The following is a 53,669-nucleotide window of genomic DNA, read 5'->3' on the forward strand; positions in this document are numbered from 1 at the left end:
TCCACCGCCCGGCGACGGAACTCGTCGGTGTAGTTCTTCCTTGCCATCCTTGGATTCTCGCTTCCCCAGCATCGTGCTGGATTCCGCGTGTCCAAGATCAGGGGTTAAGCCCCCGTGTCCCACAATCTCCCGCTCGACGACGCCCCGGACGCCTACGCACACTTCGACGCCCGCGATGACGGGTGGACTAAAGTGGTGCTCAACCCCACCTCCTCCTAAGACTGACGCGGGACGTGGAGGCTCGAGTGTCCACTCAAGGAATGGGGTAGCAAGAGAACTTCAAGGCCGCCGGTCTGCTTGTGCTCTCGCCTGACATGAACCGCGGTTGCTTCCCTGGTGCCTGAAATCAGCTGAAGCACTCTAGGGTGAGGAATCGAGACTCTGAGAAGCCGGTAGGAGCACGCGAACTGACAACGCGGAAGGAGTCGACTTTTGACGACTCACAAGAGTGAACCCATCGGGACGACGCAAAACCCGACGGGGGAGGTAGTGGTCGGGGTGGTGGCTGATCCGGTCGCCACCACCCTGTCAGTCGCGAAGCATCTCGAACGAGAACTGCCTGGCCTACTCGCCGAGCAGCTCTCTGACGGTCGCTGGAGAGTGGACGTGCACCGAGAGAGGCTGCCTCCCAGTGACGAGAAGCGGTTTGAGATGATGGACCTGGCAGTCGAGCGTAAGCGGGAACATGGCTGGGACATCGCAGTATGCGTGACCGACCTCCCACTGATGATCGACCGGCGCCCCGTCGTCGCTGACGCCAACCGCAGTCGGAACGTGGCGGTGGTTTCACTGCCGGCCTTCGGGGCCATGAGCCTACGAAGGCGAGTTTCAGAGGTGGTGGCACAGCTCATTGGGGACATGCGCGGCGGGACCATTCCGAAGGACGGGTCCCAGGCGCATCGGCGGTCACGGGTCCCGGCTCTGGGCGGCGCCTTCGAGCGGACGACCCCAGACCAAGACGGGGTCGACGTCCGTATCTTCGCGAACCGAGGGCGTCTGCGGCTGCTCGTGGGAATGGTCCGGGATAATCGTCCGTGGCGGCTGGTCTCCGGTCTCCGAGGGGCGTTGGTGGGAGCGTTCGCGTTCAGCGCGTTCTATCTGTTGAACGCCACGCTGTGGGAACTCGCACTCACCATGGCAGCGTGGCAGCTGGTCGCCGTCGTCGTTGCCTCAATTACGGTGATGATCACTTGGCTCATCGTCTATCACCGCCTCTGGGAACGAGCCAAAGATCTGCCGCCGCAGGAACGTGAGCGAACGGTGCTGTTCAACGCGTCCACTGTCTTGACCCTCGCTATTGGGCTGACGTGCGGCTATGCGGGGCTGTTCGTCCTGAACCTGACTGCCGCGCTGATCGTTTTCACTCCGGAGGTGTTCAGCCAGTACGCCGGAGACGGATACGGACTGGGCGAGTATCTCCTGGTGACCCTGTTCGCGACCGCCGCTGCGACGATCGCGGGTGCGATTGGGTCTGGCTTCGAAAGTGAAGAGTCGGTGCTCGAGGCCGCCTATAGCTACCGGGAGCGCGCACGGCGCGAGGCGCGGCGCCGCTCACGCGGCGCAAAGAACAATGACAGCGCGGTCCACGACGAGGCGCAGAACGACGACACATCTCGTGCAGAGGACTCCGATGCAGGTCCGGACCACTGAGGAGGCAATAGGTCGGCGGTGGATGGTGGGGCTGAGGTTCTTGGCGTACGTAAGCCCTGCCCGAATGAATGCCCGCTGAGGGATCCCTCAACGAGCTACTGCTTTCGTTTTCGGTACGATATAGGAGCGATCACCATAGCCATAGTGAGTCGGCCCAGGTTCTCTGCCGCTCGCCGGAGGACCTGCCGGCGTTCTCCGAGGCGATCGTGTCCCAAATTGCGGGCACCACAACAAAGGAAGAGGAGACATCATGAGTGTGACCAAGGGATTGCTGGTCAGGTTTGACGCGTTGCCCGGCAAGGAGGACGACGTGAAGGAGTTCCTTGACAGCGGCCGTGCGCTTGTTGAGGAAGAGCCGGCGACCACCGCATGGTTCGCGATCCGCCTCGGGCCCTCCTCCTTCGGGATCTTCGACGTGTTCCCCGATGACGCCGGACGTGACGCTCACCTGTCCGGCCCTGTTGCGGCAGCTCTCGGCGAGCAGACCGGTGCGTTGTTCTCCGAACCGACGATCGAGAAGCTCGACGTGTTGGGCTCCAAACTTCCCGCCTGACACCACAGACCGGGAGTACTGACTCCGACATGAGGGGTCGTTGCGCGCGGTGGCTTCGGGCTGACACAGCCCGTTGACGTCGTGGCAGCGGCCCCTTACTTTTGAGGTCTCCCTCACATCCCTAACAGATCGAGGAACGGCGATGACAGGAACTGACGACGACGTTGCCCCGACGCGTTCACCCGAGGTAGCAGTGATCGGGGGCGGGATCGTCGGTCTGTCGACGGCGTACGCGCTGCGGGAGCAGGGCGTGCCGGTGCGCTTGTACGAGGCCGGTCTGCCCGGAGGGGGTCAGTCCGCGGGCGAGTCGCGGATCTTCCGGCATGCCCACGACGACCCGCGACTCGTCGCTTTCGCGCGCGAAAGCCGCGGTATATGGGATGAGTGGGCCGAACACTTCGACGTCGAGCTGGTCTCATCAGACGGTGTCGTGGCGATCGGCGACAGCGCCCTGGCGCGGCTGCGGGTGCTCGACGAGGTCGGCGGCGTGGAAGCGCACGAGATCGATGCAGCCGAACTCGCCCAGCGAATGCCGCTGCTCGCTGGGTACTCGGGGCCAGCGATGCTCGACGAGTCGGGCGGCGCGATCCGCACCCGCGCCGCGATCACGGCACTCGCGGGTGCCCTCGGAGATGCCGTCACCACCGCAGAGGTCATCTCCATCGATCCCCGCGGCGATGGGAAGGTCGAGGTGCGCAGCGTCACCGACCGGGCTGTCTACTCCAAGGTGGTCGTGTGCGCCGGCCGCGAAACCGCCCGCCTGGCCCGCAGCGTCGGCCTGTCGCTGCCGGTTCGCCTTGCCGCACACGTCCGGCTGACCTTCGACGTGAAAGACGCCGCCCCGGCACGAGTCGCGTGCCTGCAGGACAGCAGCGGCGTCTTCGGCGAAGTCGGCGTGTACGCGACGCCGCTACCGGGCAACAGCAGTTATTCGGTCGGACTCAGCGACACCGTCGGCGTCCGCGACGACGGAACGTTCATCGACCCTGCGGCGATTCGATCGCTGGACGAACGCGCGCGCGAATACGTGACACGGGCGCTGCCCGGTCTCCACCCAGAGCCGCGCGACTTTCTTCACTGCTGGGTGACCGACCTCCCATGGAGCGAGGACGGCGTGGCCGTGTGGGAGGCAGACTCTGTCCTTTTTGTGGCCGGTCACAATCTGTTCAAGCAGGCACCTGCGCTGGGTCGCGCTCTTGCCCGGGCTGCGACCGGCGGCGGTCTCGCCGCCGACCTCACGCCTTCCGCTCGCCTCGGCGAAGCCCTGCGATAGTTCGCCTGACCCCCGAACGGACGCACTCAAGGGGTAAACGTCTCCCCGTCGAGGACAACGGCAGCCCGCCCTGGGGCGACCCAAAAGTCGCGGCTGGATAGCAGTTACAGGCTCAACCACCTCGTCATGGGGTGTCTTCATCGTGAGGATCGGTACGCGGAGGTGCCGCAGCGGGATCCGTCACTGCGGGATCCGCTCGCGGTGCGACCCGGCGCGGGATGATGAAACCGCGTCGCAGTGCGGGGTTCGCACCTAGCCGTTAGGTTGTGAATCGGCCCATCCCGGGTCGATGTCCGGTGCGGCTGCCCCTGACATCGACCTGGGAATAGTTGACACGTCCACCAGGTTGACGGGGGCATGAAGGCATTCGGATTCCTCAGCTTCGGTCACTACGGCTCCGGGCGCGGCCCCGGCGATCCCGACGCGCGTCAGGTCCTCCACGACGCCGTCGAGATCGCCGAGGGCGCCGACGAGATGGGCGTCAACGGCGCGTACTTCCGCGTCCACCACTTCGCGCGGCAGGGTGCGGCTCCGGTGCCGCTGCTCAGTGCCATCGCCGCACGCACGCAGCGCATCGAGGTGGGCACCGGCGTCATCGACATGCGCTAGCGCATGTTCGTGTTATGGCTCTCGTTTTCTCGGTCCGCGTCCCTCTACAGGTACCGGCAGACCTGGTCTGGGCTGCATGTGTCGGGGTCCGGGTGCGCGGCGTCGTGCCGGAGGTCGGCGATGGTGCCGTGCAGGGCGGTGAGCTGGGCGATCTGCTGCTCGATCTCGGCCAGGCGCGCGTCGAGGAGGTCTCGCACGTGCTCGCAGGGCGCGTGGCCGCTGTCGCGGATGTCGAGGATTTGGCGGATCTGGGCGAGGGTGAGGCCTGCGGCCTGGCCACGGTGAACGAAGTCGATCCGGGCGACGGCGTCGGGCGCGTAGTCGCGGTACCCGGATGGCGTCCGGTCGGCCGGGGGCAGCAGTCCCTGCTCTTCGTAGAACCGGAGCGTCTTCGAGGTGGTGCCCGCGCGTTCGGCGAGTTCTCCGATGCGCATTGCGGCCTCCGATCATTCGGCAGGGGCCACGCTTGACCTTCCCCTGCACTGGAAGGTCCAGTATGGCTGAAACGGAACAGAAGTCCAAGCCTTGACGGGAGCAGCGATGCCTACGAAGTACGATCTCGCCATCATCGGATCGGGCGGCGGAGCGTTCGCCGCCGCGATTCGCGCGACCATGCTCGGGAAGTCGGTGGTGATGATCGAGCGTGGCACGCTCGGCGGCACCTGCGTGAACACGGGCTGCGTGCCGTCGAAGGCCCTCATCGCCGCCGCCGATGCACGGCACGTCGCCGCCGACGCCGCCGACCGGTTCCCGGGGATCGCGACGACGGCAGGCCCAGTGGACATGCCCGCGCTGATCGCCGGGAAGCAGGCGTTGGTCGAGACGATGCGGGGCGAGAAGTACGCCGACGTCGCCGATTCATACGGGTGGCACGTCCGGCGGGGAGACGCCGGGTTCGCGGGCACCCCGGACGCGCCGGTGTTGGAGGTCACCGCCGCAGACGGAGCGGTCGAGACGATCGAGGCCGAGCACTACCTGGTCGCCACCGGTGCGCGGCCGTGGGCTCCGCCGATCGACGGCCTGGACGAGGCCGGGTACCTGACCTCGACCACGGCGATGGACCTGACCGAGGTCCCCGAGTCGATGCTGGTGCTCGGCGGCGGCTACGTTGCCCTGGAGCAGGCGCAGCTGTTCGCCCGCCTCGGCTCCCAGGTCACCGTGCTGGTGCGGTCCCGGCTCGCGTCGAAGGAGGAGCCGGAGGTGTCCCGGACACTGCAGGAGGTGTTCGCCGACGAGGGCATCCGGGTGGTCCGCCGCGCGGTGCCGACCCGGGTGTCCCGGGACGCGGCGACCGGGCAGGTCGTGGTTACCGCGGACGTGTCCGGCGGCTCGCAGGAGTTCCGCGCCGACCAGGTGCTCGTCGCCCTCGGACGCCGTCCCGTCACCGACGGCTTGAACCTCGATGCGGTCGGGGTGAAGACCGGGGACTCCGGCGAGGTGGTCGTCTCCGACCATCTGCAGTCGTCGAACCCGCGGATCTGGGCCGCGGGCGACGTGACCGGGCACCCGGAGTTCGTCTACGTCGCGGCCCACCACGGCACCCTCGTCGCCGAGAACGCGTTCGCCGACGCCGACCGGTCCGTCGACTACTCCCATCTGCCGCGGGTGACGTTCACCGGACCGGCGATCGGCGCGGTCGGGATGACCGAGAAGGAGGTCGTCGCCGCGGGGATCCGCTGCGACTGCCGCGTGCTGCCCCTGGAGTATGTGCCCCGGGCGGTGATCAACCGCGACACCCGCGGGTTCATCAAGATCGTCGTGAACGCCGATACGAGCGAGATCCTCGGCCTCACCGCCGTCGCCAAGGACGCCGGGGAACTCGCCGCCGCAGGCGTCCACGTGCTCGGCAAGACCATCGCCGAAGTCGCCGACGCCTGGGCCCCCTACCTGACCATGACCGAAGGCATCCGGATCGCCGCGAAGTCCTTCACCACCGACCCGTCACTGCTCTCGTGCTGCGCATGAACGGCAACGCATGCAATCGGGGAGATCTCATCCGGAAGAGGTGCAGACGATGAGCGCCGATCACGACCGCGACGAACGGCGCGCCGGTCCCATCGTCGCCGCAGGGACCGGGCTGCTCCTACTGGCATGCTGCGCGCTTCCGTTGCTGCTCTGCTGCGGCCTGCCGCTCATCGCGGCGGGCGGAGCACTCGCAGGCGTCGGAGGGCTCCTCGGCAATCCCTGGATCATCGGTGCCGGGATCGCCGTCGCGATGGCCGTCACGGCCGGGATGCTCGTCAGGCTACGGCGGCGGCACCGAGGCCGCAGGACTGGCTGCTGCGAAAATCCTTCGACTGCTGATCGGAACCGGTAGCTCGATCGGATCCAGCCATCACCGCCAACGGGGCCACCTCGGCATCCCGCGGCCCTTCCAGGTCTCCACGAGACCGGCGACCCAGCGGACGGACGCGAAGAGTCCGTAGCCGGCCCCGGCGAGGCCCATGGAGACCACGAGCCAGCGACCGATCCCGAGCCACACGCTCCCGTCCACGTCGAGGGCCCACTGAGCGCCCGTGATAAGCCCGGCGACGGCCATCCAAACACCCGCGACGATCACTGCGACCGGCAGCAGCGCGAGGCACATCGACGCGGCGACAGACCAAAGCTGACGGGCCTCCAGCTTCGCCGTTGTGGCGATGATCTTTTCGGCCCGCTCGTTCGCGGCGTCAATCTTGGCTGTTGCCACGGCCCCGGCGTCGGCAGCGGCCCTCTCGATCGACTGCACAGCCTGATCCCGGGCCGTGCTGATCGCGCTCGTCGCCTCGGCGCTGGCTTGGGTGATCGACTCCCGCCAGGCCTTCTGCGCACCGTTCGCGGCCCGCTCGAACTTAGCCCGGCTCTCATCGAGATGCTTGGCGGCAGCCTCGGACTTAGAGGCTGAGCCCTTCAGACTCTCCCCGTTGAGGTTCACGCTCATACCCGCGAGAGTGGACGCGATTCCGGCGAGCAGTTCGCTGTTCTCGTTCGACTCCGGCGGCGGCGACGTTGAGGTCAGCTGATGCGAGATCGCGGAGAGCTGCTTCTCCTGCTCCTCGCTGTCCACCTTCACGAACCCCGCGAGCTTCTTCTGCTGCTCGGTCAGCGTGGCGATCCTCGTATTCTGCGCCTCGACGGCGGCGAGGATTGAGGTCAACAGCTCCATCGTCTCCGGACTGCCGAGCGGTTGCGGCGACTGCACGGGCCCGTTCTGCTGCTTCAGCCTGTCGAGTGCTGCGCTCATGTTCCTGCTCCTTCTGCTGCTGGTGGTAGTCGAAGAACGCCTGCGCGCCCTCCGGGGTGAAGTCCGCCGAGAGTGCGCTCGTGCGCTTGCGGCGCTCGGCACGCCCGGACTCGCCGTGGCGGTCCTCGATGTAGAGCGTCCAGGTCTCCTGCCCGGCGCGTTTGCCCTTCTTGCTGACGGGGCTGTGCAGCCGCATCCGTGGCACCCGATCCCCGTCATCACCGAGCTGCTGGTTCTGCTCCTCGATCACCGAGACCAGACCGGCCTTGTCCACCGCGCGGGGATCGGCCAGCGCCGCACTCATCCGGTCGCCCATCTCGCGGTCGAGCGACCCCTCGGCGAAGTCTTCGCGGCGCAGCTCCCAGTCCTTCGGCGCGTGCTCCAGCCGCTTCACGACCGAGAGCCCGTGCTCGCGCATCAGCTCGTCGTTCGCCGACTGCACGCCCTTCTGATTCCCGGCCTTGCGGTCGTGGAACGTGCGATAGTCCGAGAGCGCCTTTCCCGTGCGGTTGTTGTGATTGAGAACCAAAATATGGTTGTGCGGCTTCTTTCCCCGCCCATCCACATGACTGACGACGAGGCAGTCGGAATCCGGGTGCATCTTCTTGGCGAGCTGGTAGCCCAGGTCGTTCACCCGCTGCACGTGTTCGGGGTTCTTCGGGTCGAACTCCTCGTCGCTGAACGACTGGCGGTAGTGCAGCGCCTCGACCTCGCGCGTCGTGTTCTGCGTGAGCGCCCGAGCGCGCGCCGAGAACGCGCCGGGGCCTCCCGGCACATCGCACGTGATCGCGACGCCCCGCTCGTCCTCCTTGCCCCGGATATAGCGCTCCGTGTCGGCGGCGCTGGCGCTCGGGCTGTAGTGCGTCGTGCTCATGACGCCGTCCGATCACCGAGCAGGGCGCGGACCTCGCGCAGCAGCTCGATCAGCTCGGGCACCTCCGACGACAGCGCCACCGCCTCACCGGCACGTGCTCGGTGGTCCAGGTCGTTGACGTTGATCGCCAGCGGGCGGATCTGCGCGGCCAGTTCGCGCGCGTCCGCCGACACCTGCGCGCGCGCCTCGACGCCGAGCAGGTGCGCGGCCACGGCGGCGTCCAGCTCCTCGCTCCGAGAGGCGTGGAGGGCATCGCGCACGACGGCCCGCACCCACGTGCTCGGAGCCAGCCCGAGCCGCTTCGCACGAGTGCGAAGCGCCGCGAGCGTGGCCTCTCCGAAGTCGGTATCGAGCTTCGCGCGGCCCCCACGACGACGCTTCGCGCCGCCGTGACTCTGCCGCACAGCCTCCGCATCAGCCCGACCCGTGTTCACCTGGGAGTCGGTCTGCTGCTCCACCTGTACGCCAGAGTGGCAAGCAGTAGGCATGTCAGACACATCGCTGACGCTCGTGTCCTCCATGCCTGCTTGCGAGGGGCCTCCGGCCCCCTCGACCCCCTGGAAGAGCGCGTCCAGTTCGGTGCTCATGCGGCACCTCCGATCAGTGCCAGCGGCACGTCCGGACTCCGCACGGCGAGCCCGCTCAGCAGCTCCGCGACCGCGCCGTCCGCGTCGTGGTCGGCCGAGGTCTCCGGACCGTAGGTCAGTTCCCGTGACCCGGCGTTCCGGTGGTACGCGTTCCCGTACATGCCGGGCGTGTGCGCGGCGGCCGGAACGCTGCACTGATGCCACTCGTAGGGCTCGATCCTTCCGATGTGCTGCACGAGGTAGCGGTTGATCTCGTCGGCACGGTAGACCTTCACGACCGAGGCCAGGCGGCGGATGAACTGGTCCAGCGCCTCGTCCACGTTGCCCTTCTGACGGGCGTAGTAGAAGAACTCGACGGGCCCGATCGTCGCCGTGATGACGATGAGACGCGGGGCCACCTCGCCCTTGTTCTTATAGCGCGCCTTCGCCGGGGAGGCGTTGTACGGATCGAGCAGCAGCAGCCAGTCGTTCGCGTCCATCGCCGAGGCGCGCAGATCGTCGAGCAGCAGCACTTCCTCCCCGCGCCAGTCATCGAGGGGGTTCCCCGTGGCGGCCCGGTAGACCTGCCACCGCTCGCCGTGGGCGTTCGCCGCGTTGATCGCCTCGGTGATGAAGTCCGTGGCGAACCGGGTCTTGCCGATACCGGCATCCCCGTGCACGAATACCACGTGCGTCGAGAACTCACCGGCGCGGAGCTTCGCCGCCGCCCGGTACGCGCGGCGTTGACCGTAGGCGGACAGGGCATCGTCGATCTCCCGCTGATGCCGCGAGTAGATGTCGAACAGTTCATCGGTAAGCATGATCTGATCGCGCGTGATCTCGCCCTGGAGCACGCGCTCGCGCATGTCCTCGAAGTTCTCGGCGACGACCTTCTTCTTCACGTGGGCGCGACCCTTGAGCCACGTCTCCCGGCGCTGGGCGTCGATGCCGAGGTAGTCCAGCCCGCGCACCGTGGCGACCTCCGAAGGCGCGTACTGGTGCTTGTCCGCGTACTTCACGTGCGTCAGGTACGAGAGCATGTTGTCGAAGGCGTACCGCCCGCGACCGGGCTTCTCGACGTACTGCGGTTCGACGCCGATGCCAAACGCGAGCCGATCCAGAGGCGCGCTCTTCGCGCGGCTGGCGAACTTGATCACCGCGTGCAGGTGATCCGGCTTCGGCTCGACCACGAGGGTCTTCTCGGTGTCGCTCCAGACCTCGCGCTCGTCCTTATCGTGCACGATGCCGTAGGCCTCGACGACCTCACAGCCGATCGCCTCGAGCCGCTGCACCACGTAGGCGAGGATCGCCCCGGCTCCCTGCTGGAGCAGCGCGGCCCCGTTCGCGTCCTCGGCGGCCCAGGTCCAGTACGACGGATCGAGGTACTGCGTGAGCCCGATGCTCGTCGGGTTGTTCTCCTGCTTAGCCACGGCGACCACCGCCCAGGACGTCGGAAGGAGCGTGCGGCGCCTTAAATGACCCCCTATTGACCCCCAAATGATCCTGCGGGGTCACGCGGTGGAGCGAAGGCGAAACCGGCAGCTGACCAGGCATGTTGTTGCATGGCGCGGCAATCGACAAGCCCTTGCCGCGCCCGTAGGAACGGATGAGGCTTCCAGAACTCTTGGAGTGCGGAGCACGGATGAGGACGGGCATCACGACGACGGGCAGCCCGCCTCCGGCGGATGCCAGGCCAGGCCCATCGGTCGGGCTGGTCAGGTCAGCGGGAGCGGTGGCGCTGGTGCGTTCGGCGGCGTTCATCGGGCACCACCCTTGCGGTAACGCTTGATGACGGCCTGATGCGTGACGCCGAGGGCGTCGCCGATCTTGGCCCAGGTCACCCCGTCGGCGCGGGCATCGGCGACGGCCATCTCGACGGCCTCCTCCAGCACGGAGCGGAGCACGCCGAGGTCGTAGAGGTGCGCTTCGCTGTCGGCGAGGGTGGGGTCGCCCACACGCCAGCGGAAGCCGTTCACGTGGGCGAAGGCGGCGGAGTTGGCGCTCATCAGCGATCACCACCCATCACGGCGGCGACCGCGGCCCGCTGGCGCGGAGTCAGCGGCGTGCGGGCCAGGCGCTCACCAGCTCGGCGACCGGCGGCGAGGGCGGCAGCGATGACGGGATCGAGCCCATCAGCCTGCGGATCGGGGGTCGAATCCTGGTCGAGCCCAGGGCAGTCCAGCGCAGATGCGCGGGGAGCGTCGATAACGACAGACATCGGAAGTCCTCAAACATGAGTGTGCTTCCGGTTCCCCGCCACGGTAATTGGGCTGTTTGACCGGCTACTCATCCGGGAGTAGTACCGCCAGCTTCAAAGTCTGGCCCCCGGTGGGATCTTCTTGTCTGCAACCATTCTCCCACGAGTCGACTCACCAGTCCACTGACGAGTCGACTCGCGTGTCAGTCGCGACGCGGCTCTATACGAATGAGGTCGGGGTCGAACTTCACGTGACCGGGCGCGATGGGCTCGATGGTCACCGTCACCAGCTCGTCCACGAGCATCCGGCGGCGGTCCACGTCCAACGTCTTCCACTTCGCCTCGACCACCTCGCGGCGCTCCGCGGTGCCGACCGGCTCGTCCACGTCCGCGAGCAACTTCGCCGCCACCGACACCGAACGGTCGAGCAGCTCCGCGTCTATCTCATCGATGCGGGCCTTCACGTCGTTGATCGCCGCCGTGATCTCCAGGACCGGCTGATGGATGTCACGCAGCAGCGGGCTCAGCTCCTTCACCCGCTCGACCAGGGCGTTCCGCTCCGTCAGCAACTCCTCGTGATCTGGCCCATCGTCCTCCTGCGGCATCACGAGGTTGTGCACATCCACCGAGGACAAGCGGGTGAGCACCGCCTCGGTCACCATCGCATCGACGGGCTCGCGCTGGCGGGTGAGATGGAACTGCTCGCCGCAGCGGTACGTCGGCTGCTTGCGACTGTTCGTCCCGGAGACGAGCGTCGCGCCGCACTTCCCGCACAGCCCGATCGTGGACAGAAGGTACTTCGGCTGGTTACCCTGCCTCGCCGACCTTCGCACGTTGTCCTCCAGCTTCGCCACCGCGGCCCGCCACGTTTGCTCGCCGACGATGGGCGGGAACGCGTCGCCCTGCACCGGGTACAGCTCGCCCGACGCGTAGTGCTTGATGTAGCCAGCGTAGAGCGGGTTCGCCAGGAGGTAGCGCACGGCATCGACGGAGAACTCCGACCCGCGGGCGGTGAGATGACCGGCACCGTTCAGATCCTCGCGGATTCGCCGGATCGACAGCGACGGCTCGCCGAGGAACGCGGCGAAGGCCCGCCGGACGGCGTCGGCCTCCTCCGGGATCAGCTCGCCCTCTCGCGTCCACCCGAACGCCTTCCAGGCGCTCGTCGGGATGCCCTCGAAGCGTCGGCGCTCGTTCGACCTGATCTGACGCTCCGCCTTACGCCTGGCCTCGAACCGGGCCAGTGCCGCGAGCATCGTCGCTCGGAACTCACCGTCGGCCGTCGAGAGGTCGATCTCGCCGTTCACGGTGACGACCCGCAGCCCCAGGTCAATCAAGGTGTTGAGGTCCTTCGTGCTGCGCAGCAGCCGGTCCATGTCCACGGCGACCACCATCGAGAAGCGGCCCGCGCGGGCGTCGTCCAGCATCTCGGCCCAGCGGGTGCCAGCGCGGCGCTTCTTCGTCGCCGACACGGCGTTGTCCTCGTAGACCTCGACGACGTTCCAGTCCTTGGCCTCGGCCAGCGCCCTGATCTTCCTCAGCTGCGTATCGACCGTCCAGCGGTCGCCCTTGCGGTCCATGGAGGCGCGGACGTACGCGGCCACCTCGTTCGTCTTCCTCAGCGCTACCAGTTCGACCATGCAACCAAGCTTACGGAACGAGTGTCACAACCGCGACATGCTCTACGAGAACCCCCTCTATCTGGCCGAGGAGCTGGGGGCGCTGGATCTGCTCAGCGATCAGCGCCTGGCCATCGGCATCAGCCGCGGATCGCCCGAGCCGGCGCTGCGCGGCTGGGAGGCCTTCGGCTACACCGGTTCCACCGACCCGCGCGGTGCAGATATCGCCCGCCCCAAGTTCGATCAGCTGATGGCGGCCGTGCGAGGGGAGACGATGGTCGACGCCGATCCCGCCCAGCACGGACGGGGCATGCGGCTGCACGTCGAGCCGCATTCGCCGGGTCTGGACGAGCGGATCTGGTGGGGCGCCGGCAGCCGTGAGACGGCCGAGTGGGCCGGGCGCGAGGGCGTGAACCTCATGAGCTCGACCCTGCTCACCGAGGCCACCGGCGCCGCATTCGCCGATCTGCAGGCCGAGCAGCTGCAGCAGTACCGGGAGGCGTGGAAGGCCGCAGGCCACAGCCGGACTCCGCGCACGAGCGTGAGCCGCAGCATCTTCCCGATCGTCACCGCCGAGGACCAGGCGCTGTACGGGCAGCTGCAGCGCGAGGGCCAGGACCAGATCGGCATCATCGACGGCTTCCGCAGCACCTTCGGCAAGTCCTACGTCGGCGAGCCGGACCGGCTGGTCGAGCAGCTCAAGGCCGACGCCGCCGTCATGGAGTCGGACACCCTGATGCTCACGATCCCCGCCCACATGGGTCCGGAGCTGAACCTCAACCTGCTGGCCAGCTTCGCCGAGCACGTGGCTCCGGAGCTCGGCTGGGAGCCGAACGCCCAGGGCCCGGTCACCGGGTACCCGATCGGCTGAGGCGCAGCGCCGCCCGGCCCGACTCAGTCCAGATCCGCACCCGTGAGCTGCGCGGCGGCATCCCACAGCCGCCTCGCCAGCTCCGGATCAGCGGCCTCGGGGGAGCGGCCCAGCAGGGTCGGCGCGCCGCGCAGCGCCTTGAATCCCGACGGGCCCACGTAGCTGCAGGGCGGCAGGTCCGAGGTCGCGGCCACCAGCACGTTCTGGGCGCCGTCGGCCGCCGACTGCGCCATGGGGGCGGTCGCGGCGGTGATGAGGGCATTGGCGCGGTCGCCGAACTGGTTCTGGATGTTCGTCAGGGCCCACCCGGGGTGCGCAAGCATCACGGGGATCCCGCGCGGTGCGAGCCGTCGGTTCAGCTCCAGGGCCCACAGCATGTCGGCCAGCTTGGAGCGCCCGTACGCCCGGAAGGGCCGCCAGCCGCGGGTGAGCTGGAGGTCGTCGAAGTCCAGGGAAGCGCCGCGGTGGGCATCCGAGCCCACGATCACCACCCGTCCGCACACCCGATCCGCCATGAGCGCGGTGAACGCGAACGGCCCCAGCATGTTCGTGCCGAGCATGGCCTCGAACCCGTCGACGGTCTGCTCGCGGGTCTTCGTCATCCGCCCTGCGCAGCTGATCAGCACGTCCACGGGCTCGTCGACCTGGGCCGCTCCGGCCCGCACGCGGGCGAGGTCGCCGAAGTCGACGTCGATCACGCGCGCATCCCCGAGCTGGGAGCGCACTGCCTCGCCCCGAGCGGCATCGCGGGCCGTGAGCAGCACGCGGGCGCCTGCGCGAGAGGCGGCCAGTGCGGTCTCGCGGCCCACGCCGTTCGTGGCGCCGGTGACCAGCCACGTGCGGCCGGACTGATCGGGCAGGGCCAGGGGAGCCAGGCGATCCTTCATGGGATCAGTATGGCGGTCATCTGGGTCGCGCCCGGTCAGCGGCGATCCGGTTCGCCGGAAGCGGATCAGTTCAGCTTGAGCGCCCTGCGCCACTCGAGGGCGGCGATGATCGCGACGACCAGCAGCCACAGCACAGTCCAGGGCCGCAGCTGTCCGTCGATCAGGCTGAGCACGCCAGTGAGCAGCACCAGTCCGGCCACGCCCGTCATCAGCCAGGCCCGCCGTCGAGCCGCCACGGCACGGTTCGGCGCGAACCGTGCCGCGTATGCCTCCGGTGCGCCGAACTCCTCGGCCGGCGGTGCACCGGCCTCCTGGGCATGGGATCGGGCCTCGGCCAGGATCTCGTCCACCCGCGAATCCGTGAGGTCCCCGCGGCTGCGCAGCGCGGATCCCAGGGCGTCGTACCAGGAGGCGTCGTCGTGGGCCGCTGCGGGCCTGGCGGGTCGCGCGGGCCAGGCCAGTGCGGTGACCCAGGCGACCAGCGCATAGACGACGACCGCGCCCAGGAAGCCCAGCATGCCCGTGCCGGGAAGCGTCACGGGATTGCCGAGGGCGAAGACGCCCACCGTCAGCGCGATGCCGGGCAGCGCGGCCGCCGCGGCGGCCAGCACCCCTGCTGTGTGCGATCGGGCAGCCGTCACCGCTGTGTGGACGGCGACGATCGTCCGCGAGGTCAGGGCCAGAGCCAGCGGTGCCAGCAGGAAGGACAGCTTCAGGGGGTCGGCCCAGGACCAGGTGATCAGCTCGTAGAGCAGGAACAGGCCTGCGTAGAAGCTCGCGATGATCAGCGTCTCGACCGCGAAGTCGCGCGGGCTGGTCGTCGGCGGCGCCTTCAGGGCCACGCCCTGCTCGCGCCAGGCGGCCTCCTGCCCACGCGCCCAGGTCAGCGGGTCGCCGAACAGCTCCTGCGCAGGCTCCTGTGCCGCGGCCACCTGCTCGGCGACCTCGTCGAGGGCCTCGACGATGCGACGCTCCAGCACCTCCTCCATCAGCAGCCGACCACCTGCGGTCAGCGCCCAGTCCTGATCCTCCTCAGCACCGCGGGCGGTGCCCACCCTGTCGACGGCGGCCTGGAAATCGCTCTGCGCGGTCATCGTGCGTCCTCCTGAGAGTGAGCTGCGGGAGAAGAGGGCTCGAGCGCTGCGACCAGGCGATGCCAGTCGTCGCGCTCCCGGGACAGGCGCTCTCGTCCGACGTCGGTGAGGCGGTAGGTGCGCCGCCCGGGGCCGCTGTCGCCCTGGGACCACGACGCCGCTATGGCGCCCTGCTGCTCGAGGCTGTTCAGCAGCGGATAGAGCGAGCCGCCCTTGGGGCGGCCGAGCCCGCGTTCGGCGAGCCGTTCGGCGATCGCATATCCATGCAGCGGCTCCTCGGCCAGCACCGCCAGCAGGGCGGTGCCCATGGCGGCGCGCACCCAGGGGGTCGGCCACAGTGGATCGGCGTCTGTCATGTATCTAAGTATGAACCGTACCTAGAGAGGTGTCGAGTGCGACGGCGGCATGGAGATGTCGTCGCTCGTTGATGCGTCCTGCCGACGGGGCCCCGCAGTCGGCCGCTCAGCGCACTCCGCTCAGCAGATGGGCGAACTGCTCGCCGGCCAGCCAGAGACCCATGAGGATCATGGCCGCGCCCGTGATGCGGGTAACGATATCGGCGGGGCCGTCGCGTCCGGCCAGCAGCCTCTGAGATGCCGCGGCGAGACCGACATAGAAGATCGCGCCCAGGCCGGTCCAGGTCAGTCCGAGCGCTCCGAGCTGAACCCACAGGGGCCATGCCGCGGTCGTCGAGACGAACTGGGGGAGGAAGGCGACGAACAGGACCAGCGACTTGGCATTGAGCGTGCTCACGGCGACGCCCTGGCGCAGGACCTTCCGGCCCGGGGCGGCGGCCGTCACCGGCGCGCTGGGGACGATCTCGAGCGCACCCGTCGAGGTATCGGGTGCGGCCGGGCGCGGCGCGCGCAGGATGCGGATCCCCAGGAAGGCCAGGTACCCCGCTCCGGCCAGGGTCACCGTGATCAGCGCTGCGGGAACGGCGGCGATGAGCGGGCCCAGTCCGGTGGCTACCACGAGGGAGAGGATCACGTAGCCGATCGTCAGCCCGGCGACCGGAGGGACGATCCGGGGCTGGCGTGCGCCGGTGGCGAGCATGAAGGCCCAGTCCGGTCCGGGAAGCAGCAGCAGCGCTCCCGTCGCGGCGATGAAAGCGAGCCACAGTCCCATATCCATTGCGGCCTCCTCGGGCGGCGTCGGTCGTCGTTGACGAGAAACAGCGTAGGAAGAAGTCCGCGACAGCCGATGCCAAATTCAGCCCGGACGAACCGCTGAAATGGCAAGATCCTGCTATGGATTCCGTGGATCGCGCCATCATCGACCAGCTGCAGGCGAATGCGAGCCTGACCAACACCGAGCTGGCGGATCGGGTGGGGCTCACGCCGTCGCCCTGCCTGCGCCGGGTGCGCCGTCTGGAGGAGGGGGGCGTGATCCTGGGATATCACGCGCGGATCTCGCCCGAGGCGCTCGGACGGCAGTTCCAGGTCTACGTCGAATTCGAGCTCGCCGACCAGCGCCAGTCCACGATCGAGCAGTTCGAGGTCGCACTCGTGGCCTATGACGAGGTCATCGAGGCTCGGCGGATGTTCGGCGCCCCGGATATCGAGGCGCTCGTCGCGGTGGCGGACCTGCCCAGCTTCGAGCGCTTCAGCACCGAGCATCTCAGCGCCCTGCCGGGGCTGGGGCGGATGCAGTCGCGCTTCGCCATGAAGGTCATCAAGGAGCGGCACCCGGCCTGATGCGGGCTCGCGATCGATGCCGGAACCCGCGCGGCGGCCGCCCGGGATGTCCTGTGTCTCGAGGGGCGCCTCAGCTGGCGCTGACCGCCTCAGGGCGACGAGCCGCCACTCGGAGCAGGCCGGCCAGCGCCAGGGCGGCGATGCCAGCACCCCACAGCGCAGCCCCGGCAGCCGGCTCCGCCACGACCATGCCGCCGGTGGGTCGGCCCTGTGCGTCCATGCCGTCCCAGAGCGCAAACGGCGCGGTGTCGATCATGTGCCAGAGGACGACGCCCCACACTGCCGCGACGATCAGCGCCGCAAGGGCCCACCGGCGCGAGCGGCCGATCCAGGCACTGAGCGCGCACAGGATCACGGCCGCACCGAGCGCGGCGAACAGCGGCCAGTCCGCCTTCAGCCCGCTCTCGGTGCCGCCCAGGGCGGTCTGGATCATGGAGATGCCGTCCTTGTCCCGTGAATCGAGGACGGGCGTGGTGAGGCTCAGGACCCACAGTGCGGCGCTGAGCAGCGATAGCACTCGCGAGGCCAGGACCACGGTCCTCAGCCTCGAAGAGCCCGCTCAAGCGGGATGCTGCCGTCCTGCCAAGGGGTCAGCACCCACACGAGCGCGTAGGCGCCCACGCCCAGCACAGGCAGCAGGAAGGAGGCGAGCAGCAGCGCGCGGACCACCCACACGTTGATCCCGAGCCGCGCGGCGATCGCGCCGCCGATGCCTCCGGCGAGCCGCTGCGGTCCGCGTCGGAAGCCGAGGCCGCGCACTGAATCGAAGATCGTGTTCATGGAGCCAACGCTACTCGGCGCGTGGCGACGTACGGCATGCGTCAGCGGACCGAGCTCGCCAGGGGCTGATTCGGTCTGGCGAGCCTCAGCCCTGGGACCGTCCAGGGAGGTGCGCCTGCTCGCCGTCGTGATCGAAGATCGTGAGGATCTCCGCCGGCCCGCGGTGGGCTTCGAGCGCGTGCGGGGTCATGGTGGAGAACTCCGCGGCCTGTCCCGGGGAGACGCCCTTCGGGCGGCAGATCCCCACGAACCCGCAGGGGATGACACCGATCCCGGGGATCTGGAGCGCAGGCAACGCCAGCCAGCCCATGACCATGGTGGTCTCGGCCGCCGCAGCCGGACTCATGGCAGGCGCGGGGGTCCACGGCGAGCTGGCCATGACCGATCTGGCCCGTGCGGTGGACGGCGGCAGCGCCCGGCAGTGAACTGCGGGGCGGCTGCATTCCACCGGAACTGTCAGGACGCGCCGAATTATGCTGAGGCTCCCAGCGCCGACCGGCGGCGCATCCAGCGCAGGGGACACCCATGGCACTGCAGGAGATCGAGTTCGCGTCGGCCAATGGTCGCGACACCATCCAGGCATGGCTGCACACGCCGATCGCCGAGCCCAAGGCGATCGTGCAGATCGTCCACGGCCTCGGCGAGCACTCGCGGCGCTACCTCCACCTCATCAGCGCGCTGCTGGACGAGGGGTTCGCGGTGGCGGCGGGCGATCACAGCGGGCATGGTCGCACGGCGATGCGGTCCGGGATATGGGCAGATGCCGGCGACGACGCCGCCCGTGTGGTCGTCGACGACGAGCTGGCGCTGCTGGCCAGGGTGCGGCAGGAGCTGCCCGGGGTCCCGGTGGTCGTGTTCGGGCACAGCTGGGGCTCGATGATCGCCCGCGTCCTGGCCGCGCAGCCGGATGTCGAGCTGGCCGGATTGGCCTTGGGCGGCATCGCGGCGCAGATGCGCGGCATCGAGTCGACGCTCGACCGGGACATGCTCGCCCGCCTGTCCGCCGGAGAGGGCCGTGCCGAGCCGGCGCCGGATCTTCTGGTGGGACAGCTCTTCGACGGCTTCCTGGCCCGCTTCGGCCAGGACGCGGGCCCCACGGCCTGGGTGGCCCTGGACGCCGACGTGGTGGCCGACCACGGCCGCGACCCCTTCAACAACTTCGGGGCGCCCTTGAGCGCACGGTTCCTCAAGGGGTTCGTGGACCTCTACGACCAGGCGAACGACGACTCCTTCTACGCCGCTCTGCCCGTGGATCTGCCGGTGCTGATCCTGGCGGGGGAGCAGGATCCTGTCGCCAACTTCGGCGAAGGCGCGTTCCACGTGGCCAATCGACTGCGGGACAGCGGCCATGACGACGTCCGCACCCGCGTCTTCCCCGAAGTCCGCCACGAGGTGCACAACGAGCCGCTGACTCGCGCCGAGGCCGAAGAGGAGATCCTTGGCTTCATCGCCCGAGTCACCGCGCGGAGCTGAAGGGCCGGGGGCTTCATGTCCGAGCCCGCTCCGGAAGAGGCTCCGGGGCGGGCTCGGTGCAGGAGCTGCGATGGTGTGCCGACTCCAGGGGACGGCTCAGTCGCCGAACGACTCCAGCAGCGCGAGCGCGGACTCCTTGCCGAGCTGGTTCGCGGCCAGAGGGCTGTCGCCGGTCAGCAGATTGCCGTCGCGGGTGGTCGCTCCGGACATGTCGTCGTTGACGATCTCGAAACCGGCGGCGGTGAGCTGCTCGCCCAGGTTCCACGGCATCTGCCCGGGGAGGTAGCCGATCTCGATGTTCGCCCCCAGGTCCAGGGAATCCGGGAAGGCGGTGATGCGGCGACCCGCGAAGGGGTTCTTCTCGCGGTCGATGCCCGCGGCCAGCAGGGCGGCGGGGCCGTGGCACAGGGTGATGATGAGCCGGTCCTGCTCCATGAAGAAGTCCAGTGCCGACCGCAGCTCGCGGCTGTCGGGCAGGCCCGTCATGGCGCCGTGGCCGCCGGGGATGAAGATCGCGGCGTAGTCGTCGAGCCCGTCGGCGATGACGTCAGCGAGCGCGCGCGGGGTCTTGAAGGACTCCTGGGCGGCCTCCCAGGTGCTGGCCACAGCCTGGTCCTGCGACGGGTAGGCCCACCACTCCAACTTGCCGGGCCCGCCCGTGAGCGTGGCGACGTCGATGCCGTAGCCGGCCTGGGCCATGTGGTGCAGCGGCAGCAGGGTCTCGACGGGGTGATTGCCGGTGGAGAAGAACGTCCCGTTGCGCATGCGCATGTAGCGCTCGTGGGCGGCGATCACCAGGACCTTCCAGCGGCCGCCGCGGTACTGTTCCTCGGTGGCCAGTCCGTCGAAGTCCGTGGTGGGAGCGGTGTACTGGGAAAGTGAGTACGGAGACGGAAAGAAGGCCCCGTCCTCCGCTGGGTCCTGCGTGGGCGTGCGGTCCTGCGTGGTCTCGGTCATCGGATTCCCTTCACGAGTTTCGTCGGTGCAGTGTATCGCGGCGCACGCTACAGGCCTGCTCTGACGTCGCAGCGAGATCTCGAGCGCACCCCTGACCATTCCAATGACAGGAATAAATCTTCCTGTTCTGTGAAGACTCTTCCTCCGCAGCTCACGCCGTTCGTGCGATCGGACGCCGTGGGCGCGATCCTCGCCGAGACGCTGGGCCACCCCGAGCGAGAAGTCTCCCTGGCCGAGCTCGGTCGACGCACCGGGGTCAGCCCAGCGGTCGTGCATCGGGAGGTCCAGCGACTGATCGACGTCGGCGTCCTGCAGGATCGCCAGGAGGGGCGCAATCGACTGGTGCGTGCTGAGCGGGATCATCCGCTGCATGCACCCATGCGAGAGATCGTTCAACCCACCTATGGGCCGGGGCCGGTGCTCCGCGCGGCCTACGACGCCGCGCGCGAGGCGCTGGCAGCCGTGCTGGCTCACCACGGTCTGCGCGCTCGACCGGTGGGCGTGGCGCACGTGAACACCGGCGCGGCCGCCGCTGCGTAGGTGTCCGACGATGCCCTGGCGGAGTTCGACTGGATGCGACAGGTCCGCAACAGCACCGAGTACCCCGATATCTCTCGGCCGCCCGCCACGAAGCAGGACGTCGAGGAGGCCATCGAGGGTGCCTCGGCGATCGTGGCGGCATGCCCAGCCGCTGCGGAGACCGCCGTGGGCCTGGACGGCAACCATGCGAGGATCGCCGTGCTGTCCACTCCCGACGGACGCGGCGTCCTGGAGCTGTTCGAGTACATCCACCCGCCTGCCAGCCCCATGCCGCCGACCCAGCCGAACGACCTGGGCATGCACCGGGTCGCCTTCCAGGTCGACGATCTCGACGCCGCCCTGGAGAAGGCGGCCGCCCACGGCTGCCACCCGCTGCGCGGAGTGGCGGACTACCAGGGCGTCTACCGCCTGACGTACCTGCGCGGGCCCAGCGGCATCGTGGTGATGCTCGCCCAGGACATGCGCGGCGACTGAGGGTCTCCCGCCCGTCGGACGGGGTCCGTAGGCTGAGCCGGACCACGCGGTCCGGCTACCACGGCACCTGCCGCTGATTCCGCGCCGGACCGACGACGCGCAGGAGGAAAACACCATGCTGAACTGGCTGTTCAAGGCACGACGGATGCGCGGCGACGCCCGCGCGGCCCAGCGCGGCCCCGAGGCCCTCGGCAAGCGGATGGGCCGCCGCGGCGCCCACCGGCTGCTGAGCAGGCTGCTGCGCTGAGCGCGCCGTAGACGCCGGCGGCCAGCGAGGTCCCGACGCAGCCCGCGATCTGGAAGCTCGTGGAGACGACCGTGACGCCGTGCTCACGGTCTCCACCGTGCTCTCAGGCCTGCACGGGATCGACGGAGCTGCTGCGCTGTCGGTGCCGAGCATCATCAGCGCCTCGGGGGCGCACCCCATCGAGCGGACTCCGTTCGACGACGGCGAGCTCGAGCGCCTGCACGCCTCCGCCGACGCCCTCCACCGGGCCGCCGCAGGACTGCGCGGCTGAGATCCGGCTCACCTCGGGCGCGCGGGGGATCCGGAGCGTGGATACGGTGAAGGACAGCACCCTTCCTTCCCCCCCTGTCAGCGAGGTTCCCCGTGCCTTCTTCTGCGCCCGCCCAGGCGAGGCCCGCCGCCCGTCATCAGACCGCCTTCATCGCCGTGCTCGCGGTCGGCGCGGTGATCGGCGGCTTCCTGTTCGGCTTCGACATGTCGACCATGAACTCGGCGATCAACGGCATCGCGCCGTCGCTGGAGCTCAGCTCGTTCCAGACGGGGCTGATCACCTCGATCGCGATGATCGGCGCGGCCGCGGGTGCCTGGTTCTCGGGCGATGTCTCCGAGCGGATAGGGCGCACCCCGGTCATGACCCTGGCTGGCACCCTGATGCTCGTGGGCTCGGTTCTCACGCAGCTCGCCGACGGCTTCTGGCTGATCCTCGTCTTCCGCATCTGCACAGGCCTGGGCATCGGCGCCGCCAGCGCAGTGGTCCCGGCCTATGTCAGCGAGGTCTCCCCGCCGCGCATCCGCGGCACCATGGGCACTTTCTGGCAGATGGCGATCGTGCTCGGTCAGTTCCTGGGCCTGGTCTCCGGGTACCTGTTCGCCCGGGCCGCAGGCTCCGAATCGGCCCAGCTGTGGGGCATGGAGGCCTGGCGCTGGATGTTCGCCGTCGTCGCCGTCCTGGCGCTGTCCTACGTGCTGATCTCGCTGCGCCTGCCGCAGTCCCCGCCCGATGCCGTGCGCCTGGGCGATCACGACTCGGCCCGCGCCTTCATCGAGCGCGCCGGCGGCGAGGACGCCGAGGGCCGCTTCGAGCGCATCCGCGAGAAGCTCGCGGACCGATCCGAGAGCGCGTCTCTGAAGGATCTGCGCGGCAGCCGGCTGGGGCTCCAGGGCATCGTGTGGGCCGGGATCCTGCTGGCCGCCTTCCAGCAGCTCGTGGGCATCAACGTCGTGAAGATGTACTCCAACACCATCTGGCAGTCGGTGGGCGTGCCCGTCGACGACTCCTTCCAGGTCAGCATGCTCACCGCTGGGCTGAGCATCGCGGCCACGGTCGTGGCGATCCTGATCATGGACCGCGTTCCGCGCCGGAGCATGCTGATCGTCGGCGGCGCGTTCATGGTCGCCTCCATGGCCGCGATGGCCATCGCCTTCGCCCAGGGCGGCGGCGCCGAGGGCGCTCTGCCGCGCGGGGCTGCGCTCACCGCCCTGATCGGCATGAACGGCTTCGCGATCTCCTTCGGCATCACCTGGGGACCGGTCATGTGGCTCATGCTCGGCGAGCTGTTCGACTCGGACCTCCGCACCGTCGCCGTGGCCGTGTGCACCGCCGTGAACTGGCTGATGAACTGGCTGATCACGCTGACCTTCCCCGTCCTGGCGGGTATCGGCCTGGATCTGGCCTACGGTCTGTACACGGCCTTCGCGCTGCTGGGCGTGTGCTTCGTGTGGAAGTCCCTGCCCGAGACCAAGGGCAGGGCGATGGCCTGAGGCCGCTGGCGCAGGGCGCCGAGGAGGACGGGTGAGGTGCGGTGGGATGGAGAGCTGGGGTGCGCGATCGGCTGCGCGAGGACGGGTGGACCATCCTGCAGCTGGCCGCCGCCGCGCTGATCGCCTTCCTGCTCGCCCGCTGGCTCGGGGGCCACTCGGAGCCGTTCTTCGCCCCGATCGCCGCGGTCGTGTCCCTGAACACGGATCTGGGCGAGCGCGGCCTCAACGCCCTGAAGCTGCTGCTGGGCGTCGTGCTCGGGATCGTGGTGGGGGAGCTGACCCTGCTGGTCGTCTCCGATCTGGCGCTCGCGCTGGGCATCGCTGTCCTCGTGTCGCTGAGCATCTCCACACTGGCCGGCGGCTCCCGGCTGCTGGTGGCCCAGGCAGCGGCCTCCGCCGTGCTGACCGTGTCGATCTCCGACGGCAGCGCCGGCCCTGAGCGGCTGATCGACGCCCTGATCGGGGCGGGAGTCGCGCTCGTGTTCACGCAGCTGCTGTTCACCCCGGATCCGCTCAAGCTGCTGCGAGCCGCGGAGTCTGAGGCCCTGTCGTCCGTTGGCTCCGGTCTGCGCCGGGCCGCCGAGGCCCTGGCGGGCGACGACGAGGCCGCGGCCGTCGACGCGCTCGCGGGCCTGCGCGAGACGCGCGACGACCTGGCCGATGTGGCCTCGGCGCGCGAGCGCAGCCAGCGCGTGGCCCGGCACTCGCTGACCCGCCGCTCCGGGAGGCGCCCCCTGGTGGTCATGACCGAGAACGCCGGTCATCTGGACCTGCTGGGCGATGACGCCATCATGGCCGTGCGCCTGGCGATCGCCGCGGACCCGTCGTCCCGGGTGGCCCATGGCGCCTCCTTGAAGCGCTTCGCGGGATTGATCGAGCGCCTGGCTGAGGACCCCGCGAGCCGCAGCGCCCGCCAGGGCGTCGTCGACGACTTCCCGGCCGCGCTGTCCGAGCTGGGCCCCGCTCGGCAGTGCGATCCCACCGTGCGGATGATCCGCCTCCTGGCCCTGGACGCGATGCTCTACGCGGGGGTAGAGCCCTCGGCGGCGCAGGCCGTGATCGACGGCGCCTCCGACGAGCCGTCGGTGGAGCGCGACCAGGATCCGAGCACGACCCTGCTGCGGCGCGTGCGCCGATCCATGCGCCGGGGGAGGATGGGGCCATGACCACGCCATCAGAGTCCTCCGCCCCGAGCCGCCGCCTCCTGATCACGGGTGCCACCGGCGGGATCGGGCTGCTGCTGGCCGAGCGGCTCAACGAGCAGGGCCCCGGCTACGAGATCATCCAGCACGGGCGCACGCCCAGGAACGAGGAGCAGGAGCGCGTGCTGCGCCCAGCGCAGATCACCGACCTGGACGAGATGCTGGCCCTAATGGATGGTGTGGACACCGTGGTGCACCTGGCGGGGGCATCGGCCCCGCAGGCCGAGTGGGACGACGTCCTGGACGCCAACATCGTGGGCACCCGCAGCGTGCTGGAAGCGGCCCGGCAGGCCGGGGTGCGCCGCGTGGTCTATGCGTCGTCCAATCACGCCTTCGGCATGTGGGACCGGAACGAGCAGTGGCCCGTGCTGCCCACCACGCTGCCTCGACCGGACTCGCTCTACGGGGTCTCCAAGGTCTTCGGCGAGGCGCTGGGCAGCTACTACCACGACGAGTTCGGCCTCGAGTTCATCGCCCTGCGCATCGGCTGGTACGCCCAGGATCCGCTGGAGGCCGACGACGAGCTGCTGCACGCCATGTGGCTCTCGCCCGACGACTGCGTCCAGGTGGTGCGCTGCGCGATCGAGGCGGATCGCAGCTTCGGGGCGTACTACGCGATCTCCGAGAACCCCAACCGGCGCTGGGACATCACGAACACCATGGTCGAGCTCGGCTACCGGCCGCAGGACTCCTGGACCCGCTTCACCGGCAGGTCCGAGGACGTGGCCGAAGGCGGAGCACCCGTCCGCGACACCTGGCCGTCGGGGTCCTGAGCGATGGGCGGATCTCAGCCCGGCCGGCTCAAGGCCATCCTGCTGCTCGTCATCTCCCTGCTGTTCGTGGCGGCCGGTGTCTTCGTCCTGCTCTTCGGTCCCGTGATGCTCGGCCTGGTCGTGATCGCCTTCTTCGGCGGCTGCGCGCTGATCGGGCTGACGCAGCTGCTGGGCGCTGATCACCCCGCCACCCCGATCCTCATAGGGGTGGGATCCATCGGCATGGGCCTGGGGTGCCTGGCGATGCTGGAAGGCGGGCTGAGCGGTGGGCCGAGCGACGCGGGGGACTGGGTGATGGTCGCGATCATGCTGGTCGGTGCCCTGTTCTTCGGGGTCGGGGGAGTGCTGCTGATCCTGCTGCCGCTGCTTCGCCGCCGAAGTCCGACACAGCAGCGAGTGCCCTCCCCGGTGCTGCCCCTGGCAGAGGTCGAGGCGCGCCTGGAGGGGCGGCTCGCCCAGCTCGGCGGTGCGGGCGGAGGCTTCGGCGGCGGGGTCGGGGCCGGGATCCCCGGTGCCGTCGGAGGCCGCTCGGGAGGTGCGTTCGGTGCGCAGGTCGGCACCCGCCACCTCACGCACCTGGACGGGGCGCGGGCCCAGCTGCCGGTGGCGCTGGATCAGGACCTGGTCCAGCACGTGCTGCGGGAGGTCTTCGGCGGTCGAGCCGAGTGGGGATGGGCCCCGGACCGACCGGTCGTGCTCATGACCGGCATGGTCGGTTCGGGTGCGGCGGGGATGAATCCCTGCGTCCTGCAGGTCGTGTGGTCGCAGCACGGCCTCGAAGCCACGGCCCATGCCCGGGAGGGGCTGATCGGGCAGCGCACGTGCGCCAAGACCCTGGAGAAGCTGGAGTCCGCGCTGAACCAGGGGACCCGATGACCGAGCTGACTCCTGCGGCAGCCCGCCGCATCGCCCTGGCCGCCCAGGGCTTCCTGGACCCGCGCCCGGCTCCGGGCGCTGTCACGGCGCGGCACCTGAACCGGGTGATCGATCGCGTGGGCGTGGTCCAGGTGGATTCGGTCAACGTGCTCACCCGCTCCCACTACCTGCCGTTCTTCTCCCGGCTCGGGCCCTATGACCGCGCCCGACTGGACCGCCTGCGCGACCGCTCGCCCCGGCGCCTCGTGGAGTACTGGGCGCACGAGGCCAGCCTGATCCCGCTGCAGACCTGGCCGCTGCTGGCCTTCCGCCGCGACCGCGCTCGTGACGAGGCCTGGGGCGGCATCCGCCGGATCGCCCAAGAGCAGCCCGAGCTCGTGGAGCGGGTGCTCGCCTTGGTGGCATCCCATGGGCCCCTGACCGCCCGGCAGTGCGACGCGCTCGTGGAGCATCAGGTCCCCGGCCGCGGCGACGGCTGGGGCTGGAACTGGTCGGCGGTCAAGACCGCGCTGGAGTTCCTGTTCTGGTCCGGGCAGATCATCAGCAGCGGGCGCAACCAGCAGTTCGAGCGCGCCTACGTCCTGCCCGAGCGGATCCTTCCTCCCGAGCCGCTCGAGCGCGCGCGGCAGATGGACGCTCATGGGGCCCATGTGGAGCTGATCCGCATCGCCGCCCGCGCCCACGGGGTGGCGAGCCTGCGCAGCCTGCGGGACTACTTCCGGCTGCGCGCCGACGAGTCCCGCGCCGCCGTCGTCGATCTGGTGGCGGCCGGTGAGCTGGAGGAGGTGACGGTCCGCGGCCTGGGCCCGGCCTACCTGCATGCCGAGGCCCGACGGCCGCGCAGAGCCCATGTGGAGGCTCTGGTCAGCCCGTTCGACTCGCTGGTGTGGCAGCGCGAGCGCACCGAGGCGCTGTTCGGCATGCGCTTCCGCCTGGAGATCTACACGCCCGCAGCTCAGCGGCTGCACGGCTACTACGTCCTGCCGTTCGTCTACGGGGACACGCTGGTCGCCCGCGCGGACCTGAAGGCCGACCGCGCCGCGGATGCCCTGTGCGTGCAGCGCCTGACCTGGGAGCCCGAGGCGCCGGGGGCGGCGCGGGAGGCGCTGGCAGCGCAGCTGCGCTCGATGGCCGACTGGCTCGAGCTCTCGGACGTCGTGGTCTCCGCGTAGCTCCGCCCGCAGGGACCGGGCGGTCGCGGCTCACTCGGGATCGGGGCGCGGCCAGGGCTGTGCCCGGATGGCCTCGACCGATTCGTTGAAGCGGCGCATCAGGCGGGTCAGCTGCTCGACGTCCTCGTCCGCCCACTCGGCCGTCACGGCGGCCACGGAGTCGGTGCGGCCGCGGAAGTCCTCGCGGAGCCGGTTCGCGCCCTCGGGGGAGGGGCGGTGCTTGCGGGCCGAGCCGCCGTCCGGGTCCTCGACCCGCTCGATCAGCCCGGCCTTCATGGCGGCGGCGACCTGGCGGTGCACCGTGGAGACGTCCAGGTCGAAGGCCTCGGCGAGCTCGCCCACGGACATCGGCCCCGAGGCCTGGAGGCGCGCCAGCAGCACGGCCGCGCTGCGCTCCAGGGTCTCCGGGCGCAGACGCGGGGCCGAGCCCTGCAGGGCGTGCCGTGACATCAGCATGTGCTCGTACATCAGCGCCCGCAGCGTCCGGCTGTCGCTCTGCTCGTCCATGCGGCGGCCCCCTTCAGCGGTGCGATCTCGTCACCTCGAATTGTATCGTGCAAACTCAGTGCTAGATTTGCATCATACAAACCTCGATCCCAGGAGATGACCCTTGTCCGCCGCCACCGGTGAGATCCCGCGCATCGACCACCCGAGCGCTCAGCCCCTGATCACCCCGGCCTTCGTGCTGGCCTGGCTGGTCAACTTCTCGCAGTACCTCGTCTTCTACCTGCTGGTCACCACCATGGCGCTGTACGCCGTGCGCGAGTTCGCCGCCGACGACGCCGCCAGCGGCTTCGCCTCGAGCTCCTTCGTGGTGGGGGCGACCGTCGCGCGACTGGTCACCGGCTTCATCGTCGATCGGCTGGGGCGCCGTCGCGTGATGCTCGCGGCCCTTGCAGTGACGATCCTGGCCTGCGCTCTCTACCTCCCGACCGCCTCGCTGCCCCTGCTGATCGCGGTGCGCATCCTGCACGGATTCGCCTACGCCTTCGCCTCCACGGCGGTGATGGCCATCGTGCAGTCGGTGATCCCCGCAGCCCGTCGCGCCGAGGGCACCGGCTTCTTCGCCTTGGGCACCACGCTGGCCACGGCCGTGGGGCCGGCGCTGGGGCTCTTCCTGGTCGGGGCGTACAGCTACGGGATGCTGTTCGCCGTCGCGCTGGGGGCCACCGCCATCGGACTGGTGCTCGCGCTGTTCCTGCGCCGCCCCGCCGAGGGCACTGCAGCGCGCACGGACGAGGAGGCCGAGGAGCACGACGAGGCCGTCGCCGCGCGGAAGGCCGAGTTCTCGCTCTCGGAGATCCTGCATCCGGCCGTCGTGCCGATCGGGCTGGTCATGGTGCTGATCGGACTGAGCTATGCCGGGGTGATCACCTACCTGAACGCCTATGCCGTGGAGCGCGATGTCGCCACCGGCGCCGGACTGTTCTTCGTGGCCTACGCCCTGGCCATGCTCGTGATGCGCTTCGTGCTGGGTCGCGTCCAGGACCAGCGCGGGGACAACATCGTCGTGTGGTTCGGCATCGTGTGCTTCGTCCTGGCGCTGGTCGTGCTGTCCGCGGCCCAGCAGGACTGGCAGGTGGTCGTGGCCGGTGCGCTCACCGGCCTGGGCTACGGCACGCTGATGCCGGCCGCCCAGGCCATCGCCGTGAGCGCCGTGCCTGCCGACAAGCTCGGCACCGGGATCTCCACGCTGCTGCTGCTGGCCGATGTGGGGATCGGGCTGGGCCCGGTGCTGCTGGGCGCCCTCCTCTCGGCGACCGGCTACGGCCCCATGTACGCGGGGCTGGCGGTCGTGGTGGTCGTGGCCGGCGTCTTCTACCACGCAGTGCACGGCCGGCATCAGGCGGCCCGACGCCGGCAGGTGGCCTGAGCACGACGACGAGATCCCTGTCCCGACAGCGACAGGCGGACCCGACGAGCTCGAGCTCGTCGGGTCCGCCTGTCAATGCGCTCTGGTGCGGGCCGCTGCGCGCGGAGGCCTCAGGCCACGGCGTCGCGCGCGTCGATGAAAGCCTGCACGCAATCCCGGACGTCGCGCTCCGAGTGCGATGCGGACAGCTGCACGCGGATCCGCGCCTTGCCCCGCGGCACGACCGGGAAGCTGAAGGCGATCACGTAGACGCCGGCCTCGAGCATGCGATCGGCGATCTGGGTCGCCTGGCGGGCGCCGTCGTCACCGGGGAACATGATCGGGCGGATCGGGTGCGTTCCGGGCAGGACGTCGAAGCCGGCCTCGCGCATCAGCGAGTCGAACAGCTCGGTGTTGGCCTGCAGCGTGCGCCGCTTGTCCGCCGAGGACTCGATCAGTTCGAGCGCGGCCAGGGAGCCCGCGACGACCGCCGGGGCCACCGAGTTCGAGAACAGGTAGGGACGCGAGCGCTGCCGCAGCAGGTCCACGATCTCCTGATGGGCGGCCACATAGCCGCCGGATGCTCCGCCCAGGGCCTTGCCGAGCGTGCCGGTGAGGATGTCCACCCGATCCATCACGCCGAACAGCTCGGGGGTTCCGCGCCCGCCGTCGCCGATGAAGCCGACCGCGTGCGAGTCGTCCACGAAGACCAGGGCGCCGAACTCCTCGGCCAGGTCGCAGATCTCATCCAGCGGGGCGTAGGAGCCGTCCATCGAGAAGACGCCGTCAGTCACGATGACCTTCCGGCGCGCATCGGCCGCTGCCTCGAGCTGGGCGCGCAGATCCGCCATGTCCGCGTTCCTGTAGCGGAAGCGCCGAGCCTTCGACAGCCGCACCCCGTCGATGATCGAGGCGTGGTTCAGCTCATCGGAGATGATCGCGTCCTCGGCGCCGAAGAGCACCTCGAAGACGCCGCCGTTGGCGTCGAAGCATGACGAGTAGAGGATCGTGTCCTCGGTGCCCAGGAACTCGGAGAGCTTGTCCTCGAGCTGGATGTGCAGGTTCTGCGTGCCGCAGATGAAGCGGACCGAGGCCATGCCGAAGCCCCAGTCGTCCAGGGCGGTCTTGGCGGCGCCGATGATCTGCGGGTCATCGGCCAGGCCCAGGTAGTTGTTGGCGCAGAAGTTCAGCGCCTCGGACTTCAGGGTCGTGATGTGGGCGGACTGCGGAGAGGTCAGCTGGCGCTCGTCCTTGTGGAGCCCGGAGTCGCGGATCTCCCGCAGCGTGGCGGTCAGCTCGTCCTTCAGGGTGCCGTACATGGTCGTCCTTCGGGGTCGGAGGTGAGGGGAGGCGTTGTCGCCGGGCCCGTCAGGACCAGTCCAGGACGACCTTGCCGCACTGCCCGGAGCGGGCCGCGGCGAAGGCGTCCTCCCACCGCTCGGCGGGGAAGCGGTGGGTGATGACCTGGGAGACGGCTGATCGGAAGCGCTGCGAGGCGGCGATCATCTGGGACATCGCATACCAGGTGTCGTACATCTCGCGGCCGTAGATGCCCTTGAGCGTGATCATGTGCGTGATGACCTTGCCCCAGTCCAGATCGTAGGACTGGTGGGGCAGCCCGAGCAGCGCTATGCGTCCGCCGTGGTTCATGTTGGCGATCATGTCTATGACGGCCGGGCCCGCTCCGGACATCTCCATCCCGATGTCGAAGCCCTCCTTCATCCCCAGGTTCGTCTGGGCATCGGCCAGCGACTCGCGGGTCACGTTGATCGTCAGGTCGGCACCGGCGGTGCGGGCCAGCTCCAGGCGGTAGTCGCTGGCGTCCGAGACGACGACGTAGCGGGCGCCGGCGTGGCGGGCGATCGCGGCGGACATGACGCCGATCGGCCCGGCGCCGGTGATCACGACGTCCTCGCCGACCATCGGCCACTGCAGGGCCGTGTGGGTCGCATTGCCCAGGGGATCGAAGATCGCGCCCAGGTCCGGGTCCAGATCCGCGGGGTGGACCCACACGTTCGTGGCCGGCAGGACGACGAAGTCCGCGAAGGCGCCGTCGCGGTTCACGCCCAGGCCCTCGATGGCGATGCAGACGTGGCGGTGCCCGGCACGGCAGTTGCGGCAGGTCCCGCACACGATGTGGCCTTCACCCGAGGCTCGATCGCCGACGGCGACGCTCGTGACCTCCGAGCCCACCTCGACGATCTCGCCGTAGAATTCGTGGCCGATGACCAGGGGCGGGTCCACCGTGGAGCGGGCCCAGTCATCCCAGTCGGCCAGGTGCAGATCGGTGCCGCAGATGCCGGCGCGCAGCACGCGGATCTTCACGTCCCAGGCGCCGCAGCCCGGCTCCGGGTGGTCGAGCAGCTCCAGTCCGGGGTCGGCGGACAGCTTGGTGAGTGCGCGCACGGGGCTCGTCTTTCCTCGAACGGTCGGCCGGGTGGGGCCGCGGATCCGCCTCCGCCGGTGCGGTGGCACCGGGTCGTGGTCGCGTCCGATCCGATCAGGGCCAAGACGGCGACGACCGGGTGGAGGGTTCTTCGGAGCCTAGGGGCTGGACGACCTGCGGCGCGGCTCACGCGAGCATCGCGACGCAAGGTTGAGCAGAACCCGTGCGGCAGCGCGGACTGCTCGCGAGGCGGGGTGCGAGCAGCCGAGCTCACCGATTCTGGGGGAACTCCCAGCTTTACGATGACGATCGAGGTGGGCGAGGACATCATCCCTGTCATGGCAGGGATGTGCCGTACTCAGCCACTGTTCAGGTTACAATTCCATCACGGTACAATCACGGTTTGATAACGAATGCGATTTGAGCGGGTCTTGCGTGACCTCCTAGGTTCTCTGGCGGACTCCGGGCAGCACGCCCGCATCGACATCCGCTGAGGAGCACGCCATGAAGAAGAAGACCACTCGCTACGCCGCAGCCGCCGCGCTCGCCTTCGCCGGCACCAGCGCCGCCGTTGCTCCCGCGCAGGCCGCGGTCTCCGTCTCGGGTGCCGAGACCCCGATGCAGACCCAGGCTCAGACATCGGCCGGTGAGGCTCCGGCCCCCGAGGCCGCGCCGGCCTCCGATGCATCGTTCTCCGCACAGGTCTCCCAGGAGGTCCTCGCCCAGATGAACGAGCACCGCTCCCAGGCCGGGCTGTCGCCGCTGTCGAGCAATGGGCAGCTCGACGCCATGAGCACCGACTGGTCGGGCCAGCAGGCCGCCGCCGGCGCGCCGTCGCACAACCCGTCGTTCATCGCGCAGACCAGCGCCGCGGGCTCGACCGGCATGGCCGAGAACATCGCCTACAGCGTGGGCTCCCAGGGCTCCGTCGAGGCCACGGCCTCGTACTTCGTGGACTTCTGGATGAACAGCCCCTCGCATGAGGCGAACATCATGAATCCCGAGTTCAACGCCGCCGGCTTCGGTCTGGCGGAGGGCGCCGACGGCAACGTCTACGCCACGCAGAACTTCGGCACCTTCTGATCCGCAGCATCCCGCGCGCACCGCGGCCCCGGCCTCTCCCTGAGGCCGGGGCCGCGGTGCGTCTGCGAGCTGCGGGCCCGATCCTCCGCGGCCCGACCTCGCGGGGCTGACGTCCCGTCGGTGGGCGGTGCCATGATGAGATCAGGCGCACAGGCGCAGGCCCGAGCCCGCGATGCGCGCCGATGTCCCGAACCGGTCGCCCTCGCGGGCGGCCGCAGATCCAGGAGGTTCCCATGTCAGAGAACACGCAGGGCGACGACGAGCTCTACACGCCCGTCACGGACGACACCGAGGGCGGCGCGGAGATGATGGGCGCCACCGGCGACGCCGGCGGCGCCTCGTCCCTGGAGAAGGACCCGGAGGAGTGGGTCAGCGGCGACGAGCCCATGACCGAGTCCCAGAAGTCCTATCTGGACACCCTGGCCAAGCAGGCGGGGGAGTCCGTTCCGACCGATCTGACCAAGGCGCAGGCGTCCGAGCACATCGACCGCCTCAAGGGCTGAGCCGACGCTGCACAGCGCGCAGCGCCTCGAGCCGTCCTCGGACGGCTCGAGGCGCTGCGTCATTCGAGAGCCCCGCAGATCACCGGATCTGCGGGGCTCTCGCCTCAGGCCGGCGGCTGACTCAGCCCATCGGAGCTCAGGAGCCTCGGATGATGTCCGACGCGCGTTCGCCGATCAGCATGGTGGTGATGTTCGGATTCACCGCGACCAGCTGCGGCATGATCGAGCCGTCGACCACGCGCAGTCCCTTCACGCCCTTGACCCGCAGCTGGGGATCCAGCGGGGACAGGTCGTCGTCCAGCGCACCCATGCGGCAGGTGCCGGCCGGGTGGTAGACGGTGTTATGGGTCTTGGAGACGTAGTCGGCGATCTCCTCGTCGGTCTGGGCCTCCTCGCCGGGGAAGAGCTCGCGGCCGCGGTAGGCGTCCATGGCCGACTGGGAGACGATCTCGCGCGCCCTCCGGATCCCGGCCACGGCCACGGCCATGTCGTAGCCCTCCTCGTCCGTGAAGTAGCGTGGATCCACCCTGGGCTTGTCCCGGTAGTCGATCGTGCGCAGCCGCACGGTGCCTCGCGACTTCGCGTGCGTGACGTTCGGAGTCAGGGCGAACGACTCCGGAGAGGTGGGGTAGCCCTGACGTCGTGTGTGCATGTCGAAGGGCACCGAGCCGTAGTGCATCATCAGGTCGGGAAGCTCCAGGCCCTCCTGGGTCGGGGAGAAGATCCCGATCTCCCACCACTGGGTGGTGTCTCGGGTCATGCGCTGGGTGCACTCCCAGGAGATCACGGCCTCGGGGTGGTCCTGGAGGTTCGAGCCCACGCCCGGTGAATCCACCCGCACGTCGATCCCGACCTCTCGCAGGTGATCCGCCGGGCCGATGCCGGAGAGCATCAGCAGCTTGGGGGTGTCGATCGCCCCGGCCGAGAGGATGATCTCCTTGCGGGCCTTCATGATCGAGGAGCGGTCGAAGCAGTTGTCGATGTACTCGATGCCCACGGCCCGCTGGTCGTCGTCGAACAGGACCTGCATGACCTGCCGGTTCGTGAGGATCTCGAGATTGTCCCGCTGCTGGATGGGGTGCAGGTAGGACACCGACGACGAGGCACGGCGTCCGTCCGCCTGGCGGTTGACCTGGAAGAAGCTGGCGCCGTTGACCACGGTCTCGAAGTCGTTGAACGTGGCTCGAGGGATGCCCGCCTGCTCGCAGGCCTCGAGCAGGGCCACGCCCACGGGATCATTCGGAGGAGCGTCCATGAGCTCCACGGGGCCGTCGGTCCCGTGCCGCTCACCGGAACGGGACTGATTCGATTCGAGGCGCTTGATCAGCGGGAGCATGGTCTCGGCGCTCCAGCCCTCGGCGCCCATCTGCTCCCACAGGTCCATGTCCTCCGCAGGCGGATGGAAGGCGATGCAGGAGTTGTGCGACGAGCAGCCTCCCAGCACCTTGGCGCGGGCGTGGCGCATGAACGAGTTGCCGTTGGCCTGCGGCTCGATCGGGTAGTCCCAGTCGAGCCCGGATTCCAGCATCTCCGGCCAGCGGTTGAGCTGCAGGACCATCTCGTGGTCCAGGTCGTGGTCCCCGGCCTCGACCAGGGCCACGGAGACGTCCGGGTCCTCGCTGAGTCGGGCGGCGACGACGGCGCCGGCCGACCCGCCTCCCACGATGATGTAGTCGTATTCGGTGATCAGGTTCTCCGACACGGGCTCGTCGAGCACGCGGTCCTCCTTCTGCTGAGTGCGGGGCATTGAAGCGGTCACTTCTGCGGGAACCAGCCGGTCACGGCGGGCTCGGTGTTCTGGTAGATGTGCTTGGCCTCGGTGTACTCCTCCAGGCCGGTGGGGCCGAGCTCGCGGCCCACGCCGGAGGACTTGAAGCCGCCCCACTCCGCCTGCGGCAGGTAGGGGTGGTAGTCGTTGATCCAGACCGTGCCGTGGCGCAGACGACGGGACACGCGGTTGGCCGTTCCGGCGTCCGAGGTCCACACCGCTCCGGCCAGGCCGTACTCCGTGTGGTTGGCGGTCTCGATGGCCTCGGCCTCGGTGGAGAAGGTCTCGACCGTGATGACGGGGCCGAAGCCCTCCTCGATCACCGCGGGGTTCTCCCGATCGCACTGGTCCAGCACGGTCGGGGCGTAGAAGAACCCGTCCTGATGCTCCTCGCCGCCCCAGTGGCCGCCGACCCGCAGGCGGGCGCCGGCCTCGATGCCGCGCTGGACGTAGTCGGTGACCTTGTCCCGGTGCTCCTTGGAGATCAGCGGGCCGGTCTCGGCCTTCTCGTCGAACGGACCGCCCATGACGATGTCGCCGGCGCGGCGGACGACCTCGTCGACGAAGCGCTCCGCGATCGTGTCCTGCACGATCAGGCGCGTTCCCGCCGAGCAGACGAGTCCGGAGTCCGTGAACGCGGCATTGAGGGCGTTGTCCACGGCGGCGTCGAAGTCGGCATCGGCGAACACGACGTTGGGGTTCTTGCCGCCCAGCTCCAGGGCGACCTTCTTCACGCCGTGGGCCGCCGACTCGGCGATCCTCCGGCCGGTGACCAGGCCTCCGGTGAAGGAAACGAGGTCGATCTCCGGGTGGCTCGACAGCGGGGCGCCGACGACTGCGCCGTCTCCGAGGACCAGGTTCGCGACTCCGGCGGGCAGCCCCAGCTCGTTGAGCACATCCATGATCAGGATCGCCGTGTGCGGGGTCAGCTCAGCCGGCTTGAGCACGAAGGTGTTGCCGGCCGCCAGCGCGGGGGCGATCTTCCACGCCGCCTGCAGCAGCGGGAAGTTCCACGGCGTGATCATGCCGCAGACGCCCACGGGCTCGTGGACCACCCTTGAGATGACGGTGTCGTCGCCCGCATCCACCAGACGGCCCGGGCTCTGGTCCGCGATCTTGCCGAAGTAGCGGAAGCAGGCCGCGATGTCGTCCATGTCGCCCTCGGCCTCGACCAGGCGCTTGCCGGTGTCGAGGGCCTCGGCACGGGCGAACTCGTCCTTGCGCTCGAGCAGGGCGTCCGAGACGCGGATCAGGAAGTCGCCGCGCTCAGCGGCGGGGGTCTCCACCCAGGTCCGGGCCTCGAACGCCTTGCGGGCGGCGAGGATGGCGCGCTCGACATCCTCGCCGGTGGCCTCGGCGACGACGCCGACCTCGGTGCCGTCGGCGGGGCAGATGATGGTGCGGGTCCCGCCGTCGGAGGAGGGGACCCACTCTCCGTCGATGTACAGGGTCGAGCTGGACTCAGTCATGGCGCTCCTTCTGGGTTGCGGTGTTCACGGTCTCGGCGGAGGAATCTAGCCGAGGGGCGACGGTGGGGATCTGATCGGTGTCGACCCAGGTCTCAGGGGTGGTTCCGACCACCGCGCCTGTGGCCAGGCCGCCGCCGTCGCCGCTGAGGTGCAGGTAGGCGATGTGGGCGTCGTAGACATCCAGGACATCGGCGATGACCTGGTCCTTCGTGTATCCCATGATGTCGCGGCCGCGCGATCCGTGGGTCGAGAAGATCTCGATCCGGTAGTAGACATCGCGCACGGTCGACAGGTTCGCAGCGAAGCTCGGCAGCGAGTGGGCCACGGGGTAGGCCTGGTACTTGAAGTCCTCGGCCTCCGGGAAGGAGACCACGAGGTCCACGAAGCAGATGCCGCTGTCGGGGTGCTCGCCGCGGTGGCAGGCCACCGACAGCCCGAGCTCGGAGAGCTCCTCAGCGACCTCTTCCACCGCCGGTGCCGCGGTGTGCTCGACGAATGCCTGCGCATCGGCGGCGGAGGCATAGGACATCCGGTCGTGAAGGCGCTGCCGCCAGGTGACCTGCTGGCCGGTCTCGCGAACTCGGCTGGTGAGCAGGGCGGGCAGAGCTGCCTGCCTCGAGTCGAGGTTGATCTGCTCCGTGCGCAGCATCTTCCAGAGCCCCGCCATCACGATCCAGACGATCAGCGACAGCGGCAGTCCCACGACCACTGTGGCTGCCTGCAGCGTGTAGACGCCGTCGATGAACAGCATGACCAGCGTCAGCACGCCGGTGATGACCGCCCAGACGATGCGCAGCCACGGAGGGCCGTCGGAGTCCGTGTCCGTCGTCTTGGAGGACATGTTCGCCAGGACGAGAGATCCTGAGTCGGCGGAGGTCACATAGAAGAACAGCCCGGTCAGCAGCGCCAGCGGAATCGTGAAGAAGGCCCCGGGGTGCTGCTCGAGCAGGTTGAAGAATCCGGATTCGGGCAGGGTCATCGTCAAGTCGAGGAAGTCCTGATCCTCGGCATTCATCAGGGTGGCGTTGCCGAAGATCGAGACCCACAGCAGGATGAAGGCGAAGGGGATGAGCAGCACGCCGAAGACGAACTGCCGCAGGGTCCGGCCGCGGGAGATGCGGGCCAGGAAGAGGCTGACGAACGGCATCCAGGCGATCCACCAGGCCCAGAAGAACAGGGTCCAGTCCGCCATCCACTGATCGGCGGGGTAGGCGGCTGTCCCGTCGGTGTAGGCGAACGTGTTCATCAGCATTCCCGGGAAGCGGGAGAAGAAGTCGCCGATGTTCTGCACCAGGGCGTTGAGCAGCTCATGCGTGCGGCCCGTGAAGAGGATCCACAGCATCAAGGTGACTGCCAGCAGAACGTTCAGCTCGGAGAGGCGACGAATCCCCTTGTCCACGCCGGAGACCGTGGAGGCGACGGTGATGACCACGGCGACGGCCATGAGAGCGACCTGCACGCCCACGGTCGTCGGGACGCCGAAGATCGCGGCGAGCCCATAGTTCAGGAAGACCACGCCGATGCCCAGCGACACCGAGATGCCGAAGATCGTGCCGATCACGGCGCCGATCTCTGCGGCGTGGCCGACACCGCCGTGGATGCGCTTGCCGAAGATGGGTGCCAGAGCCGAGCGGATGCTCAGCGGGAGGTGATAGCGATAGGACACCAGGCCGACGACCATGCCCATCAGCGCGTAGAGCGCCCAGCCGGGAATGCCGTATTGGAAGATCGTCCACAACGGAGCCATCCTGGCGGCTTCATCGGACATCGGCGCGACATCCGGGGGAGTGAGGAGATTCGTGGCCGGTCCGGAGATCCCGAAGAACATGAGATCCACGCCGATGCCAGCAGCGAAGAGCATCGCCGTCCACGTGAAGAGGTTGTACTTGGGCCTGGAGTGATCCGGGCCCATCCTCGTCTGCCCCACGCGCGAGAGCGCGACCACGATGACGAAGACCACGACGACCGTGACGGTCAGCACGTAGTACCAGCCGAAGTTCTCGGCGATCCAGGCCATCGACCCGAAGATCGCGGTCTCGGCTGCCGAGGGCCAGATGGCGGCCCAGGCCACGAAGGCGACGATGACGGCGGAGGCCCCGATGAAGACGGGCCAACTGACGGCGGAGTGACGGGGACTGTCCTGTTCGACGGCCTTGCGTCTGAATGCGTCGTCGGCGGTGTTGTGCGGCGGCGGTGCGGTGGAGCCTGCCATGAGAGTTCCTTCCTGGAGGACGAGTGCTTTCAGGCGTGCAGACGGCTGATCTCCGCGCGGCGATGGTGCGCCGGGGGATCGGCCGATCCTTTCACTTTAGGGAGCCTCGACGAGGAACTCATGTCCGCGCTGCGGGTGCCTGTCACCTGGTGCGACGTGCGCGACCGTCTCCTGGGCAGGGAAGAGAAGCGTTCGGTCAGGCTCATCTCATTGAGGTGAGGCTCATCACGCGAAGCTGAGCCTCAGCTCAGCAATGCGTTTCACAGCGCATGATCTAGCTTTCTGAAGCCACCTCTCCTATAGTCCTTATTATGAAGATTTCACAGCAGATGGAAGCCAAGTTCAACGATCAGATCACCCTCGAGTTCGAGGCCTCGCTGGTCTACCGCCAGCTGGCCGTCGAGGCCGAGCGCATGGACCTCGTGGGCATGGCCGCGTGGTTCCGCCACCAGGCCGACGAGGAGATCGTCCACGCCAACAAGTTCATCGACTACGTCGATGCCCGTGATGGCCACGTCCAGATCGGCAGCCTGAGCGCCCCGGCGCAGTTCGCCGATCCGTCCGCTCTGGACCTCTTCGAGGCCGCCTTCAAGCACGAGCAGAAGGTCTCGGAGGCCATCCAGAACCTCTACCGCGCTGCTGATGAGGCCGGCGACTTCGATTCCCGCCCCATCCTCAACTGGTTCACCTCGGAGCAGATCGAGGAGGAGTCGACGGTCGACGAGATCATCGGCCGCATCCGCCTCGTCGGCGACGACGGCTCGGGCCTGCTGCGCATGGACTCCGAGCTGGGTCAGCGCCCGGCGGAGACCACCGAGGCCTGATTCGAAGCATCGCATCGCCGACCTCGGCATGATGAAGCCCACCGACCCAGTCCGGGTCGGTGGGCTTCGTCGTTCTCTGACCGCCGGACGATCGCCGCTGCTCAGCGGTGCTTGAACTCCGGGTCGCGCTTCTCGACGAACGCGGCCATGCCCTCCTTCTGGTCCTCCGTGGCGAACAGGCCGTGGAAGAGCCTCCGCTCGGCGACCAGGCCCTGCGACAGGGGAGTCTCCATGGCGGTGTGCACGGCCTCCTTGGCTGCCATGGCCGCGATTAGCGACTTCGAGGCGATGGTCTGCGCGATCTCCAGGGACTCGTCCTGGAACTCGTCGGCGGGGATCACGCGCGAAACGAGTCCGGCGCGCTCCGCCTCCTGGGCATCCATCTGGCGCCCGGTGAGGATCATGTCCATGGCCTTGGGGCGCCCGATCGCCCGCGTCAGGCGCTGCGACCCGCCCATGCCGGGCAGCACGCCCAGATTGATCTCCGGCTGTCCGAACCTGGCGGTCTCGGAGGCGATCAGCAGATCGCACAGCATGGCCAGCTCGCAGCCCCCGCCCAGGGCGTAGCCGCTCACGGCGGCGATGGTGGGCGTGCGGATCTCGGCCAGGCCCTGCCAGCCGGCGAACCAGTCGGTGGCGAACATCTCGGCGAAGCCCCGGTCGGCCATCTCCTTGATGTCGGCTCCTGCGGCGAAGGCCTTCTCCGAGCCGGTCAGCAGGATCGCGCCGATCCCGTCGTCGGCATCGAAGGCTCGGGCGGCGTGCAGGACGTCGGCAAGCACCTGCGAGTTCAGCGCGTTCAGGGCCTTGGGGCGGTTCAGGGTGATGATCCCGACCCGCCCCTTCGTCTCCACGAGGATGGTGTCGTAGGTCTGCTCGGTCTCGGTCATGGGGCGAGTCTACGAGTCGTGCCGTCTGTGCGTGGGCCGGTTCACACGCGAGCACCCCGCGATAGGTTTGTCCTCAGACCCAGCGCAGACCCCACGGTGGCCCCCATCCGCTGCAGCAGATCGTCGCCCCGCTCGGTCTCCTTTCGTCGTCCCGACGACAGCCTGCAAGCCGTGGCCGGCATCGGCGCCCGGCTGTGGGATCGGCTCTGGGATCTTCCCCGACCCAAGGGCCTGCATCCGTTCCAGGAGATCCAGGGCGCTCGCCACCGGGCGCCGTCCACGCCGGGCGATCTGCTCCTGCATCTGCGGGCGAAGAACATGGACGTGTGCTGCGAGCTCGCGAGCATGGTGATGGATCGGCTGCGCGGTCACGCCGAGGTGGTCGACGAGACCCGCGGCTTCAAGTTCTTCGACGAGCGCGACCTGCTCGGCTACGTCGACGGCTCCGAGAATCCGGAGGGTCAGACGGCCCAGGACTGGGTGAGCATCAACTCCGCCGATGATCCGGACTACGCGGGGGCCGGCTACGTGATCGTGCAGAAGTACCTCCACGACATGCAGGCGTGGAACGCGCTGAGCGTCGAGCAGCAGGACGATGCGATCGGGCGCACCAAGGCCGAGAACATCGAGCTGCCCGAGGAGCGCAAGCCCCAGGACTCCCACGTGCACCTGAACTCGATCACGGACGACGACGGCCGCGATCTCAAGATCGTGCGCGACAACCGCCCGTTCGGCTCGATCGGCGACGATGAGCACGGCACCTACTTCATCGGCGACACCAGGGACCCGGCGATCATCGAGCGCATGCTGCGCAACATGTTCGTGGGGGAGCCGGAGGGCACCACGGACCGCATCCTGGACTTCTCCACGGCCACCACCGGCTCGCTGTTCTTCGTGCCCACCGCTGCATTCCTGGACGACGATCAGCCAGCCGCCGCTCGCTGATCCGCAGTCACAGCCCCGGCACAGCTTCGGGTGGTCCCCGGCATAGCGAGCGCGCCCAGACTCGGGGTCATGAACAGCACCGACAACAGCGCAGTCCAGACCATCACCACCGCCGACCACTCCAACAGGCCCGCCTCTCGCTGGAGCCGCCTGAGGGTGGGAGCCGCCGGGATCAGCGTCGCCGCCCTGCTGGCCACGACCGCCTGCGGTACCGTCGGCCAGGCCTCGGACACGTCCTCCGACAGCGCTGCGACCAGCGTCTCGACCTCGGTGGAGACCAGCGCGAACACCTCCACGACGGAGTCGTCTCTCGACAGCTCCGCCGAGGTCCAGGCCCTGGCTCAGGCCTTCGCCGACACCCTGGATGACGATCAGCTGGCCGAGCTGAACCAGGACTACAGCTACGAGAATGCGACCAACTGGTCGAACTTCCCGCAGGAGCTGCTCCAGAACGGCATGGGCGGCGGTCCCGGAGGGACGAGTTCGTCGTCGGGGCGTGTGGGTCTGCAGATCTCGACCCTGGACGACGAGCAGCGAGCGGCTCTCGAGGAGCTGATGGCCGCCGCGCTGGGCGGGGAGGACAACGAGGGCTACGACGAGGTCATGGCCATCCTGGCCGCCGACGACTACCTGGCCGAGAACTACGGCGGCACGGACTACGGCTCGGAGAACTACTACATCGCCTTTCTGGGCGAGGTCACCGACAGCGGCACCTGGGAGCTGCAGTTCGGCGGGCACCACCTGGCGGTGTCCAACACCTACACGGACGGCGAGCTGGTCAGTGCGACCCCGTCCTTCCGCGGCACGGAGCCCACCGGGGAGTTCACGCTGGATGGTGAGACCTACGACCCGCTGACCCAGGAGACGGACGCGCTCTCTGCGCTGGCGGAATCTCTGACCGAGGACCAGCTTGCCGAGGCCGCCACGGACCAGTCGGATCTGCTGCTGGGCCCCGGCCAGGACGGCGAGTTCCCCGAGGAGGAGGGCGTGAAGGTCTCGGATCTGTCCGAGGAGCAGCAGGAGCTCGTGCTGGAGGCGATCGCGACCTACGTCGATGACCTGCCCGAGGACGAGGCGGCCGAGTACATGGCCACGTACGAGTCCGAGCTCGAGGACACCTACGTCCTGTTCTCCGGGAGCACGGACTTCTCCACCGCCGGCGACTACATCCGCATCGACGGGCCCAGCGTGTGGATCGAGCTGGCCATGCAGAACGGCGTGGCGACCTCCGAGCCGCACATCCACTCGGTGTGGCGAGACTCCGAGACGGACTACGCCGGGCTCACCGAGGACTCCTCGAGCACGGATTCCGAGGGCTGAGTCTCCGATCGGCTCAGCCGGCCCACGGTCGCCCACGACGACGGGTCCCCTGCGCAGCTCTGCGCAGGGGACCCGCCGTCGTGCGGTGATCGCACGGGGTGCGAGATCACTCGGGCCAGTCGGAGCCGCGGATCTCGTCGACGAAGTTGCCGCGCTCGAAGCCCGGCATCTGATCGGCCAGGACATCGGCCTTCACGTTGCCGAACGTGGTCTGCGGGCGGTGGAACAAGCCCTGCGCGAAGGACTCGATGATGCCCTCCTTGAAGCGCGGGCGGGGGTGCACGGAGGTGATCTCCTCGCGCTGGGCGTCGGTGAGCTCGTGGTAGTCCACGCCCATCACGTCGAGCTCCACGCCGCGGGTCACGAGCTCGACGAGCGGGGACATGTGCAGCGGGACCATGGGGGTCGTGTGCAGCGCGATCGAGGCCCAGGCCTCCTCGGCGTCGTGCTGGCTGTAGCCGTGGCCGGTGAGGAAGTCCCGCACGACGTTCGCGGCGTCGATCTCGAAGCGCAGGTCGTCGGAGCGGTACTTCTCGGTCAGCCCGAGATCGTGGAACATCGCGGAGATGTAGAGCAGCTCGTCGTCGAATCCGCGGCCCAGGGCGTGCCCGCGCAGGGAGCCGAAGACGAACACGCGACGGCTGTGGTGATACAGCAGATCGGACTCGACGTCGCGGACCAGCTCAGTGGCCTCCCGGGCGACGGCGCTGTCGGGAATGGTGATGCCGGCGATGATCTCGGGCATGGGATCCATCCTTTCGGTGCGGTGAAGATGCTGATATCCATCCTGGTCCGCCGCATAGGATCGGGCCATGTTCCATCAGCCTGTATCCCCTCGGAATCGGACATGACCGCCGGCGGTGCGGCTCCGATGCGCCGCGTGGACATCGTGGTGTTCGACGGCATGACCCTGCTGGATGCCACAGGTCCGCTGGAGGTCCTGCGCGTCGCCGATCCGTCCGGGGAGCTGTACTGCACGCGTCTGGTCTCCGCCGCCGGCGGCCGGGTGCGCTCGTCGGCGGGGCTCGAGGTCATCACGGATTCGCCCAGCGCAGAAGGCGCTGCGGACACGGTGATCGTCGTCGGCGGGGACCGGCTGGTCGCCGAGCCGATCGAGGACGAGCTGCTGCAGCTGGCGGGGGACCTGTCTCAGAGCGCCCGCCGGGTGGCGTCGGTCTGCACGGGAGCGTTCGTGCTGGCCCGGCTCGGACTGCTCGACGGACGCCGCGTGACCACTCATTGGCGCCATGCGCAGGCGTTGGCGGACCGGTTCCCCCTGCTCGACGTCCAGCCCGACGTCATCCACGTGCGTGATGGACGCATCGCGACCTCGGCGGGCATCTCCGCGGGACTGGACCTCACCCTGGCTCTGGTCGAGGAGGATCTGGGGGCGGCTGCGGCGCGTGAGGCCGCCCGCGAGCTCGTGGTGTTCATGCAGCGCCCGGGCGGACAGGCGCAGTTCTCCTCCGCCCTGCGACAGGCGACCGTGGGCGATGCGGGGCTCCAGACGGTGATGGGCGAGGTGCTCGAGCATCCGGAGCGCAGTCACTCCGTGGCGTCCATGGCCGAGCGCCTGGGGGTGAGCTCTCGGCAGCTGCACCGGCTGGTCAGGGCGCAGACAGGCTTGTCGCCCATGCAGTGGCTCGAGGCCGCGCGGGTCGACGCCGCCCGCGAGATCATCCACAGCGACATGCCGCTGACGTCAGTGGCCAGGCGAGCTGGATTTGGGTCGGACGAGACGATGCGCCGCGCCTTCCTGCGGCAGCTCGGGGTGACGCCGAGCGGCTTCCGCGAGCGCTTCACCAGCACGGGCCCCTAGGCATGGGATGGGCAGGGGCGGCTGGTCCCCGGCGCCGCCTGCTTCAGCCGGTCGGCAGGCCCAGCGCTCGCAGCGTCTCCAGGACGTTCTCGCGGTCGCCGACGACGAACCTGCGGGTGGCGCCGTCCTGCAGCTCGATCTCCAGGCCCTTGAGCGCCTGCTGGGAGAAGGTGCGCACGACGCGGATCGTCTCAGCGGGAGCCCACCACTGCCCGCCGGGAAGGTTCATGGAGTGCGGTTCGAAGCTCACGCCGTTCGGCCAGATCAGCAGGTGGCCTCCGTCGGCCAGGTACCCGAATCCGCCGGTGATCAGCTGGACCGGGTTCCAGGCCAGCACCTTGCCGAGGCCATCGGTCTCATCGGCAGGGCGCAGGTGGTTGGCACTGAGCCTCAGCAGCGGCTGCGGCGGATTCGGAGGAGCAGTCATGGACAGCAGGGTAGGGGAGGGCTCGGCCGGATGCGGGGCCCAGGGCCGGAGACGACGAGACCCGCACCGCCCTGAGGGGGCGGCGCGGGTCTCGTGCGCTGAGGGCGTCAGCGAATCACTGCACCGGGACGACGGGCGCGTCCTCCTCGCCGGGCAGCGGGGCCGTGGCGGTGAAGCCGGGCAGCTGGACGGAGTCGGTGACCTCCTGGCCGTCCTCCACGTAGTTCGCACCCACGAAGTACGAGCCCGGAGACATGTACAGCGGCACCTCGGCCTGGCCGTTCTCATCCAGCGGCACCAGCGGACCCGTGGGCACCCCGTGGAAGGTGATCTGCACGTAGTCCTGCACGGTCGGATCGGCCTGCGGGAAGGTCACGACCGCAGCCAGATCCTGGCGGTAGTCGCCGTTGGTGGTCGGCTGGCCGTCAGCGGTGATGACGCCGGTGCCGGTCTGCTCGGCGGCGGGGGCGGACTCCTGGGCCGGGGCGGCGTTGGCTGCCGCGGCCGAGCCGGCCACTGCCGCAGCGGCCAGCATGGGGACTGCCAGGATTCGTCGGATGCTGTTGCGCATGATTCACACCTCCGTGCGATCAGGCGGCCCCTCCTCTTCTTCATTCCTCGGGACCGCCGGGAAGTGCCCACCCTAAGGAGACGAACCTGAATGTTCGGGCCCTCAGCCTGGGAATCCGATCACCTTCCGATAACAATCAGGTGCTTGCAGGTGCATAATTTGCGGTCTTCATGACGCATAGCCTGGGCTCATGGGATTCACGCGAGAGCAGCTGAAGCAGCAGTACGGGCGCGAGGTCCCGGACCTGCTGCCGGATCCGCTGCGGCTGCTGTTCGTGGGCATCAATCCGAGCCTGCGCTCCGCGGCCACCGGCGCGCACTTCAGCGGCCCGGGCAATCGCTTCTATCCGGCGCTGCATCGCGCGGGGATCACCCGGCACCTCATCGACGCGTCCGGCGGATTCAGCGACGACGACCTGGCGGAGCTGACCTCGCGCGGGATCGGCATCACGAACCTCTGGCCGCTGGCTACGGCTCGCGCCGATGAGCTGACCCGCGAGCAGCTGCGCACAGGGCAGGACCGGTTGGCCGCGGCCGTCGCAGGGCACCGCCCGGCCGTAGTGGCCGTCGTCGGGATCACCGCCTACCGTGTCGCCTTCGGGCATCCCAAGGCGGACACAGGTGAGCAGGACAGCCCCTGGGGAGGGACGCGGCTGTTCGTCGCGCCCAATCCGAGCGGGCTGAACGCCCATTCGTCGTTGGAGGATTTGGCGAGGGCCTACGGCGAGATCGCCAGGGCTGCGGGGATCGAACTCGAGCCTGCGGCCGACTGACGGTATGGGTGCTGTCCGGCGCTCGTCGCCGGGCCGAGCGGGGCGCTCAGGCCAGCAGACCGCCGACGGACTCCACGACCTGCATGGCGGCCAGGAAGCCGAAGAGCAGGAAGCACACCGAGAGCAGGACGTTGGCCGGTGCGCGATTGCGCAGCGTCTCGTGGATCCCACGGCGGTTGAGCAGCACCAGAAGGGCGATGGCCAGCACCGGCAGGATGAAGGCGCTGATCGCCGCGTAGATGAGCACGAGCGTCACCGGCCGGCCGGTGCCCATGATGGCCAGGGCGCAGATCGTCAGGTAGATCAGGGCGATGCGGAACTCGGGCGCCTTGGAGGACATGTCCAGACCCGGGGCGTCCTGATGGGGGTAGCGGCGCAGCACGCGCAGGCAGTCGGCGGTCACGTAGGCAATGCCCGAGAAGCCGCCGAGCACGCTCGTGTAGGCCACCGCCAGGAAGCTGAGCAGGAAGACGAGACGCACGAAGCCGCCAAGGGAGGCCCCGAGTGAGTCCGCCATGGCGAACATGGCGCCGTTGTCCGAGATGGTGAAGCCCTGGCCGTAGAGCAGGAACGCCCCGACCATCGTCATGGCCACCGCGAACACGAAGACCACGCCGTAGCTGATGAGCAGATCCGTGCGGATCGTGGCCTTCCACTGCACACCGCGCCAGGCCTTCTCCCGGATCCAGAACGAGTAGGCAAGGATCCCGGTGGCTCCGCACACGCCGCCGATCAGCGACAGGACGGTGATCAGGGACCCGCCGGGCATGACGGGCACGAGGGTCTGCGTGGCGATCTCCTGAGCCTCCTGACCCTGGGCCGTGGTGATCGCCAGAGCGACGATGCCGAAGAACATCAGGATGGGCGGATTCAAGCGGTCAGTGCAACGAGTCCTGTGAGATGGGACAGTCACTGATCACAGGAGGATCCGGATGCAGGGCAGGCACGGTCATCTCAGCCGGGAGCAGAAGCAGCTCGCGCTCAGGTTGCACGCGAGGGGCTGGCGGCTGGTCGATATCGCCAAGGAGATCGGCTGCAGCGCGCCGATGGTCGGGGTCATGGCCCGGAGCGGCAGGCACCTCGATGCCAAACCGCTCGGCTGGAAACCACGTCAGGGCTGCCTGACGATCGATGAGCGCGAGCAGATCCTTCTGGGGATCAATCGTGGCGACACATTCACCGCGATCGCCGGGCAGCTGGGGCGAACGGTGTCCACCATCAGCCGTGAGGTCAAGCGCGGCGGAGGCCGCTGCGAATACTCGGCTTGGCGCGCACATGAACGTGCCCGCCAGCAGACTCGTCGGCCGAAGCCGTTCAAGCTCAGGCCCGGCCGACTGCTCGAGGAGGTCGCCAGTCGGCTGGAGCAGTTGTGGTCGCCCGACGAGATCGCGGTGCGCCTACGGTTGGATCATGCCGATGATCCGCAGATGCGTGTGAGCCACGAGACGATCTACCAGTCGCTGTTCGTGCAGGGCCGAGGCGAACTGCGCCGTGAGCTGGCGCGGTGCCTGCGGTCCGGAAGAGCGGCCCGCAAGCCCCGCGGAACCACGGACGGTCGCGGCCGCATCCCCGGCATGATCATGCTCAGCGAGCGCCCCGCAGAAGCCGACGACCGCGCCGTGCCAGGCCACTGGGAAGGAGATCTCATCCTCGGCGAGGGCAGCCGCAGCGCTGTCGGGACGCTCGTTGAGCGCTCGACACGGATGACATTGCTGCTGCACCTGCCCGATGGCAAGAGCGCCGAGCAGGTCGAGGCCGCGATGCGCGCCGCAATCAGCAAGCTGCCGTCCTCGTTGGCCCGAACGATCACCTGGGACCAGGGCGCGGAGATGGCCAAGCATGCCGCGTTCACCATCGCCACAGGAATCCCGATCTACTTCTGCGATCCCCACTCGCCCTGGCAGCGGGGGAGCAACGAGAACACCAACGGCCTGCTGCGCCAGTACCTGCCCAAAGGCACCGACCTGAGCGTCGTCAGCCGCGAGGAGTTGGACGCGATCCAGGACAGCCTCAACGGACGCCCCCGCAAGACGCTGGGCTATCTGACACCATCAGAGAAGCTCGCAGAGTTCCTTGCGCTCACCGCTTGAATCCGCCATGCCGAAGCCCATCATGACCTTCTCGACGAACCCGTAGCGCCCGACCCACAGCATGACCATGGCCGAGGCAAGCACGACGATCGCGGTGGGCCAGAACGGCAGCCCGGGGATGAGGCTCTGCAGGATCATGGCGCACACCGAAACCACGCTGGCGCCGAAGAACAGCCCCACGAGCAGCTCGGCCACGAGGAACACCACTGGGAAGAGGCGCCCGCCGGCGGTGGACATGTGCGACATCAGCGAGCGGTCGCCGCTCATCTGCACGCGGGCCACGGCCTCCGAGAGCACGAACTTGAGCAGGATGCCGACCGTGAACACCCAGATCAGGGCCAGCCCGTGCTCGGCGCCCGAGTTCAGTGTGGTGATCATGTCCGAGGCGCCAACACTCGACAGCGCCAGGACGATCCCCGGCCCGATCAGGCGCAGCCTCCCTCGGGTGGTGCGGGGAGCCTGCAGGGGCTCATGCGGTGCGGCGGCTGAGGGCGGGATGGCCATGGCGCTGTCCTGGGCATCGGCGTCGAGGGCCTTCTCACCCTAGGGGTCCGCGGCCTCGCGCGCCGTTCGGGTGTCGGCATTCGCAGCTATCGTCGGTCCTATGCCCGCACTGTCTGAAGCCGCAGAGTCCGTCACGATCTCCACCGTGGGCGATGGCCCCGTCGTCGTCGCGTTCCTGCACGGGCTGATGGGGCGCGGCAAGAACTTCACGCGCTTCGCCAAGGACCTCTCGGCCCAGTGCACGAGCCTGCTGGTGGACCTGCCGAACCACGGGACCTCGGGGTGGACGGACGAGTTCTCCTACGAGGACATGGCGGACACGGTCGCGGAGGCCCTGCGCGCCAAGGCCGGCGGGCGGAAGATCATGCTCGTGGGCCACTCCATGGGCGGCAAGGTCGCCATGCTGATCGCCCTGCGCCACCCGGAGCTGATCGAGCGGCTCATGGTCGTGGACATCTCCCCGGGCCGTTCCTGGGAGGGCGGCGGCGAGTTCCCGCACCTGCTGGGCAGCCTGCGGGAGCTGGACCTGGCGAACGTGGAGAACCGCGGCGACGCCGATGCCAAGCTGGCTGAGGCCATCCCCAAGGACTCGGTGCGCCTCTTCCTGCTGCAGAATCTGCGCTACTCGGACGGCGCCTGGGGGTGGCAGCCGAACCTCGAGCTGCTGGATCAGTCCCTGGAGGAGATCGGCGGCTTCCCCGTCACGAACCAGAGCTTCGACGGCCCCGTGCTGTGGGTGGCCGGCTCGGAGTCCGACTACGTCAGCGAGGCCCAGCTGCCGCTGATGTCCCAGCTCTTCCCGCGCGTCGAGCTGCGCACGGTCCAGGGCGCGGGCCACTGGGTGCACTCGGAGAAGCCGGAGGAGTTCGAGCAGCTGCTGCACGAGCTGATCGACTGAGCGGAACGGGAGCGCCCCCGCGTAGGCTCGACGTCATGGAGCTTCGCATTCAGCCCGGTGACATCACGACCATGGACGTGGACGCGGTGGTCAACGCGGCCAACTCGTCCCTGATGGGCGGCGGGGGAGTGGACGGCGCGATCCACCGCGCCGGCGGCCCGTCGATCCTCCAGGAGTGCAAGCAGCTGCGCGCCGATCAGCTGCCGGACGGCCTCCCCGCGGGCCAGGCCGTGGTCACGACGGCCGGGGAGATGCCCGCGCGCTGGGTCATCCACACCGTGGGGCCCACCTATGCCAAGACCATCGACAAGTCCGAGACGCTGGCCTCCTGCTATCGGGAGTCCCTGCGCGTCGCCGCCGAGATCGGCGCCCGCACCGTGGCGTTCCCCGCGATCTCCGCCGGCGTCTACGGCTGGCCCATGGACGATGCCGCCCGCATCGCCGTCGAGACGTCAGAGGCGATGCGGGCGGAGGTGGGGCAGCAGATTGACGAGGTCGTCTTCGTGCCCTTCGGAGAGTCCGCGCAGCAGGCCTTCCGCACCGCGCTCTCGAACCTGGGGGACTGACTCAGGAGGCGGCGTCGACCCGCTCCTGAGCGGCCTCCTGCGACTCGCCGCCCACCGGAACGGGGTCGGAGGCCCCGCGGGCCAGGTCCACGACGAACCCGACGACGGCCGCGACGACCGTGGGCACGACCCAGCCCATGCCCTGCGCGTGCAGAGGCGTCCAGCCGATCAGCGTCTCGATCGGGTCGGCGCCCACACCCAGATCGCTCAGCGTCATGAGCGCGGCCCACACAATGGCCACCGCCAGGGCCAGGCGGAACGTCAGGTTCAGGCGCCGGCGCGTGAGCGGCTCGATCAGGGTGAGCAGGATCAGCGTGATGCCTGCCGGGTAGAGGAAGCCGACGATCGGTCCGGCGATGGCCAGCACCGTCTCCAGCCCTGCGGTGGAGACCAGGAACGCGATGACCGTGAACAGGATCGCCCACACCCGGTAGGACAGGACCGGGACCAGCTTGTGGAAGAACTCCGAGGTGGCCCCGATCAGCCCCACGGAGGTGGTCAGGCAGGCCAGCACGACGATCAGCCCGAACACCACGGCCCCGGGTCCGCCCAGCACCTGGACGGCGGCCTCGGCCAGAAGCGAGGCGCCGTCGGGGTGGGCCTGGCCCTCGGGCATCCGCAGCCCCACGATCGCCAGGCCGATGTAGACGGCGGCCAGCAGGACGCCGGCGATCACGCCGGCCAGGCTGACTCCGCGCACGATCGCGGGGCCGTCGGAGACGCCCTTGGCCCGGAGGCTGGCCACCACGATGATCCCGAAGGCCAGACCGGCCAGCGAGTCCATGGTGTTGTAGCCCTCCAGGAAGCCCGTGACGTACGGGGCGGAGGCGTACTCCTCGGTGGGGCCGTGGCCGGGGGCGCTCAGACGCAGCACAGCCATCGTGATCAGCACCACGAGCAGGATCAGCAGCGCCGGGGTCAGGAAGCGTCCGAGTCGGTCCACGATCCCGCTGGGGTCGAAGGCCAGCAGCAGCGAGATCCCGAAGAACACGGCGCTGAACGCCATGGCGATCCACAGGGACTCCTCGCCCAGGTAGGGGGCGACGGCCGTCTCGTAGCTCACCGACCCTGTGCGCGGCAGAGCGTAGAACGCGCCGATCGACAGGTACACGAGCACGGTGAACACGACGCCGAAGACCCGTCCGCCGCGGTTGGCCAGATCCTGCAGATCGCGTCCGGTGACGGCGATGGCCAGGATGGCCAGGACCGGCAGCAGGACGCCGGTGCTCAGGAAGCCGAGCAGGGCCGGTGTCGTGCTGGAGCCCGCCTGAGCGCCGAGCATCGGCGGGAAGATCAGATTCCCGGCGCCGAAGAACATCGAGAAGAGCATCAGGGAGGCGACCAGCGCGGCGCCGGAGCGACGGCCGCTCGATGCGGTCTCTGTGCTCTCCGGCGGCGGTGCGGAGGCGTGGGAGGAAGGGGTGCTCGAAGGGGACATCCGTCCATCATTCCAGCCGGAGGGCGTCGGAGGAGCCAGCGCGGACCGGGGAGCCCCGTCTGGCCTAGGCTTCGGCTCAGCGCCGACAAGCGCCGACAAGCGCCGACGAGCGTCGGCGCGCGGCTCGCGAAGGAGCACCATGCCCCCCGACCTCACCGGATCCTCGTGGCGCACCGAGGACTTCGACATCCCCGCCTATCTGCAGCGGATCGGCATCGAACCCGGCCCCGCGAGCCTCGAGCTGCTCGAGGCCGTGCACCAAGCGCACGTGCGCACGCTGCCGTTCACGAACGTCGACATCCTGCTGGGCACCTACCCCGGTGCGGCGCCGGCGGCCGTGCAGCGGCAGCTGATCGAACGACGCCGCGGTGGCTACTGCTTCGCCCACGGGCAGCTGATGGCCGCGGCCCTCGAGCACCTGGGATTCGAGGTCACGCGCCACCTGGGCCGGGTGGGCTCCCCGGATCGGGCGCGCACGCACACCTCGCTCGAGGTCCGGCTCGACGACGGCGCCTGGTTCGCCGATCCCGGCTTCGGCTTCAGCATCCGCGGCCCCATGCCCCTTCTCGACGGCGCGGTGCGCGACGAGGGCGGCCGGCTCTTCGAGCTGAGCCTGGTGGGGGAGGGGCCGTCCACGGGCTGGGCGCTGCACCGCGACGGCGAGTTCCAGCACGTCTCCGACAGGCTGCCCGTGCGCCCGGTCGACATGCACACCGGGGACCAGATCACCTCCGGCGGCCTCGCCCCTGGCCCGTTCACCGTGATGCTGATGGCCAACCGCTGGACGGATGAGGGCCACGTCTCCATCACGGACACCACCCGGGTGGTGCGCGCCGACGGGAAGCCGACGCAGCACCAGGAGATCACTGCGCGCGAAGCCGTCGACGCCGCCGTCGAGCTCGGGATCGAGCTGGACTCCTCCGAGCGGGAGGCGCTTCATGACGTGCTGGTCGGGCTGCGGCGTCGGCGGGAGGCCGCCGAGCTCTCGAGCTGAGTTCTCAGCCGAACCGGCGGTGGGCGGCCCGCAGGGTCTCCAGCAGCTGCACTGGCCCGTCGCCGATCTGGGCGGGGATGGCTCCGCGGCCCGACTCGATCTGCGTGGCGCGCTCGGCCCAGCTCGGGCGGTGCGCCGGATCGTCCAGGGCGGCGCGCTGCTCGTCGATCCGTCGGGCCGCTGCCGGGCGCAGCGTGTAGAGAACGTGCCCGGCCGCCCCGGGCAGCGACCCGTGGGCCGGGGCGAAGGCGACGATCTCGTCCCAGCGCAGCTGGTGCAGAGTGGACCAGGTGCCTTCCGGCCTGTGCTCGAACACCAGGGACTCGTCCGTGAGGATCAGCTGGAGGCCGCAGCGGCGGATGCCCAGAGCGCGTCGCACCGCGAGGCACCCGAGGACCACGAGCACGGCACCGAGCCACAGTCCGGGCCGCAGGAAGATCTGTGCGACGGACTCCAGCCCGCGCCCGGCCAGCGCGCACAGCAGCGCCCCGACGGCCGAGACCATCAGACCGCCCAGAAGCCTCAGGGCGGTGCGGCGCGGGTTCGAGGGGATGATCAGCAGCCCGTCCTCCTCGAGGATCGCGAGCTGCTCCGTGCTGTGCATGGGGCCAGCGTAGGCAGCGCACGCATGGCAGGGTGGAATTTGCTGAGGTAAACTCGGACTATGGCATCCGCACAGAGAGACCAAGGCAGCGTCGACGGGGGCTTCGTGTTCTACTCCGCGCGCTGCCATGTCCTGTTCCGGGTGCTCGCGGCGCTGTGCATCGGCATGCTCCTCGTGCTGGCGGGCATCGTGCCGACCATCGTGCTGGCCAACGGGAGCTGGCGAACGGGCATCGTCCTGGTCGCTGTGATGGTGCTGCCGACAGCGGGGCTGTGCATGCTGCTGTGGATGTCGCAGCTGTGGCGCTTCACCGTCACCTCGCGTGGCCTGGTCGTGCGCAGGATGGGGCGCACTCGCCAGATTCCC

The 53,669-nt window shown here is 69.1% G+C and carries 60 protein-coding genes and 1 pseudogene (1 of these 61 running past the window's edge); 32 read left to right on the forward strand and 29 right to left on the reverse strand.

Annotated elements, in window-relative coordinates:
• The first annotated feature begins 432 nt into the window (after positions 1-432).
• The 4 genes from FFS25_RS03235 (at position 433) to FFS25_RS03255 (ending at position 4,085) form a co-directional block, all read left to right on the forward strand.
• Complete coding sequence (locus FFS25_RS03235; protein ID WP_137801898.1) at positions 433-1,650, forward strand: hypothetical protein; 1,218 nt, start codon at positions 433-435, stop codon at positions 1,648-1,650.
• Between the two features lie 250 nt (positions 1,651-1,900).
• Positions 1,901-2,203 carry a putative quinol monooxygenase gene (locus FFS25_RS03245; protein ID WP_058871375.1) on the forward strand — a complete coding sequence of 101 codons (303 nt, stop codon included), beginning with the start codon at positions 1,901-1,903 and terminating at the stop codon, positions 2,201-2,203.
• Positions 2,204-2,345: 142 nt separating this feature from the next.
• Complete coding sequence (locus FFS25_RS03250; RefSeq protein ID WP_171004081.1) at positions 2,346-3,476, forward strand: NAD(P)/FAD-dependent oxidoreductase; 1,131 nt, start codon at positions 2,346-2,348, stop codon at positions 3,474-3,476.
• A 357-nt stretch (positions 3,477-3,833) separates the two neighbouring features.
• Positions 3,834-4,085 carry an LLM class flavin-dependent oxidoreductase gene (locus tag FFS25_RS03255; RefSeq protein WP_137801899.1) on the forward strand — a complete coding sequence of 84 codons (252 nt, stop codon included), beginning with the start codon at positions 3,834-3,836 and terminating at the stop codon, positions 4,083-4,085.
• Positions 4,086-4,129: 44 nt separating this feature from the next.
• Here FFS25_RS03255 and FFS25_RS03260 read toward each other — a convergent pair whose 3' ends face one another.
• Positions 4,130-4,519, reverse strand: coding sequence for a heavy metal-responsive transcriptional regulator (locus FFS25_RS03260; protein WP_042529932.1), 390 nt, complete (start codon positions 4,517-4,519; stop codon positions 4,130-4,132).
• A 106-nt stretch (positions 4,520-4,625) separates the two neighbouring features.
• On the opposite strand from FFS25_RS03260, the gene merA reads away from it, so the two are divergent.
• Both merA and merT read left to right on the forward strand, forming a co-directional pair.
• Complete coding sequence (gene merA / locus FFS25_RS03265; RefSeq protein WP_061225165.1) at positions 4,626-6,050, forward strand: mercury(II) reductase; 1,425 nt, start codon at positions 4,626-4,628, stop codon at positions 6,048-6,050.
• 49 nt (positions 6,051-6,099) lie between these two features.
• Positions 6,100-6,402 (forward strand): mercuric ion transporter MerT, encoded by a 303-nt coding sequence (gene merT / locus FFS25_RS14090; protein ID WP_081275423.1) that lies wholly within the window; start codon positions 6,100-6,102, stop codon positions 6,400-6,402.
• An 18-nt stretch (positions 6,403-6,420) separates the two neighbouring features.
• Here merT and FFS25_RS03275 read toward each other — a convergent pair whose 3' ends face one another.
• The 7 genes and pseudogenes from FFS25_RS03275 to FFS25_RS03310 all read right to left on the reverse strand — a co-directional run bounded on the left by FFS25_RS03275 (position 6,421) and on the right by FFS25_RS03310 (position 12,525).
• Positions 6,421-7,308 (reverse strand): ABC-2 transporter permease, encoded by an 888-nt coding sequence (locus tag FFS25_RS03275; RefSeq protein ID WP_038989747.1) that lies wholly within the window; start codon positions 7,306-7,308, stop codon positions 6,421-6,423.
• Between the two features lie 412 nt (positions 7,309-7,720).
• Positions 7,721-8,182: pseudogene (locus FFS25_RS14095) on the reverse strand (relaxase/mobilization nuclease domain-containing protein); the annotation flags it as partial.
• Positions 8,179-8,769 (reverse strand): hypothetical protein, encoded by a 591-nt coding sequence (locus FFS25_RS03285; RefSeq protein WP_035123391.1) that lies wholly within the window; start codon positions 8,767-8,769, stop codon positions 8,179-8,181. The pseudogene FFS25_RS14095 and the gene FFS25_RS03285, both read right to left, overlap by 4 nt.
• The gene (locus FFS25_RS03290) at positions 8,766-10,187 is read right to left on the reverse strand and encodes a Rep family protein (RefSeq protein ID WP_137801901.1); all 1,422 of its coding nucleotides are present in this window, start codon (positions 10,185-10,187) and stop codon (positions 8,766-8,768) included. Before FFS25_RS03290 ends, FFS25_RS03285 begins: the two co-directional genes overlap by 4 nt.
• Positions 10,188-10,505: 318 nt before the next feature.
• On the reverse strand, positions 10,506-10,754 hold the full coding sequence (locus FFS25_RS03300; RefSeq protein WP_035123395.1) for a helix-turn-helix domain-containing protein: 249 nt from the start codon (positions 10,752-10,754) through the stop codon (positions 10,506-10,508).
• Complete coding sequence (locus FFS25_RS03305) at positions 10,754-10,966, reverse strand: hypothetical protein (RefSeq protein WP_053446998.1); 213 nt, start codon at positions 10,964-10,966, stop codon at positions 10,754-10,756. Before FFS25_RS03305 ends, FFS25_RS03300 begins: the two co-directional genes overlap by 1 nt.
• Positions 10,967-11,148: 182 nt before the next feature.
• Positions 11,149-12,525, reverse strand: a complete 1,377-nt coding sequence (locus FFS25_RS03310; RefSeq protein WP_502704718.1) for a recombinase family protein — start codon at positions 12,523-12,525, stop codon at positions 11,149-11,151.
• A 97-nt stretch (positions 12,526-12,622) separates the two neighbouring features.
• Between FFS25_RS03310 and FFS25_RS03315 the strand changes: the two genes are divergently transcribed.
• Positions 12,623-13,435 carry an LLM class flavin-dependent oxidoreductase gene (locus FFS25_RS03315; RefSeq protein ID WP_137801903.1) on the forward strand — a complete coding sequence of 271 codons (813 nt, stop codon included), beginning with the start codon at positions 12,623-12,625 and terminating at the stop codon, positions 13,433-13,435.
• 23 nt (positions 13,436-13,458) lie between these two features.
• On the opposite strand, the gene FFS25_RS03320 is transcribed toward FFS25_RS03315, so the two are convergent.
• The 4 genes from FFS25_RS03320 to FFS25_RS03335 all read right to left on the reverse strand — a co-directional run bounded on the left by FFS25_RS03320 (position 13,459) and on the right by FFS25_RS03335 (position 16,550).
• Entirely contained in the window at positions 13,459-14,322 is an 864-nt protein-coding gene (locus FFS25_RS03320; protein ID WP_137801904.1) for an SDR family NAD(P)-dependent oxidoreductase, read from the reverse strand.
• Positions 14,323-14,387: 65 nt separating this feature from the next.
• Entirely contained in the window at positions 14,388-15,416 is a 1,029-nt protein-coding gene (locus FFS25_RS03325) for a hypothetical protein (protein WP_137801905.1), read from the reverse strand.
• Positions 15,413-15,772: a PadR family transcriptional regulator gene (locus FFS25_RS03330; RefSeq protein WP_024290992.1), complete on the reverse strand. Its 360-nt coding sequence runs from the start codon at positions 15,770-15,772 to the stop codon at positions 15,413-15,415. The genes FFS25_RS03325 and FFS25_RS03330 overlap by 4 nt, the downstream gene beginning before the upstream one ends.
• A gap of 106 nt (positions 15,773-15,878) precedes the next feature.
• The gene (locus tag FFS25_RS03335) at positions 15,879-16,550 is read right to left on the reverse strand and encodes a LysE family translocator (protein ID WP_137801906.1); all 672 of its coding nucleotides are present in this window, start codon (positions 16,548-16,550) and stop codon (positions 15,879-15,881) included.
• A 116-nt stretch (positions 16,551-16,666) separates the two neighbouring features.
• Between FFS25_RS03335 and FFS25_RS03340 the strand changes: the two genes are divergently transcribed.
• The gene (locus FFS25_RS03340; protein WP_024290990.1) at positions 16,667-17,113 is read left to right on the forward strand and encodes an Lrp/AsnC family transcriptional regulator; all 447 of its coding nucleotides are present in this window, start codon (positions 16,667-16,669) and stop codon (positions 17,111-17,113) included.
• A 70-nt stretch (positions 17,114-17,183) separates the two neighbouring features.
• Here FFS25_RS03340 and FFS25_RS03345 read toward each other — a convergent pair whose 3' ends face one another.
• Positions 17,184-17,648, reverse strand: coding sequence for a hypothetical protein (locus tag FFS25_RS03345; RefSeq protein ID WP_137801907.1), 465 nt, complete (start codon positions 17,646-17,648; stop codon positions 17,184-17,186).
• A gap of 5 nt (positions 17,649-17,653) precedes the next feature.
• On the reverse strand, positions 17,654-17,893 hold the full coding sequence (locus FFS25_RS03350) for a PspC domain-containing protein (RefSeq protein ID WP_006215424.1): 240 nt from the start codon (positions 17,891-17,893) through the stop codon (positions 17,654-17,656).
• A 188-nt stretch (positions 17,894-18,081) separates the two neighbouring features.
• Between FFS25_RS03350 and FFS25_RS13365 the strand changes: the two genes are divergently transcribed.
• Together FFS25_RS13365 and FFS25_RS03360 are read left to right on the forward strand one after the other, a co-directional pair.
• Positions 18,082-18,318, forward strand: a complete 237-nt coding sequence (locus FFS25_RS13365; protein ID WP_162138730.1) for a hypothetical protein — start codon at positions 18,082-18,084, stop codon at positions 18,316-18,318.
• Positions 18,319-18,418: 100 nt separating this feature from the next.
• The gene (locus tag FFS25_RS03360; RefSeq protein ID WP_137801908.1) at positions 18,419-19,366 is read left to right on the forward strand and encodes an alpha/beta fold hydrolase; all 948 of its coding nucleotides are present in this window, start codon (positions 18,419-18,421) and stop codon (positions 19,364-19,366) included.
• A 96-nt stretch (positions 19,367-19,462) separates the two neighbouring features.
• On the opposite strand, the gene hchA is transcribed toward FFS25_RS03360, so the two are convergent.
• On the reverse strand, positions 19,463-20,323 hold the full coding sequence (hchA, locus tag FFS25_RS03365; RefSeq protein ID WP_024290986.1) for a glyoxalase III HchA: 861 nt from the start codon (positions 20,321-20,323) through the stop codon (positions 19,463-19,465).
• A gap of 129 nt (positions 20,324-20,452) precedes the next feature.
• Between hchA and FFS25_RS03370 the strand changes: the two genes are divergently transcribed.
• From FFS25_RS03370 to FFS25_RS03405, 9 genes are all read left to right on the forward strand, one after another.
• Positions 20,453-20,863, forward strand: a complete 411-nt coding sequence (locus FFS25_RS03370) for a MarR family transcriptional regulator (protein WP_137801909.1) — start codon at positions 20,453-20,455, stop codon at positions 20,861-20,863.
• The gene (locus tag FFS25_RS03375; RefSeq protein WP_249933749.1) at positions 20,864-21,337 is read left to right on the forward strand and encodes a VOC family protein; all 474 of its coding nucleotides are present in this window, start codon (positions 20,864-20,866) and stop codon (positions 21,335-21,337) included.
• Positions 21,338-21,452: 115 nt separating this feature from the next.
• Positions 21,453-21,584 carry a hypothetical protein gene (locus FFS25_RS13920; RefSeq protein ID WP_006215416.1) on the forward strand — a complete coding sequence of 44 codons (132 nt, stop codon included), beginning with the start codon at positions 21,453-21,455 and terminating at the stop codon, positions 21,582-21,584.
• Between the two features lie 79 nt (positions 21,585-21,663).
• Positions 21,664-21,855 carry a hypothetical protein gene (locus FFS25_RS03380; RefSeq protein ID WP_137801910.1) on the forward strand — a complete coding sequence of 64 codons (192 nt, stop codon included), beginning with the start codon at positions 21,664-21,666 and terminating at the stop codon, positions 21,853-21,855.
• A gap of 92 nt (positions 21,856-21,947) precedes the next feature.
• Entirely contained in the window at positions 21,948-23,345 is a 1,398-nt protein-coding gene (locus tag FFS25_RS03385; protein ID WP_171004082.1) for a sugar porter family MFS transporter, read from the forward strand.
• A 59-nt stretch (positions 23,346-23,404) separates the two neighbouring features.
• On the forward strand, positions 23,405-24,511 hold the full coding sequence (locus FFS25_RS03390; protein WP_171004083.1) for an FUSC family protein: 1,107 nt from the start codon (positions 23,405-23,407) through the stop codon (positions 24,509-24,511).
• Positions 24,508-25,320: an NAD-dependent epimerase/dehydratase family protein gene (locus FFS25_RS03395; protein WP_137801913.1), complete on the forward strand. Its 813-nt coding sequence runs from the start codon at positions 24,508-24,510 to the stop codon at positions 25,318-25,320. The genes FFS25_RS03390 and FFS25_RS03395 overlap by 4 nt, the downstream gene beginning before the upstream one ends.
• A gap of 3 nt (positions 25,321-25,323) precedes the next feature.
• The gene (locus tag FFS25_RS03400; protein ID WP_137801914.1) at positions 25,324-26,196 is read left to right on the forward strand and encodes an ABC-2 family transporter permease; all 873 of its coding nucleotides are present in this window, start codon (positions 25,324-25,326) and stop codon (positions 26,194-26,196) included.
• Entirely contained in the window at positions 26,193-27,368 is a 1,176-nt protein-coding gene (locus tag FFS25_RS03405; protein WP_137801915.1) for a winged helix-turn-helix domain-containing protein, read from the forward strand. The genes FFS25_RS03400 and FFS25_RS03405 overlap by 4 nt, the downstream gene beginning before the upstream one ends.
• A gap of 30 nt (positions 27,369-27,398) precedes the next feature.
• On the opposite strand, the gene FFS25_RS03410 is transcribed toward FFS25_RS03405, so the two are convergent.
• Positions 27,399-27,875 (reverse strand): MarR family winged helix-turn-helix transcriptional regulator, encoded by a 477-nt coding sequence (locus tag FFS25_RS03410; protein WP_006215410.1) that lies wholly within the window; start codon positions 27,873-27,875, stop codon positions 27,399-27,401.
• Between the two features lie 103 nt (positions 27,876-27,978).
• Between FFS25_RS03410 and FFS25_RS03415 the strand changes: the two genes are divergently transcribed.
• On the forward strand, positions 27,979-29,241 hold the full coding sequence (locus FFS25_RS03415) for an MFS transporter (protein ID WP_137801916.1): 1,263 nt from the start codon (positions 27,979-27,981) through the stop codon (positions 29,239-29,241).
• Between the two features lie 110 nt (positions 29,242-29,351).
• Here FFS25_RS03415 and FFS25_RS03420 read toward each other — a convergent pair whose 3' ends face one another.
• Together FFS25_RS03420 and tdh are read right to left on the reverse strand one after the other, a co-directional pair.
• Positions 29,352-30,539 (reverse strand): glycine C-acetyltransferase, encoded by a 1,188-nt coding sequence (locus tag FFS25_RS03420; protein ID WP_137801917.1) that lies wholly within the window; start codon positions 30,537-30,539, stop codon positions 29,352-29,354.
• Between the two features lie 49 nt (positions 30,540-30,588).
• Positions 30,589-31,626, reverse strand: coding sequence for an L-threonine 3-dehydrogenase (gene tdh / locus FFS25_RS03425; protein WP_137801918.1), 1,038 nt, complete (start codon positions 31,624-31,626; stop codon positions 30,589-30,591).
• A gap of 484 nt (positions 31,627-32,110) precedes the next feature.
• On the opposite strand from tdh, the gene FFS25_RS03430 reads away from it, so the two are divergent.
• Both FFS25_RS03430 and FFS25_RS03435 read left to right on the forward strand, forming a co-directional pair.
• Entirely contained in the window at positions 32,111-32,689 is a 579-nt protein-coding gene (locus FFS25_RS03430; protein ID WP_006215406.1) for a CAP domain-containing protein, read from the forward strand.
• 233 nt (positions 32,690-32,922) lie between these two features.
• Entirely contained in the window at positions 32,923-33,192 is a 270-nt protein-coding gene (locus tag FFS25_RS03435; protein ID WP_171004084.1) for a DUF3072 domain-containing protein, read from the forward strand.
• Between the two features lie 136 nt (positions 33,193-33,328).
• On the opposite strand, the gene FFS25_RS03440 is transcribed toward FFS25_RS03435, so the two are convergent.
• From FFS25_RS03440 to betT, 3 genes are read right to left on the reverse strand one after another with little or no spacing between them, the layout of a single operon-like run.
• Entirely contained in the window at positions 33,329-34,939 is a 1,611-nt protein-coding gene (locus FFS25_RS03440) for a GMC family oxidoreductase (RefSeq protein WP_137801919.1), read from the reverse strand.
• An 8-nt stretch (positions 34,940-34,947) separates the two neighbouring features.
• On the reverse strand, positions 34,948-36,429 hold the full coding sequence (locus tag FFS25_RS03445) for an aldehyde dehydrogenase family protein (RefSeq protein WP_137801920.1): 1,482 nt from the start codon (positions 36,427-36,429) through the stop codon (positions 34,948-34,950).
• Positions 36,422-38,641, reverse strand: coding sequence for a choline BCCT transporter BetT (betT, locus tag FFS25_RS03450; RefSeq protein WP_137801921.1), 2,220 nt, complete (start codon positions 38,639-38,641; stop codon positions 36,422-36,424). The genes FFS25_RS03445 and betT overlap by 8 nt, the downstream gene beginning before the upstream one ends.
• Positions 38,642-38,952: 311 nt before the next feature.
• Between betT and FFS25_RS03455 the strand changes: the two genes are divergently transcribed.
• Positions 38,953-39,465, forward strand: a complete 513-nt coding sequence (locus tag FFS25_RS03455; protein ID WP_171004085.1) for a ferritin — start codon at positions 38,953-38,955, stop codon at positions 39,463-39,465.
• 101 nt (positions 39,466-39,566) lie between these two features.
• Here the strand turns inward: FFS25_RS03455 and FFS25_RS03460 are convergent, their stop codons facing one another.
• A complete protein-coding gene (locus FFS25_RS03460; protein ID WP_137801922.1) occupies positions 39,567-40,355 on the reverse strand; it encodes an enoyl-CoA hydratase in 789 nt (262 codons plus the stop codon).
• Positions 40,356-40,451: 96 nt separating this feature from the next.
• Here FFS25_RS03460 and FFS25_RS03465 point away from each other — a divergent pair, with 96 nt between their 5' ends.
• Positions 40,452-41,300 carry a Dyp-type peroxidase gene (locus FFS25_RS03465; RefSeq protein WP_283957203.1) on the forward strand — a complete coding sequence of 283 codons (849 nt, stop codon included), beginning with the start codon at positions 40,452-40,454 and terminating at the stop codon, positions 41,298-41,300.
• A gap of 69 nt (positions 41,301-41,369) precedes the next feature.
• Positions 41,370-42,620 carry a DUF3500 domain-containing protein gene (locus FFS25_RS03470; RefSeq protein ID WP_249933751.1) on the forward strand — a complete coding sequence of 417 codons (1,251 nt, stop codon included), beginning with the start codon at positions 41,370-41,372 and terminating at the stop codon, positions 42,618-42,620.
• A gap of 106 nt (positions 42,621-42,726) precedes the next feature.
• Here FFS25_RS03470 and FFS25_RS03475 read toward each other — a convergent pair whose 3' ends face one another.
• Positions 42,727-43,365 carry an HD domain-containing protein gene (locus FFS25_RS03475; protein WP_024290963.1) on the reverse strand — a complete coding sequence of 213 codons (639 nt, stop codon included), beginning with the start codon at positions 43,363-43,365 and terminating at the stop codon, positions 42,727-42,729.
• Positions 43,366-43,467: 102 nt separating this feature from the next.
• Between FFS25_RS03475 and FFS25_RS03480 the strand changes: the two genes are divergently transcribed.
• Positions 43,468-44,439, forward strand: a complete 972-nt coding sequence (locus FFS25_RS03480) for a GlxA family transcriptional regulator (RefSeq protein WP_137801923.1) — start codon at positions 43,468-43,470, stop codon at positions 44,437-44,439.
• A gap of 43 nt (positions 44,440-44,482) precedes the next feature.
• Here FFS25_RS03480 and FFS25_RS03485 read toward each other — a convergent pair whose 3' ends face one another.
• The gene (locus FFS25_RS03485) at positions 44,483-44,866 is read right to left on the reverse strand and encodes a hypothetical protein (RefSeq protein WP_137801924.1); all 384 of its coding nucleotides are present in this window, start codon (positions 44,864-44,866) and stop codon (positions 44,483-44,485) included.
• Positions 44,867-44,981: 115 nt separating this feature from the next.
• The gene (locus FFS25_RS03490; protein WP_137801925.1) at positions 44,982-45,437 is read right to left on the reverse strand and encodes a hypothetical protein; all 456 of its coding nucleotides are present in this window, start codon (positions 45,435-45,437) and stop codon (positions 44,982-44,984) included.
• Between the two features lie 190 nt (positions 45,438-45,627).
• Between FFS25_RS03490 and FFS25_RS03495 the strand changes: the two genes are divergently transcribed.
• A complete protein-coding gene (locus FFS25_RS03495; protein WP_137801926.1) occupies positions 45,628-46,209 on the forward strand; it encodes a mismatch-specific DNA-glycosylase in 582 nt (193 codons plus the stop codon).
• A 46-nt stretch (positions 46,210-46,255) separates the two neighbouring features.
• On the opposite strand, the gene FFS25_RS03500 is transcribed toward FFS25_RS03495, so the two are convergent.
• Entirely contained in the window at positions 46,256-47,083 is an 828-nt protein-coding gene (locus FFS25_RS03500) for an Nramp family divalent metal transporter (protein WP_249933752.1), read from the reverse strand.
• Between the two features lie 58 nt (positions 47,084-47,141).
• Between FFS25_RS03500 and FFS25_RS03505 the strand changes: the two genes are divergently transcribed.
• Positions 47,142-48,299, forward strand: coding sequence for an IS30 family transposase (locus FFS25_RS03505; protein ID WP_137801927.1), 1,158 nt, complete (start codon positions 47,142-47,144; stop codon positions 48,297-48,299).
• Here the strand turns inward: FFS25_RS03505 and FFS25_RS03510 are convergent.
• Positions 48,261-48,803 carry an Nramp family divalent metal transporter gene (locus tag FFS25_RS03510; protein WP_249933753.1) on the reverse strand — a complete coding sequence of 181 codons (543 nt, stop codon included), beginning with the start codon at positions 48,801-48,803 and terminating at the stop codon, positions 48,261-48,263. The two genes, FFS25_RS03505 and FFS25_RS03510, sit on opposite strands and share 39 nt — an antisense overlap.
• 100 nt (positions 48,804-48,903) lie before the next feature.
• Here FFS25_RS03510 and FFS25_RS03515 point away from each other — a divergent pair, with 100 nt between their 5' ends.
• Together FFS25_RS03515 and FFS25_RS03520 are read left to right on the forward strand one after the other, a co-directional pair.
• The gene (locus FFS25_RS03515) at positions 48,904-49,701 is read left to right on the forward strand and encodes an alpha/beta fold hydrolase (RefSeq protein ID WP_137801928.1); all 798 of its coding nucleotides are present in this window, start codon (positions 48,904-48,906) and stop codon (positions 49,699-49,701) included.
• A gap of 35 nt (positions 49,702-49,736) precedes the next feature.
• Entirely contained in the window at positions 49,737-50,267 is a 531-nt protein-coding gene (locus FFS25_RS03520) for an O-acetyl-ADP-ribose deacetylase (RefSeq protein WP_137801929.1), read from the forward strand.
• 1 nt (position 50,268) lies between these two features.
• Here the strand turns inward: FFS25_RS03520 and brnQ are convergent, their stop codons facing one another.
• Positions 50,269-51,705 carry a branched-chain amino acid transport system II carrier protein gene (brnQ, locus tag FFS25_RS03525; protein WP_137801930.1) on the reverse strand — a complete coding sequence of 479 codons (1,437 nt, stop codon included), beginning with the start codon at positions 51,703-51,705 and terminating at the stop codon, positions 50,269-50,271.
• Between the two features lie 139 nt (positions 51,706-51,844).
• Between brnQ and FFS25_RS03530 the strand changes: the two genes are divergently transcribed.
• Positions 51,845-52,699 (forward strand): arylamine N-acetyltransferase family protein, encoded by an 855-nt coding sequence (locus tag FFS25_RS03530; protein ID WP_137801931.1) that lies wholly within the window; start codon positions 51,845-51,847, stop codon positions 52,697-52,699.
• A 4-nt stretch (positions 52,700-52,703) separates the two neighbouring features.
• On the opposite strand, the gene FFS25_RS03535 is transcribed toward FFS25_RS03530, so the two are convergent.
• Entirely contained in the window at positions 52,704-53,303 is a 600-nt protein-coding gene (locus FFS25_RS03535) for a hypothetical protein (protein ID WP_137801932.1), read from the reverse strand.
• Positions 53,304-53,363: 60 nt separating this feature from the next.
• On the opposite strand from FFS25_RS03535, the gene FFS25_RS03540 reads away from it, so the two are divergent.
• Positions 53,364-53,669, forward strand: partial view of a PH domain-containing protein gene (locus FFS25_RS03540; RefSeq protein ID WP_137801933.1) — the 5' portion only. It continues 276 nt past the right edge of the window; the window shows 306 of its 582 coding nt (coding positions 1-306); it begins with the start codon at positions 53,364-53,366; its stop codon lies beyond the right edge, outside the window.

This window comes from Kocuria sp. 2SI (genome assembly GCF_005502825.1).
Classification (GTDB): Bacteria; Actinomycetota; Actinomycetes; order Actinomycetales; family Micrococcaceae; genus Kocuria; species Kocuria palustris.

Bases quoted from the DNA above. Each gene is read 5' to 3' on its own strand.
- brnQ (WP_137801930.1), bottom strand. From the start codon at position 51,705: ATGTCCCCTTCGAGCACCCCTTCCTCCCACGCCTCCGCACCGCCGCCG.
- FFS25_RS03475 (WP_024290963.1), bottom strand. From the start codon at position 43,365: ATGCCCGAGATCATCGCCGGCATCACCATTCCCGACAGCGCCGTCGCC.
- FFS25_RS03410 (WP_006215410.1), bottom strand. From the start codon at position 27,875: ATGGACGAGCAGAGCGACAGCCGGACGCTGCGGGCGCTGATGTACGAG.
- FFS25_RS03515 (WP_137801928.1), top strand. From the start codon at position 48,904: ATGCCCGCACTGTCTGAAGCCGCAGAGTCCGTCACGATCTCCACCGTG.
- FFS25_RS03510 (WP_249933753.1), bottom strand. From the start codon at position 48,803: ATGGCCATCCCGCCCTCAGCCGCCGCACCGCATGAGCCCCTGCAGGCT.
- FFS25_RS03250 (WP_171004081.1), top strand. From the start codon at position 2,346: ATGACAGGAACTGACGACGACGTTGCCCCGACGCGTTCACCCGAGGTA.
- merA (WP_061225165.1), top strand. From the start codon at position 4,626: ATGCCTACGAAGTACGATCTCGCCATCATCGGATCGGGCGGCGGAGCG.
- FFS25_RS03350 (WP_006215424.1), bottom strand. From the start codon at position 17,893: ATGAACACGATCTTCGATTCAGTGCGCGGCCTCGGCTTCCGACGCGGA.
- FFS25_RS03480 (WP_137801923.1), top strand. From the start codon at position 43,468: ATGACCGCCGGCGGTGCGGCTCCGATGCGCCGCGTGGACATCGTGGTG.
- FFS25_RS13365 (WP_162138730.1), top strand. From the start codon at position 18,082: ATGGTGGAGAACTCCGCGGCCTGTCCCGGGGAGACGCCCTTCGGGCGG.
- betT (WP_137801921.1), bottom strand. From the start codon at position 38,641: ATGGCAGGCTCCACCGCACCGCCGCCGCACAACACCGCCGACGACGCA.
- FFS25_RS13920 (WP_006215416.1), top strand. From the start codon at position 21,453: ATGCTGAACTGGCTGTTCAAGGCACGACGGATGCGCGGCGACGCCCGC.
- FFS25_RS03400 (WP_137801914.1), top strand. From the start codon at position 25,324: ATGGGCGGATCTCAGCCCGGCCGGCTCAAGGCCATCCTGCTGCTCGTC.
- FFS25_RS03405 (WP_137801915.1), top strand. From the start codon at position 26,193: ATGACCGAGCTGACTCCTGCGGCAGCCCGCCGCATCGCCCTGGCCGCC.
- FFS25_RS03305 (WP_053446998.1), bottom strand. From the start codon at position 10,966: ATGTCTGTCGTTATCGACGCTCCCCGCGCATCTGCGCTGGACTGCCCT.
- FFS25_RS03285 (WP_035123391.1), bottom strand. From the start codon at position 8,769: ATGAGCACCGAACTGGACGCGCTCTTCCAGGGGGTCGAGGGGGCCGGA.
- hchA (WP_024290986.1), bottom strand. From the start codon at position 20,323: ATGACCGAGACCACGCAGGACCGCACGCCCACGCAGGACCCAGCGGAG.
- FFS25_RS03530 (WP_137801931.1), top strand. From the start codon at position 51,845: ATGCCCCCCGACCTCACCGGATCCTCGTGGCGCACCGAGGACTTCGAC.
- FFS25_RS03420 (WP_137801917.1), bottom strand. From the start codon at position 30,539: ATGTACGGCACCCTGAAGGACGAGCTGACCGCCACGCTGCGGGAGATC.
- FFS25_RS03490 (WP_137801925.1), bottom strand. From the start codon at position 45,437: ATGCGCAACAGCATCCGACGAATCCTGGCAGTCCCCATGCTGGCCGCT.
- FFS25_RS03445 (WP_137801920.1), bottom strand. From the start codon at position 36,429: ATGACTGAGTCCAGCTCGACCCTGTACATCGACGGAGAGTGGGTCCCC.
- FFS25_RS03505 (WP_137801927.1), top strand. From the start codon at position 47,142: ATGCAGGGCAGGCACGGTCATCTCAGCCGGGAGCAGAAGCAGCTCGCG.
- FFS25_RS03360 (WP_137801908.1), top strand. From the start codon at position 18,419: ATGGCACTGCAGGAGATCGAGTTCGCGTCGGCCAATGGTCGCGACACC.
- FFS25_RS03495 (WP_137801926.1), top strand. From the start codon at position 45,628: ATGGGATTCACGCGAGAGCAGCTGAAGCAGCAGTACGGGCGCGAGGTC.
- FFS25_RS03320 (WP_137801904.1), bottom strand. From the start codon at position 14,322: ATGAAGGATCGCCTGGCTCCCCTGGCCCTGCCCGATCAGTCCGGCCGC.
- FFS25_RS03460 (WP_137801922.1), bottom strand. From the start codon at position 40,355: ATGACCGAGACCGAGCAGACCTACGACACCATCCTCGTGGAGACGAAG.
- FFS25_RS03470 (WP_249933751.1), top strand. From the start codon at position 41,370: ATGAACAGCACCGACAACAGCGCAGTCCAGACCATCACCACCGCCGAC.
- FFS25_RS03395 (WP_137801913.1), top strand. From the start codon at position 24,508: ATGACCACGCCATCAGAGTCCTCCGCCCCGAGCCGCCGCCTCCTGATC.
- FFS25_RS03485 (WP_137801924.1), bottom strand. From the start codon at position 44,866: ATGACTGCTCCTCCGAATCCGCCGCAGCCGCTGCTGAGGCTCAGTGCC.
- FFS25_RS03430 (WP_006215406.1), top strand. From the start codon at position 32,111: ATGAAGAAGAAGACCACTCGCTACGCCGCAGCCGCCGCGCTCGCCTTC.
- FFS25_RS03455 (WP_171004085.1), top strand. From the start codon at position 38,953: ATGAAGATTTCACAGCAGATGGAAGCCAAGTTCAACGATCAGATCACC.
- FFS25_RS03310 (WP_502704718.1), bottom strand. From the start codon at position 12,525: ATGGACCGCAAGGGCGACCGCTGGACGGTCGATACGCAGCTGAGGAAG.
- FFS25_RS03245 (WP_058871375.1), top strand. From the start codon at position 1,901: ATGAGTGTGACCAAGGGATTGCTGGTCAGGTTTGACGCGTTGCCCGGC.
- FFS25_RS03315 (WP_137801903.1), top strand. From the start codon at position 12,623: ATGCTCTACGAGAACCCCCTCTATCTGGCCGAGGAGCTGGGGGCGCTG.
- FFS25_RS03300 (WP_035123395.1), bottom strand. From the start codon at position 10,754: ATGAGCGCCAACTCCGCCGCCTTCGCCCACGTGAACGGCTTCCGCTGG.
- FFS25_RS03340 (WP_024290990.1), top strand. From the start codon at position 16,667: ATGGATTCCGTGGATCGCGCCATCATCGACCAGCTGCAGGCGAATGCG.
- FFS25_RS03255 (WP_137801899.1), top strand. From the start codon at position 3,834: ATGAAGGCATTCGGATTCCTCAGCTTCGGTCACTACGGCTCCGGGCGC.
- FFS25_RS03520 (WP_137801929.1), top strand. From the start codon at position 49,737: ATGGAGCTTCGCATTCAGCCCGGTGACATCACGACCATGGACGTGGAC.
- FFS25_RS03260 (WP_042529932.1), bottom strand. From the start codon at position 4,519: ATGCGCATCGGAGAACTCGCCGAACGCGCGGGCACCACCTCGAAGACG.
- FFS25_RS03535 (WP_137801932.1), bottom strand. From the start codon at position 53,303: ATGCACAGCACGGAGCAGCTCGCGATCCTCGAGGAGGACGGGCTGCTG.
- FFS25_RS03325 (WP_137801905.1), bottom strand. From the start codon at position 15,416: ATGACCGCGCAGAGCGATTTCCAGGCCGCCGTCGACAGGGTGGGCACC.
- FFS25_RS03440 (WP_137801919.1), bottom strand. From the start codon at position 34,939: ATGCCCCGCACTCAGCAGAAGGAGGACCGCGTGCTCGACGAGCCCGTG.
- FFS25_RS03275 (WP_038989747.1), bottom strand. From the start codon at position 7,308: ATGAGCGCAGCACTCGACAGGCTGAAGCAGCAGAACGGGCCCGTGCAG.
- FFS25_RS03335 (WP_137801906.1), bottom strand. From the start codon at position 16,550: ATGGATATGGGACTGTGGCTCGCTTTCATCGCCGCGACGGGAGCGCTG.
- merT (WP_081275423.1), top strand. From the start codon at position 6,100: ATGAGCGCCGATCACGACCGCGACGAACGGCGCGCCGGTCCCATCGTC.
- FFS25_RS03435 (WP_171004084.1), top strand. From the start codon at position 32,923: ATGTCAGAGAACACGCAGGGCGACGACGAGCTCTACACGCCCGTCACG.
- FFS25_RS03330 (WP_024290992.1), bottom strand. From the start codon at position 15,772: ATGACAGACGCCGATCCACTGTGGCCGACCCCCTGGGTGCGCGCCGCC.